Origin of the sequence: Vibrio sp. HS-50-1 (genome assembly GCF_024747315.1) — a bacterium.
Taxonomy (GTDB): Bacteria; Pseudomonadota; Gammaproteobacteria; order Enterobacterales; family Vibrionaceae; genus Vibrio; species Vibrio diabolicus.
Genome location: NZ_JAMPZF010000024.1, coordinates 288,357 through 346,027, shown reverse-complemented (window position 1 = coordinate 346,027; position 57,671 = coordinate 288,357). Strand labels below are relative to the sequence as shown.

Here is a 57,671-nt window from a genome sequence, read left to right as displayed (position 1 = left end):
GAATAACAATCACAATGCCCGCTTCAAGAATTAACTCTGCTCTTGATGCAGCTGCTGAGATTTCATCTTTCAATAAGCTTTGTTTTTCTTCTATCACATCTTTCACAACATTAAGTTGCGCTCTTACCTCGATAAACTGATTTTCAAAGGTGTGTTTGTGTTCGTTGTAGTAACCAAGCCATTGTGATTGAGGTAAACGCAACATCGCTTCATAACTCGCCAACCATTTTTCACCTAGGGAGACAAGCTTTCTCACTTCATTACCGTGTGAAGAAGGCATCACGCCAGCTTGCGATAGCTCAATCATTTTCTCCATACGTGGCAGCGCTTTGTATGCGTTGTCTTTGTATTCACCGATGTGGTGGTCAATATCGGTTTGAGTATCAGAAAGAGCAACACCTTGAATTGCAGATGTAGCTTGGTAAAGATCGCGGTAAGCATCCTCAATCGTTAATAAGTTCGGCACTATCTGTTCGTTAAGTGTTTCACTCAACTCAGATTGTTTCCAACTTGTCATAACGTTTAATACAGAGCTCACAATAAACAATCCAATAATCAGTGACAGCGGAATCACTATCTTCTGCTTGATCGTTAAGTTCTGGAACATGAATAGACTCTCTTTAATTATGGTATACAAACTGCCAGAAATTATATCAAACAAATAGAGTATCCCATTAGGTAAAAGACTCTATTAAACATGATATCTGATGACTTTTTGACAAGCGTTCTAATTTCAACAATTAATTGATTTTGTGGAAAATTTAATAAGGAACGCTCATCACAACATGCGAATAAAAACGCACTACCTGTACGGAAAATGTGTAACAAAAGATGAATAAAAAGGAGGCTTTTTTGAAGGGCTTGCCGACTCAATGAGTAATTGAGAACCAATACGATATACAGCTCTGGGATTGAACTTGTCGCGTAATACGAAAAAGCCCCAGCATTTCTGCTAGGGCTCAAATGTGGCGGTGAGTGAGAGATTCGAACTCTCGATACGTTGCCGTATACACACTTTCCAGGCGTGCTCCTTCAGCCACTCGGACAACTCACCGAATCAATTTTTGGTTAGCATCATTGGCTAACGAGGCGCTAATTTAATGATTATGTGCCTGATGGTCAAGGCTAAACATAAAAAAAAGCGCCCTTTTCCACTCGATTGCTCACTAAGTAACTAAATTGAGCAAAACTGGGTCATTTAGATGCCTTGAGAATAGCCGGGAACACGGAACCAACGGCGGCACATGTCCAAGAAGTACCCATACAACACACCCATACCGCAAGAAATAATGGCGTTACTTGTCACCGCGGTCACTATTTGGTCTGTAGACGCACCAACTGCGAATAAAATTCCCGCATAAACTGGAGACTGAAAAAGCACATAAGCGACCAGATCAGATACGTTTTTCATAAATGAAGACGGCGATACCTTGTTACCCTGACGTAGTACCCAATCACGAAAAACGCCATACGGCCAAGCAATAGCAATATTCACTGGAATAGATAGTGTACGTGATGCTAAAGATTGCTCAAACGTCATCCCTGAAATCAAAATCTCGACAATCATCCCTGTGATAAAGCAAAAAACAACCATAGCAAAGGTATCCGCTGCGGCGTGACGAATACAAAATGGTCCGCGAGACTTCATTAACCAACCCCTAAAATTAAATACCACCAACAATAAACAAAATAAAACTATCAACCATCAAACAAATACATGACCAGTTAATAAGGCAATTAAATCACATAAAAAGCAGCGTATGGCACTGTATTTGAAATCAAGTTGTAAATTTATAACCATTTTTTAAAATGAAAGTAGTTTTTTTCACCACCAACAACTAAAAACGCCTAAAATGACGTAAAAATGGTAGAAAAATACGGATTTAACTTACACAAAAAGTGGGATAAGTGATTGTTTGGATGGAGGGTTAGGATAAAGTTCGGGGAATAAACGATCATTCTAATAACTTATGCTACTGAGTTGTAAAAATTCAGAGTATTCCCGATGTGAGCGCAACTGAGAGCCGCACCGTTTCTCTTATGACAGAATCTAACAGCAGAGCTAAGCTCATTGAAAGTAAGGAAAAAATAGACGATTCAGCCAAAGGTTAGGTATGAAGAGTAAAGACAATTCATGATTGCGTTGAATCGCGCTATATGGATTAAGCTATGATGATGCGAGCAAGAGCGTTAATGTATCGATATCATCTTGGTTTGGAGACTGCTGACGCTTTAAGTTACGCCTTATTCGCTCGGCAACTAAAGAAACGTCTTTATTAGCATCTGGAGTGACTTGAGCAATAATCGCTGAAATAGCCTCTAGCGCTTCGTTGAGATGACCATTATCTAGAGCAACATAGAAGTTTAGTAGCCACTTTTCCGCATCAAGGATATTCGTTGTATTATCGCCAAAGTCCGACTGGTATTGGTATAACCGTGCTGCATGGAGATATAACGCATCATTTAATTCAGACTCCACAATTGGTTTCGCAATTATGTGGTCGGCTCCTACATTTATCATGCGCTCTTGTGTTTCTTTGAATACATCCGCTGTGCAGCCAAAGATCAGTACCGACTTTACAGGCGAACTCATCGCTCGAATGGCTGATATCGCCCCAACACCATCAAGAACAGGCATATGATTGTCCATTAATATCAAATCAAATGACTGAACGGCCACCTCATCGACGGCAAGCTGACCATTTTCAACACTTGTGCACTCAAAGCCTTTGGCTCTTAGGAAAGTTTCCATAATGATCGCATTTGTTCGGTTGTCTTCGACAATGAGCGCTTTCAAACCTTTGCAATTCAGCTTATGTGCATTGACTGCTTCCACTTTCCCAGGCTCACAAGGCGTAAGCGCGATCTCGACGGTAAAGGTTGTCCCGACATTCTCTTGACTCTGCACAATCACATGCCCTCCCATATGCTCGGCAATTTCTTTTACTATCGCCAAACCAAGCCCTGTACCACCAAACCGCCTAGTCGTCGAGGACTCCGCTTGTTCAAAAGGACGGAAAATGCGTTTTTGCGCTTCTTGAGAAATACCGATACCGGTATCTTTCACCGCGAGAATAAGCTTGGTACCTGCCTTGCTCGATTTCTCGGTCAGCTCTACCTCTACGATGCCTCGGTCGGTGAACTTGACAGCGTTGTTTAGTAGGTTAAACAATACTTGGCGCAGACGGGCTTTGTCATTGTTGTACCAGCGCCCTGTTGGTAAATGAGACACGACTCTAAAACGAAGGCCTTTTTCTGCACATAGTGTTTGATAAACACTTTTTATGCTGCCGATGATCGACTCAATTGGGAAAGGCGTATTTTCGAATTCAACATGCCCTTGCTCAATTTTTGAGTAATCTAAAATCTCATTAAGTAACGTCATCATATGATCACCTGAGTCATAAAGTGTTCTCAGGTGCTTACGTTGATCATCGGTGAGTGGTGTTTTTAACAATATCTGAGCGGTTCCTAATACACCGTTCATTGGCGTACGAATCTCATGGGATAATGTGGCTAAAAATGCCGTTTTAGCGTTCGTCGAAGCCTGGGCTTTTATTCTCTCTTGCTCTAGATAGATGGTTTTTTCATTGAACTTCTCGATGAGCTGTCCAATTTCATCTTCGCTATCGTAATCAATGTCTATGATCCCGCCAGTTTTCGAGTCATCAATCTTAGCGGCAATACGGACAATCGGTTCGACAATGTAACGATTCAGCAAGTAATACCCGACCAGTACACACAAGAGTAAGAATGGAATGATCCTCCCCTCAACACTTATGACTTGTTCAAACACTTGATCGGCTACTTTAGCTTTCGCGTTGACAACTTCCATACGCCAATCGAACTCTCCAAAATCAAGCTCACTGACATAAATTTCGTCTGTTAGTTGGAAGTTGTGCTCAATAATCACGTTCGATTCAGCATCGCGAACCACCACACCTAAAGAATGCAGGTTCGTGTGCTCTCGAATAAACTGAAAAAGTGCATCAAGTGATAAGTCTACCGTTACAACGCCAGCGAATTGACCGTTTTGATAATATGGGGAAGACGCAGTAATCATCTGAACCTGAGTAAAAGTGTCGATATAAACCGTAGACCAACTCACAGAACCAACTGGCGCGTCAGCTGCTGCCTTATACCATGGTTCATTGTCATAACCGCCAGATTCAGGATTATTGTAGGAGTGAATTTGGTCAATACCGCCATCACTGTTTTTATTGAAGAATAGGCTTTTATATCGCCATTGTTCAGCTTTGAGTTCTGGTTTAGGCCATACGCCACCACTGACGAGCATCTCATCACTCAATTGGAGAATATGCGGAATTGTCGTGTTGAGAGATTGAATTTTTTCAGTCCCCTGGGCGAGTCCTGCTAGGCTGCTCAATACACCAGTAGAGCTAAGGAGAGGCTCTTTAATCTCTAGAGCAAGCAGTTGGGTGCGTAACTCTAGGTTTTGCTCTAGCTTTTGCCTAACCGGAGGCTCGACAACCAAATAGGCAACAGAACCAATCGTTGCGATAAAGAAACACAGGTACAGTGTCAGGGCGAGAATGCTTTTTTTTCTAAGTGATGAGCGAATTTCCATAGATGTCTGTGAATCATTCCCTAATATCGATTTATCACAAATTGATTGGTAAGATGAGCGCAATCAACCAGCCCATTAACAAATGGTATTCTATTTTGAAACTACAAGACATCCTTTCTCTCCCAGAACTTGACGGTAAACTACTTAACCTAGCAAAAACTCAAGGCTTTGTAACAGCGATGGCTGCAGCGCCAAACGTATTAATGCCTCAAGAGTGGTTGCCATTCTTATGGGGTGGTGAAGAAACAGCGCCATTTACTGACGGTGAGCAATTAGAGCAATACATTGATGAGATTGTACAAATGTGGAACCAAACTCGTCCTGCTCTTCTAGAAGGATCTTGGCAGTGGCCTGAAGGATGCGCGTTAGATGAACAAGATATTGTAACAAGCCAGACCCGTGATTTCTGTGAAGGTGTATTACAAGGTTGGCAACTTGCTCGTGATGACTGGGAAACGCTAATGCCAGAGGACAGCGAAGATAATGCTCTGCTCGGCGGTGTTTTGCTTTCTCTTACGATGCTTTACGATCCAGAAACGACCATTGAAACGTTGGCAGAACAAGGCATGGAAGGCTTAGAACAGTTTGAAGAGATCTTCAATGCCATGCCAGTGATGCTATGTGGTCTTACTCAGCGCGGTGTTGCATTAGCTGAAGAACAATAAGACACAACGCTGTCGACCATCAAGATTGAACCGCTGAATAGACAAAAGCTCTCTGGATGGAGAGCTTTTTTGATCATGTTAAAATCACATGTGGAACATATCGCGCCATATCTTGCGTGACTAAGCTAGTGTCTTCCCGAATCGAAATCCCAGCGGCTCTATCGTTGACTAGCCAGCTGCCAATTAATGTATGGCTTTGCCCAAACTTGGGTAACGGATGATACTGCTGGACGATATTGAATTTAGATTCATAAGGCCCTGCTGTTTTGAGTATGCGTTTCCCACCTTTGACGATCTCAATATTTGCGCCTTCTCGAGAGAATAGTGGTTTGATTACAAAATCTTTCAAAGTGTTCGCTTTTGAACCGTTAGCAAAATAGGCAGGTAAAAGATTAGGATGATTCGGAAAGCGCTCCCACAATAACGGTAAAAGTGCTTTGTTGGATAGAATCGACTTCCACATAGGTTCTAACCAATTCACTTTCGCGGTCGCTAGGTATTTCGCATATTCCTCTTCAAACATAAACTCCCACGGATAAAGCTTGAACATCCAACGAATCGCTCTGTCATCTGCATCCACAAACAGACCATCTTCCGTCGCACCAATATCTTCGACATAAACAAACGCCGTCGCTAACCCAGCTTCGCGCGCGCAATCTTCTAAATACTGGACAGTCCCTTTATCTTCTTCAGTGTACTTGCAGCAGCTAAAGTGAAGGGTTTGCCCGGGTTGATATTTGGCTATCTCGGAAAAACGCTCAATCAAAAAGTCTTGAAGAATGTTGAATTGATCCGCGCTCTGGTGAATTAGACCTTTATTTACAACATCCTCTAACCACACCCACTGCCAAAAACCCGTTTCAAATAGGCTGGTCGGCGTATCCGCATTGTTCTCCAGTAACTTAGCTGGCGAAGTTCCGTTGTATGCAAAATCCAGACGCGAATAGAGTGAGGGTTCATTTCGGTGCCACGAAGAAGCGACCTGCTCCCACATAAATTCAGGGATCGCACATTGCGTCAGCAACCGCTCACTCCGAACTACTTCATCCACAATAGCCAAGCACATCTGATGCAGCTCTTCAGTGGGCGCTTCAATATCGTTCTCTATTTGATCAAGCGTGAATTGATAGTAAGCACTCTCATCCCAATACGGTTGGTCATACATGGAATGGAAGCCAAAACCAAACTGGCGTGCTAAATCACGCCAGTTTTCTCGTTCTTGTATTTCTCGTCGAAACATAGTGCTTATTAACCGCCTCGGCTGACCGATACCGCTTTACCAAACCCGCCTCGAGACATCGCTCTACCAATAGTTCCGCCACCACGTTTATTTAGGTTACTGGTCGCAACCTTCGTCGGCTGATTACGATAGGAACCAAAAAATTGTCCCGCACCATTATAGAATTTGGATTTATAGCGATACATTGGTTCAGAGTAATAGCTCTTGTTGTAACCTTTCAAACCGCTCAGTGCGCGACTGTAAAAGAAGCCCCCAAAGTGAGGCACATAAGCTCGGGAACTGGAACTGTAGTAACAATCGTCTTCGTAAAAATCATTTTCACATTCGAACTCATTGTTGTAGCGAGGGGCATTTCGTTCGGCGCGAGCCAAAGCTTCTTGATAAGCAATATCGCACTGCTCACTGAACTCTGGCGAGTTTGATTTGCATTCATCAGCGTCAGAAAAAATGTAGCCTTCGGTTTTCGATTCTTGTGTCGCCAAGAAGAAAATACCGCCAAAAGCAGCAAAGGGAATAATTTTCCCAAGCTTTAAACTTTTGTCCATGGAAGAACGTTTAACGTTAGAACTCCGCTTCATCGTTCCTCCTAGTACGTCATACAAGCGGCATTTAATACGCCGACCGATATAGAAACAGCGGCTAATACAATACCGGCGGGCAGCTCATCTTTTTCGATACGCTCAGTCACTTTTGGAAGTAAAACAAAACGTACAATCGCAAATGCAATGATCTGCGCCAGCATTGCAACAACGCCCCATAGCATAAAATCGACAATGTTGACTGAGTTTTTTGCCGCCCCCGAAATCGCAATACAATAACCAAGAAATGCGCCACTTAGTGCAATCGCTGCCGCTGTATTTTGCTTTTCTTTGATCAGGTGCCATTCATCGTAAGGCGTAAGCTTGACGTAGATGAACTTAAACGCCAAAACGAAAATAATAGAAACAGAAAAATAGAGTAAAAAATTGGGAAAACCTGCTAACAGGTCAGCAATCATGTGCATTATTGTTCCTTGTTCATTTCTTTCCATGCAAAATCTTCAATACGTTCATCTGCAATGTAAAACAGCTTGGTACTCGGTGGTACTTCTGCATCTAAATCTGGGTTGAGTTGGATACCATGGCCAATGTCAAAAGCAATTAGCGTGGCATGATGACGCCTTTTGAGAAAAACGAAGAGACTCTCAACAGTAGTTAGTGGCAGCCTTTCAGGATAAATAACCGAGTATTGAGTCATGCCTCGTGTTGAAGCTAATAGCTCTTGGTGAAGTGCACTTGAGCCTGGATCTACCGCCGCTTTTGCCAGCATTTCCGCGCCAACTGCAGGTATGCATTCCGCTTTAGGACAGTGTTGACTTAAAAGACGGCCTAACGCCTCATCTTTAAAGTAAGCGACCAAATGTGCGGAAGGATTCACAGAAGCACAGTACAGCGCGGCTGACAGCGTGATATCGTCCGATAGGTTATCAACAATAACGCAAGCTGCTTCAGCAATATTGGCGTTTTTCATCTCTTGTGAATCCGTGTAACTGGTCACTTTGATAAAACTGATCTCGCCTGGCAACGGGTTTTCTATTTCTGAACGGCTGCATAAAACAATCGGACGCTTCCCCTCTTCTTCATGTTGTAACATGCGAATAAGGTGCATCGTTCTCGATCCATTCCAACCCAACAATACAATATGGTTTTCCACTCTTACTCTCCGTTTTCCTAAAATACCCGCTCGCCAGTAATCCATCGCTGCTCCAGCGACACGTCCCAATAATGCAGCGAATAGGCTCAAGCCGCCTGGGATCACAAACAGAACAACAACCCATTTACCCAAATCTGTCACTGGAGAATGATCACCATAGCCAACCGTACTCGCCGTAACCATAAGGTAATAGATAAAGTTAGAGAAGCTGTCTGTTAATGCGGTTTCACCAGCGAGAATGAGCAGCCCCCAAGAAAGACTCACATATAAGCCACTAAAGATGAGAAGACTTCGGTTGCTCAATTTAAAAAGGTGTGAACTAAGCCACTTTTTAACTACTAACCACACCGCCATAAATTTATAACCTCGATATTCATTGATTGCATCAATAGTAACTCATTGATAGTAAGACACAAAAAAACCAGCCATATTCGGCTGGTTTTTGAGATTTACTTTCAGTTACGCCTACTTTTTAAGCATTACCTTTCACTTGCATATTTAGCTGCTCAGCAAAGTCCAACATACGATTTAACGGAATGAGCGATTTAACACGCAATTCTTCATCAACAAAGATCTCGTGTTCTTCACCGCCTTCACTAAGCGCTTTCTCTATCGCTTTCAAACCGTTCATTGCCATCCAAGGGCAGTGTGCGCAGCTACGGCATGTTGCGCCAGCACCTGCGGTTGGCGCTTCGATAAGTTCTTTCTCTGGCACTAGTTGCTGCATTTTAAAGAAAATGCCTTTGTCTGTCGCAACGATCATTTGTTTGTGAGGAAGCGCTTTCGCTGCTTTGATCAGCTGACTCGTTGATCCAACGGCATCGGCAAGTTCTACGACGCTTGCTGGTGACTCAGGGTGAACCAAAATAGCCGCATCTGGATACACGCTCTTCATTTTGCGTAGCGCATCAGCAGAAAACTCATCATGAACCACACACTCACCTTGCCATAGCAGCATGTCTGCGCCAGTTTTATTAGCAATGTACGATCCTAAGTGACGGTCTGGTCCCCAGATGATTGGCTTGTCTTCGGCGTCTAAATGTTCCACGATTTCAAGCGCAATGCTTGATGTAACGACCCAATCGGCACGAGCTTTAACTGCGGCAGACGTATTTGCATAAACCACAACCGTGTGATCAGGGTGAGCATCACAGAACTCACTGAACTTATTCGCTGGACAGCCAAGATCAAGCGAACATTCCGCTTCCAACGTTGGCATTAGAATTCGCTTTTCTGGTGTTAGGATTTTGGCCGACTCGCCCATAAAGCGAACACCGCCAATGATCAGTGTGCTTGCAGGATGACGATTACCAAACTTCGCCATTTCCAACGAGTCACCAACAAAACCACCCGTTTCTTCAGCTAGGGCTTGAATCTCAGGATCGGTATAATAGTGTGCGATAAGTACCGCATCCTTTTCTTTTAGCAGCTTTTTAATGCGCTCAATGTAAGACGCTTTTTCTTCTTCGCTTAATGGAACTGGCTTCGGTGGGAATGGGTAAACAGTGTCGATTTTATCTAATATATGGCTCATTGCTCTTGCTCTACGCAACTTCCTTTAATCCGAGTATTGTAACCTCGTTAATTTTCAAAAACCAACTTGTCACGGGGATTTCTAGCTATCTAGCCGTATATCTTTGTTACAGGTAGCATTTCTGATTGAAAGAATCCGTTGCAAGATGGGGGTAAAAGGCTCGATGCCATTCCTCTCGATTTATTCGATCAACACCGATAAAGAAACGGAAAAGAAAAAGGAAGCCGAAGCTTCCTTTTTAAAACATAACGTCTTACAGCTTAGAGCTGGCAAGTTTTGCAGATGCACTACCTGGGTATTCATCAACCACTTGTTGGTAGTACTTTTTCGCTTGAGCTGCATTGTTATTACGCTCAGCGATTTCACCTAACTTGAGCAAAGCATCGGCTCGCTTATTGGAGTCTTTATAAGACACCACCGCAGCAAAGCTCTTTACAGCATCTTTGTCCTGCTTCTTAGCGAAGTACAATTGGCCTAGCCAATAGTGAGAATTCGCTGAGTATGTGGAGTCAGGATAATCTTTCTGGAACTGCTGGAACGCTGCAATTGCGCCAGTGTAGTCACGTTTCTTGAGAATGAGGTCGACTGCATTTTGGTATGCCGTTTGCTCATCAACATTTGGCGTATACTGACCACCTGTTTTAGCAGGTTTCGCTTCTTGCGCAGGCGCGGATTTGATTTCTCCACGCACACGATCTAGCTCGACAAACAACTCTCGTTGACGTTGCAACATTTGCTTCATTTCGTAGCTATTTCGCTCTAATTGACCACGTAATTCACTGATCTCTTGTGACATTTGGTCAATTTGCTGTTGCATTTGGAGCTGAACGCGATTGCGGTTTTGTAGCAAGCGCTCTAGACGCTCTACTTCCGTTTCAGATGAACGGCTCTTAGAGACGGATGATGTGCTGTTGAGATCGGATACTGGAGCTGGTGCAGCGAACGCAAAGTTCGCTGCACTTGCCAGTAACGTAAGCGCAACAGCGCGCTTAGTGTTACTGAACATGAGGATTACCTCGAATTAGTATACTAAAACCGCGCGACGGTTCTTAGCGTAAACTTCATCTGATTGACCTAGAAGAAGTGGCTTCTCTTCACCGTAGCTAACGATTGAGATTTGGTCAGCTTGAACACCTAGTGCTTGCAGGTAGTTCGCTACTGCTTGTGCACGACGCTCACCAAGAGCGATGTTGTACTCAGGAGTACCACGCTCATCAGCGTGACCTTCGATAGTTACGTTAAGTGCTGGGTTCTTGCTTAGGTAAGAAGCATGAGCTGCAAGCATCTCTTCGTAATCTGCTGCAATTGTTGAGTTATCAAAAGCAAAGTAGATTGTTTGAGTTTCACGTAGCGCTTGCTCTTTTAGCTCTTGCTCTGTTAGCTGACCGCTTTGATCAATTGGCGTAGCTACTGTTGTTTCAACTGCGCCATTGTTGTTTGTTGCTGCACCAGTGTTAGAAGCAGCGTCATCGCTTGAACTACACGCTGTAACAGCCATTACAGGAAGCGCGATTAGTAGCCCTTTTAGAACCTTGTTCAGTTGCATCTTATTTTCCTTTATTAATCAAACTTATTACTACAAAAACGGTGACCATGCAGGCGCTCTAACACGCCCATTTGTTGCCGGTAATCTAGCTTTGAATCGACCATCAATTGACACCATCGATAGTACGTTTTTCTTGTTGTAAATCGAGCTATACACAACCATGCCACCGTTTGGGGCAATACTAGGAGACTCATCAAGCAAGGTCTTAGTTAAGACTTGAAGAGCACCAGTTTCCAAATCTTGTTTCGCCAAGTTAAATCCTGCGTTGCTGCGGTTCACCATTACTAGGAATCGCCCATCAGGAGTAATCTGGCCACCCAAATTTTGGCTGCCTTGCCAAGTCAAACGGTCAATAGAACCGCTGCCCAAATTTACTTGATAAATCTGTGGTTTACCACCCCTATCCGATGTGAAAATCAACGATTTTCCATCTGGATGCCAGAACGGTTCAGTATTATTTGATCTGCCACGCGTAATTTGCGTCAGCTTGCGAGTGTTAAGATCGAACGTGTAAACATGAAGCGAGCCTGTCTTAGAGAGAACAATCGCTAACTTATTGCCATCAGGCGAAAATCTTGGCGCACCATTATGACGTGGGTATGAAGTGATCTTCTCACGCTCACCGGTGTAGATGTTCATGATGAAGATTTCTGCTTGACCATTTTGGAAGCTAACATACGCAAGCTTTTTACCATCTGGCGACCATGCTGGTGACATTAATGGTTGCTTAGAACGTAAAACCAAGCGCTCGTTGTAACCATCGTAATCAGCCACACGAAGTTGGTAAGGGAAACGGTCTTTATCATTCACCACCACGTATGCAATACGGGTCATGAAGGCGCCACGGTCACCCGTTAACTGCTCATACACCAAATCAGAGATGCGGTGAGCGTACTCTCGCATGCGAGGACCTTGAACGGTCGCGACCTTATTGAACAGCACATGATCTTTTGACAGTACTAATTCGCCATCGCTACCAAGCGCTTTACTTTTCCCGCCCGTCAGCTGGCCACGCACAATATCAACAAGTTGGTAGTTGATAACGTAATCACCTTGAGCATTTTGTTTGATTGAGCCAGTCAGCAGAGCATCTACACCTAAATTAGTCCAGGCATCAAAATTGACTTCTGATTCACTGAACGGAGTTTGTGGCATCTTGCTCGTTGGAACGGGGCTGAACTTACCACTGCGTTGCAAATCCGAAGCAATAACAGCAGAAATATCCGTTGGAAGCGCTTGATTGCCCTCCCACTTAAACGGAACAACAGCAATTGGTCGTGCTGAATCAATACCATCGGTAATGACCAACTCTAATGCGGCATTCGCAACATTTGTCATACTGCTAAACAGTACAAACATTCCTAGTAAAAGGCGTCTAATCACGTCTTATTCCTTTTAGTCCAAAGCAACAGTTATGTTGATGTCTTTTAGTCTTTCGTTTACCGCAGCTTCTGAAGATTTAGGGAACGTCCCTACCTGAGCTATCGCTCGCTTCGCCGCTGCACATACTCGAGTATCGCCACTCAAAACGGTAACACCAGAGACCATCATATCAGTTCCTGTCGGAATCAATTTGATGTTTACCCTACACTCCTTTCCCAGCAAGTAGTCATCCTTAATCAACTTTTGCTGAATATTTTGAGTATAGATGGATGACATTCGAGAAAGTTCATCGTCAATAAATTGATTTCGAGCAGCACTATTTTTACTAACCTCATCCTCAAGGCCTGCAAAAATATCATCTAGCGCGGCTTCTTGCGCTTTACGCTCACGCTCGGCACGCTCTGCTGCTTCTCTCGCTTTGCGCTCTCGCTCTGCCGCCTCTTTTGCCGCTTTCTCTTTTGCAATGCGCTCTTGTTCAGCTTTTTCAGCGGCTTCACGCTCACGACGTGCTTTTTGTTCCGCTTCTTTTGCTGCTTTTTCACGAGCTAAACGTTCTTGCTCTGCTTTTGCAATAGCGGCTTCTTTTGCTAAACGCTCCTGCTCAGCTTTACGCACAGCTTCTTCTTTTGCCTTACGCTCTTTTTCTAGCTTAGCAGCTCGCTCTTTTTCTTTGCGAACGCGTTCTTCTTCCTGCTTGCGCTCTTGTTCTTTTTTCTTACGTGCAGCTTCTGCTTCTCGTGCCGCTTGAGCATCTTTCGCTTGCTGTTCTTTCAACTTGCGAATTTGCTCTTCCTCGGCTTTACGATTTTTCTCTAGCTGCTCCGCTTCGCGTCTCAATTTATCAAGACGCTCTTGTTCTTTTTTTGCTGCCTTTTCACGTTGCTGGCGAATTTCTTTCGCTTGTTGCTGCACAAGTTTTGGATCGATGACAACAGCTTGAACCATTTGCCCTGTAGGCTCTGGTTTAGACATGTTGAAGTCCGTCCCCCAAAGCAGGGCTGCAACGAGAATTGCATGCAAACCAACCGATATTGCTATCGGTTTGGCGTATTGGTTGGGTTTCTTCTTGTGATCTTTCATAGATAATTGATGTCTATTCCCTGATATCGGTCATTAGACCTACCTTAGGGATACCAGCTCGACTTAGTTCATCCAGTAATAGGACAACATCGGCATATGGTGTTGCCGCGTCGCCACCTACCGCAACTGGTGAATCTGGCTTAACCTCTCGCTCCGCTTTCACTCGCACAATAACATCTTGCAACGACAAACCTCGCTGAACTTCTTCATCGTTTACGCTTAGGCCTAAATTACCCTCGCTATCAATTTCGATGATGATAAAACTACTGTCAGTTTCGCCAGCAAGGTCTTGCATAGATTCAGCGGTCGATGTTTTCGGAAGATCAACATCGACGCCTTGAGTCACAAATGGAGCGGTCGCCATAAAAATGATCAACAGTACGAGCATTACGTCGATATACGGAACAACGTTGATCTCCGCTGTCATTTTTCGCTTTTTAGGTTGATAACCCGCCATGCTTTATTCCTTATCCGCGCTGTCTCGGCCAGCCATCGCTTGACGATGAAGGATGCTGTGGAATTCTTCAGAAAATGTTGCGTAAGTGTGCTCTAGTTTGCTCACTTTATTGCTTAGGCGGTTGTAGGCCATTACAGCCGGGATAGCCGCAAATAGACCCATCGCTGTCGCGATCAATGCCTCGGCGATACCCGGTGCAACCATAGACAGCGTAGCTTGTTTTACTTCACCCAACGCAATAAAAGCGTGCATGATGCCCCAAACGGTACCAAATAGGCCGATGTAAGGACTGATAGAACCGACTGTCGCTAAGAATGGTAAGCTTGTTTCTAGTTCATCAACTTCACGAGAGACAGCAACGCGCATTGCGCGGCCAGTGCCTTCCATGATGTACGCTGGTGAGTTTGCGTTGCTCTTACGTAGACGAGCAAACTCCGTGAAACCTGCGTAAAAAATTTCTTCTGTGCCTTCAATTTCGTCTTTACGCGCTTTTACTTTTTGGTAAAGCTGAGAAAGATCAGTACCCGACCAGAATTTGTCTTCAAACTGCTCTGCATTCTTTGACGCTTGAGAAAGCACTTTGCTGCGCTTGATGATCATTGCCCATGACACAATTGACATGCCAAGCAACGTCAGCATCACAAGCTTTACCAACAGACTGGCCTGAAGAAAGAGATCTAAAATGGAAATATCAGCAGTCACTATTTGTTAGCTCCGAATTTATAAAGGTTGGAATAGCTATTGGTTTCATTTTCTTATTATCGATACATGCTACCTTAACAGAGGCCTTGCACAATATCTTGCCTTGATCATTGACCAACTCTTGACAGAATTGCAGGGAAGCACGTTTTATTTCTGACACTCGGGTTAATACTGTCAAATGCTCGTCCAGCCTTGCCCCTTGGTTGAAATCAATATCCATGTGTCGGACAACAAAGCCGATATTTTGTTCCAGTAACACATGTTGAGAAATGCCTTTGGCACGTAACATTTCTGTCCGCGCGCGCTCAAAGAATTTTAGATAATTAGAATGATATACAACGCCGCCCGCATCGGTGTCTTCATAATACACGGTGATCGGCCAGCGAAAGAGATTTGATGTGCCTTGCAAGGGAGTCCCAATATATTCAATTCTTTAAAGTAATTACTATAACTGAAGCGACAGCAATTGGTACCGAGCTAAGGGAATATTTTTGAAATTTGTAGAAAAAATAAAAGCTAGGCGAAATACCTAGCTTTTATTCGATGATTTAGTAACCGACTTTATTACAGCGTATTTCAGCCTAAAAGAAATAAAGTGCCGTTAAATAAATTAAGATAGCTAACGAAAAGTAGGGACTAAACAAAGCTTGCCAGTACCAGTTTCTCGGTTTGAAGCCCACACCGTAAACCATGCTTGAGCATACAGACCAAATCAGTGCTGGTGCGATGATTGAGTTAAAACCACCAATTGCTTGATGGTAAGCTTCAGGATCCCACATCACCAATCCTACATGCATAAAGCCAAGGATGAGAGATAAGACTCTTAACAGAGTCTTATCCATCGGAGCGTGAAGTTGCGCTACCTTATCAGCGAGATTACTCACTGTCTTTGTCCATCATTTCTGAGTGCTCTAACCAAAGAGCGTTGATGATACCGAATGCACAAGCAAGTAGTACACCTAGAATCCATGCGAAATACCACATAGTAAATGCTCCTTAGTAAAGTGAGTTTTTGTTGTCTTCAATGTACTGATCATCAAGGCGACCAAACATCTTGTAGTAAGTCCAAGACGTGTAACCAAGGATGATTGGTACCATAACAAACGCAACGCCTGTCATTAGATTCAGAGTCAGTTCAGATGACGTTGCATCCCACATTGTTAAGCTGTGGCTTGGCATTAAGTCTGAAGGCATGATGAATGGGAACATCGCAAAACCTGCAGTAAAGATAACGCCAGCAACACCCAAGCTTGAAGTAATGAACGAAATCGCACATTTTTCAAGACGAGATGCCAATACGGCAAGAAGCGGCATTGCGACACCTAGTACAGGAGCAGCCCATAGTAGTGGGTAGTTTTCAAAATTCTTCATCCACGCACCAGCTTCACGGATTACCTCTTTGTTTAGAGGGTTAGAAGCTGCATTAGTGTCGATACCGCCAACAATGACGTAACCATCAATATTTTGGATCCAGAAACCAGCAGCTACAAACGCTGCAACCGTCAGTAAACCAGCCAACTGAGCAACGTTGCGAGCACGCACATGCACTTCGCCCGTTGTTTTCATTTGTAGCCAAGTCGAACCTTGCATCAAAATCATGAACAAACTAACTAAGCCACACAGCAGTGCAAATGGGTTTAGAAGACCAAAGAATGAGCCATGGTATGTTGGCATCAAGAACTCACTCAATTGGAATGGTACACCCTGTAGTAGGTTGCCAAACGCTACACCAAAGATGATTGGTGGAACAAAACCACTGATTGAGATACAGATATCCCAGGTATTACGCCACTTTGGATCTTCGATTTTAGAGCGGTAGTCTAGGCCCAGAGGACGAAGCCATAGCGCTGCTAGTGTCAAAATCATCGCTAAGTAGAAGCCTGAAAATGACGTTGCATAAACCAAAGGCCAAGCTGCAAACAATGCACCACCAGCAGTGATAAGCCAAACTTGGTTACCATCCCAGTGAGGGGCTATTGAGTTAATCATGACGCGACGTTGCGTGTCGTTTTTACCGATAATAGGTACAAGCGCGCCTACACCCATATCGAAACCGTCTGTTACTGCAAAACCAACTAGTAGAACACCGATTAGTACCCACCAGATGAGTCGCAAGATTTCGTAATCAAACATCTTGTTATCTCCTTACCTTACGCTTCTACTTGGCGACTAACTTTGTCTTCAACAGAGTCAGCATTTTGCTCGAAGTGGTAGCGACCCGTTTTCAGGCTACTTGGGCCTTTACGAGCGAATTTCAACATTAGGTAAACTTCTGCAACCAGGAATACCGTGTATAGCGCCAGAATTGCGAATAGTGAAGTCCAGATTTCGCCAGCAGTTAATGCAGAAGCTGCAACGTGCACTGGTAAAATTTCACCAACAGCCCATGGCTGACGACCGTACTCAGCGACGAACCAACCCGCTTCAATCGCAATCCACGGTAGTGGGATGCTGAATAGTGCAGCTTTAAGAATCCATTGTTTCTGTTCGATCTTCTGACGACACGTTTGAATAAATGCCGCACCGAAAACGAATAGCATGATGAAACCACAAGCAACCATAATACGGAATGACCAGAATAGCGGCCATACTGTTGGGATTGAGTCATCCGCAGCAGCTTGGATTTGCTCTTCTGTCGCATCAACAACATTGTCTGTGTAGCGTTTTAGAAGTAGACCGTAACCTAGGTCACCCTTCACTTCATCAAACGCAGTCATGTTTTCTTCTGACTTGTCACCTGCGCGAAGCTTCTCTAGAAGTTCATACGCGTACATACCGTCACGAATACGATCGACGTGCTCATCACGTAGGTCACGAAGACCTGTTACTTGCTCATCAAAAGAACGTGTCGCGATGATACCCATTACGTAAGGGATCTTGATTGCGTAATCTGTGTGCATGGTTTCTTGGTTAGGAACACCAAACAACGTAAACGCTGCTGGAGCTGGCTCTGTGTGCCATTCTGCTTCAATTGCAGCAAGCTTCACTTTTTGAACTTCACCAAGCTCGTAGCCAGATTCGTCACCAAGAACGATGGTAGATAAGATAGCTGCAATACCGAAAGATGCAGCGATAGCAAATGAACGACGAGCAAACGCAATGTCACGACCTTTTAATAGGTAGTATGAACTGATGCCTAGAATAAACATTGCGCCACAAGTGTAACCAGAAGCAACCGTATGCACGAACTTAACCTGAGCTACTGGGTTTAGTACAACCTCAGAGAAGCTCACCATTTCCATTCGCATAGTTTCGAAGTTGAAGTCCGCGCCTACTGGGTTTTGCATCCAGCCGTTTGCGATAAGAATCCAAAGTGCAGAGAAGTTAGAGCCCAGCGCCACAAGCCAAGTAACCGCTAAGTGTTGACGTTTAGATAGACGATCCCACCCGAAGAAGAATAGACCAACAAAAGTTGACTCCAGGAAGAATGCGACAAGGGCTTCGATCGCTAGCGGCGCACCGAAGATGTCACCTACATAGTGGGAGTAGTAAGACCAGTTCGTACCAAACTGGAATTCCATGGTAAGGCCTGTCGCCACACCAAGTGCAAAGTTAATACCGAATAGCTTACCCCAGAACTTGGTCATGTCCTTATAGATTTGCTTGTTCGTCATTACGTACATCGATTCCATAATGGCCAGAAGGAAGGCCATACCAAGGGTCAATGGTACGAATAGGAAGTGATACATCGCTGTCAGTGCAAACTGCAACCGCGATAGATCAACTACGTCAATCATGGTAACTCCTATGTGTCGGCTGAATGACACTCTCTACATATTGCAATCCATATTCAAGTGTTATTTACACTTGAAAAATGTTGAATTATCACAACTCATTGTTGCAAAAATGTGCTTCATTGGTTAGTTAATTGTTAAGCATCAGCTAATATAGCTAGGGCTAATATTACTTGTAAAAACAGATTGTTTCAAAAGGTTTATAGCCGGAATGCGCTTTGATATACATCAATGTTTATGCGCGGAATTTGCACAAAAATCCATCACATTGATCCAGATCAACCAGTATTAGATACGGATGTTAAGAGAGAGTAATCAGGAGAGAAATTAACCAGTTGTGAGCAAACATAGAGTTAACAATCAATGCTTTTTACTTACTAAACTGGTATGAGAAGAAATTCAAAAAATGTGAGTTTGGTCAACTTTAATGAAGCACTGGGCCGCAAAGGCCCAGCGAGGGAATCTTATTTTTCAATTCCGAAATGCAAATACGCACGATCTGTCGCGATTCTTCCACGTGGAGTGCGTTGTAAATAACCTTGCTGAATAAGATAAGGCTCAAGAACGTCTTCGATAGTATCCTTTTCTTCACCAATCGCTGCCGCCATGTTATCGAGTCCGACCGGACCACCACCAAATTTCTCCATAATTACGAGTAGCAGTTTGCGGTCCATATAATCGAAACCTTCGGCGTCCACATCAAGCATATTCAGCGCTTTGTCGGCAACCTCTGCACAAATGTGACCATTTCCTTTCACTTCCGCATAATCGCGAACACGACGTAGTAGACGGTTAGCAATACGTGGTGTGCCACGTGCACGTCTTGCCACTTCCAAGGCGCCTTCAGGTTCCATTGACAAACCTAAACAATCCGCGCTGCGCTGCACAATATCTTGTAGGTCTTTTATCTTATAAAACTCAAGACGCTGAGTAATACCAAAACGGTCGCGTAATGGTGACGTTAAAGAGCCTGCTCGGGTCGTTGCACCAATCAAAGTAAACGGCGGCAAATCGATCTTAATAGAACGAGCGGCCGGACCTTCACCGATCATAATATCCAGTTGATAATCTTCCATCGCCGGATACAGAACCTCTTCAACCATCGGGCTTAAGCGGTGAATTTCGTCAATAAATAGAACGTCATTTTCTTCTAGGTTGGTTAGTAACGCGGCTAAATCGCCTGCTTTTTCAAGAACTGGCCCTGAAGTAGTACGGATGTTTACTTCCATCTCGTTGGCGACAATATTTGCTAGCGTGGTTTTACCCAAACCCGGAGGGCCAAAAATTAACAGGTGATCAAGAGCTTCACTACGTAACTGAGCAGCTTTGATGAAGATCTCCATTTGGTCACGAACGTGGTCCTGACCTTGGTAATCCGCCAACTTCTTTGGTCGAATAGCACGATCAATGACATCTTCATCACGAAAGGCAGGGTTTTCTGGAGCGATTAAACGATCGGCTTCAATCATCTTTTTACCTTGAAAAATGGTTACCTGAGAGAATAATGCCGCTCGTTTAACAGCAAGTGGCATATTTCTGTATCTCGTCATCCTGTACAGCGACGAAGGAGCGTGATACAGGATCTTCTATCCGAGCACTTTATGGTCAAAATTGTTTCATTAACCGCTCAGCGCGCTGCTATTAGATTCCTAGTCTCGCCAAGGCTCGCTGGAATGACACAAAAAATATCGTTAAGCGATTGGCGTTAACCTTAGAGAATGAGTTATCTTGAACAAATGCTCACTGTGAAACCAGCGTTACACCATTGATTTTAGAGCTTCACGGATCATTTGCTCACTGCTCATGTCCGGTTTAGCGATCTGAGACACCACTTTCGACGCTTGAGTCGGCTTGTAACCCAAAGCTAGAAGCGCGCTAATTGCCTCTTCTTCCGCGTTGTTGGATGTCGCACCAGAATCCGCAGGAGCAGCATCCGTAAACGGTGTAAATAGATCGCCAGCGCCCCACCCTTTCAAGCGGTCTTTCATTTCAACAACCAATCGCTCTGCGGTTTTCTTGCCAACGCCTGGAAGCTTAACCAGCGTAGAAACGTCTTCATGTTCCACACAAGTAACAAATTGCGTTGCTGTCATACCAGAGAGAATACCAAGACCGAGTTTAGGACCAACGCCATTGGCTTTGATCACTTCACGGAAAAGTGCTCGTTCTTTTACTGTGTTGAAACCGTATAGCAATTGTGCATCTTCACGGACGACAAAGTGAGTATAAATAATGGCTTCTTCGCCAACATTTGGCAGCTCGTAAAAACAGCTCATTGGCATCTGGACTTCATAACCAATGCCATTAACTTCAATTAATACTTCAGGTGGTTGTTTTTCAATCAGTGTGCCACGAAGACGTCCAATCACTATAAATACTCTTTGGAAATGAATTTGCGACAGGATAATAAAGAACTGGATAGACATCCAGTTAATTTTATCGGTAGCGCCCTTTTCTGGCACTGGTTGCTTTGCCCGCTAAGGCAACGAGGGTTTTGTTCGTATTGGCATGACAAATCGCCACACCTAAGGCATCGGCTGCATCCGCTTGAGGCTTGGCGGGCAGTTTAAGCATCTGCTGAACCATATGCTGAACTTGCGCTTTGTCCGCGCCACCAGTACCGACTACTGCTTGCTTAATAAGACGCGCGGCGTATTCGTATACCGGCAACTCTGCATTTACAGCAGCAACAATTGCGCTGCCACGAGCCTGGCCAAGCTTTAATGCTGAATCCGCATTTTTAGCCATAAACACTTGTTCAATCGCAAATACGTCCGGTTGAAACTGAGTAATGATTTCCGTGACGCCAGCGTAAATCTGCTTAAGACGGCCCGGAAGTTCTTTTTCTGAAGTACGAATACAGCCACTACCAAGGTATTGCAAATGGCGTCCATTTTGACGAATGACCCCATAACCGGTAATGCGTGAACCTGGGTCAATGCCCAAAATAATTGACATGAATGTTCCTAAAAATGAGGCCGAATGCGACCTCAATTTCTTATTATTACTTTCTAATTTCGGAGCGAATACCGCTCACTGCACATTGAGTTTACTCTAGAGAGGCCGCAACGTCGTCAGAGGTGTCACCGTTGTGATAAACCTCCTGAACATCGTCCAGATCTTCTAAAGCGTCAATCAAACGAAGCAGTTTTGGCGCAGTGTCCACATCCAGTTCTGCTTTCGTTGAAGGGATAAGCGACACTTCGGCGTTCTCCGCCTCAAAACCGGCAGCATCAAGGGCATCTTTTACGAGTCCAAAATCGCTTGGCGCGGTGTAAACATCAATCGAGCCATCTTCTGATGTTTCGATGTCATCAGCGCCACTTTCTAACGCCACTTCCATCACCACATCTTCATCTAAACCTGGGGCGTATGAGATCACGCCTTTCTTGTCGAAAAGATAGTTTACACTACCATCCGTACCCAGATTGCCTCCTGACTTCGAGAACGCATGGCGTACGCCAGATACTGTGCGATTTCGGTTATCCGTCATACATTCGACCATGACCGCAGTGCCACCCGGGCCATAACCTTCATAGATTACGGTTTCCATATTGTCATCGCCTTCACCACCAGCACCTCGGCTGACAGCGCGGTTGACAGTGTCACGCGTCATGTTGTTAGACAACGCTTTATCAATTGCAGCTCGCAAACGTGGGTTATTTTCTGGCTCACCGCCTCCCTCTTTTGCAGCAACAACGATTTCACGGATTAATTTGGTAAAGATTTTGCCGCGCTTCGCATCTTGCGCTGCTTTACGGTGACGAATATTCGCCCATTTACTATGACCTGCCATAATTCACCTTTTAATGTATTTTGACGCTTAATAGCAAACATGAGCTAAAAAGCGTTGCTTGGGAAATTGCTTTGGAAGTTTCTTAGGTTTATTTAAACAAAAACTCCCGCAGTTGCGGGAGTTTTCTTCAAATGTTGTGCGCTTATTCTGCGTCTTTTTCTTTCGCTGCAGTCACTGCGATTGCTAGCTCTTCTAGCGCAGCTGGGTTCGCAATGCTTGGTGCGTCTGTTAGTAGACACGCCGCTGCTGTTGTTTTCGGGAATGCAATAACATCACGGATGTTCTCGGTACCACATAGCAGCATCACTAGACGGTCAAGACCGAATGCAAGACCAGCGTGTGGAGGCGTACCGAATTTCAGTGCATCAAGCAGGAAGCCAAACTTAAGCTGTTGCTCTTCAGGTGTGATGCCTAGAATATCAAATACGGCTTCTTGCATATCTGCGTTGTGGATACGAACAGAACCGCCGCCAACTTCGTAACCATTTAGAACCATATCGTAAGCGTTAGAGTTTGCCGCAGCTGGGTTAGCTTTTAGCTCTTCTGCAGTCACACCTAGAGGCGATGTGAATGGGTGGTGCATCGCGTGTAGGTTGCCTTCGTCATCTTCTTCGAACATTGGGAAGTCAACAACCCATAATGGAGCCCATGCAGATTCGTCAGTTAGCTCTAGATCTTTACCTAGCTTCAGACGCAGTGCGCCCATAGCTTCTGCAACGATACCCGCTTTATCAGCACCAAATAGGATGATATCGCCAGATTCCGCTTGAGTGCGATCTAGGATAGCGTTGATCACGTCTTCGTTTAGGAACTTAGCTACTGGAGATTGGATACCTTCCATGCCTGCAGCACGGTCGTTAACCTTCATCCATGCTAGACCTTTCGCACCGTAGATACCAACGAATTCACCGTAGCCATCAATTTGCTTACGAGTCAAAGATGCACCACCTGGAACGCGAATAACGGCAACGCGACCTTTCTCATCGTTTGCTGGGCCAGAGAATACTTTGAACTCAACGTCTTTCACTAGGTCAGCAACGTCTACTAGCTCTAGTGGGTTACGTAGGTCTGGCTTGTCAGAACCGAAACGGCGAATCGCTTCGCTGAATGGCATTACTGGGAACTGACCTAGGTCTACGTTTAGTAGCTCTTGCCACATATCGCGAACCATGTTTTCCGTCACTTCACGTACTTGGTCAGCCGTCATGAATGACGTTTCGATATCGATCTGAGTGAATTCTGGCTGACGGTCAGCACGCAAGTCTTCATCACGGAAACACTTAACGATTTGGTAGTAACGGTCAAAACCAGACATCATTAGAAGCTGTTTGAATAGCTGTGGAGACTGAGGAAGCGCGTAGAAGCTGCCTTTGTGAACACGGCTAGGTACTAGGTAGTCACGCGCGCCTTCTGGTGTCGCTTTCGTTAGTACTGGTGTTTCGATATCTAGGAAGCCGTTGTCATCTAGGAAACGACGAACAAAGCTAGATGCTTTAGCACGTAGCTTGATGCGGTCACTCATTTCAGGACGACGAAGGTCTAAGTAACGGTACTTCAGACGTTGCTCTTCAGAGTTCTTTTGGTTGAAATCTAGAGGCAAAACGTCACTGCGGTTGATGATTTCAAGACCTGTCGCAAGGATCTCAACTTCACCTGTTGCCATGTCTTTGTTTGCTTGGCTTTCTGGACGAACGCGTACTTCACCCGTTAGTTTGATACAGAATTCATTACGAAGTGTGTTAGCCACTTCATACGCATCCGCCATATCTGGATCAACAACTACCTGAACGATACCTTCGCGATCTCGCATATCAATAAAAATAAGACCGCCTAAATCACGACGACGGTTAACCCAGCCGCAAAGTTCTACAGTTTGTCCTGCAAGGGACTTGTTCAGGTGACCACAGTAATGGGTACGCATAATGAAATTCCCAATCTCTCAAATGTTGTTAACTACGCTCTGTCAGCCTCATTGCCAAGCAGAGTAAAGATTCAGTTATACGCTGAATGTCCACGAAAATCGACTACTCAACATACAATTACGTGTGTTTTATCATTCACTGGTGCTTTTTAGTACAACAAATGTTCAAAAGCGCACCAAAGCGAAAAAATTGGTGGGGATTATAGCGTGAAATTACCTATTTCAGCAAAACTCTCGTAAAGTATTCACACGAGTAGCAAGCAGTAAAGAATAATGGATAACTTACCTCTTCGACTTGGATTGACGATGTGGTCGCACAATCAATGGCAACAAAGCTTTTACGGCAGCGGGACAAAGTCCGCTGAACGTTTAGAAAAGTATGCACAGGTGTTCCATACCGTGGAAGGCAACACGACATTTTATGCCACGCCGACGCTCAACACGGTGCAAAACTGGAGAGCAGCAACCCACGATGATTTTCGCTTTACTTTCAAACTTCCTAAAGCCATCACTCATGAGCAAATGCTAAGAGGTTGCAGCGAACAACTGAGAGACTTCATGAAAATCATGGAGCCGTTGCATGACCGTGTGGGGCAATGGACAATTCAATTGCCAGCCGCTTTTGGTCCTGAGCACCTTGATCGATTGAAAAAGTTCTGTGCGAGCTTTCCACCTAACTTCCCTCTTGGTGTTGAGGTTCGTCATATGGCATTTTTCTCCAAAGGTGAAGAAGAGCGAGCGCTTAACCAATGGTTAGTAGAAAATAACATTGACCGCATTATTATGGATAGCCGCCCTGTCTTTGCCGCTAAGCCAAACAATGAAGCGATCATTGATGCGCAAATGAAAAAACCAAGAGTACCAGTCCACGCCATTGCTACCGCTTCACACCCTTTGATTCGCTTTATTGGTCATCCAGAAGAACAGCAAAATTACGAGTTTTTTACACCATGGCTCAGCAAGTTGCCGCAATGGATTGCAGAAGGTAAACAGCCGTATGTCATGATCCATACTGCGGACAATATAATTGCGCCGGAGTTGGCAGCCAATCTGTATAAAGACATACAAAAGCGTATAACACTTCCTGACTTAGCCTCTTTCCCGGCTAACGATGGCAACTCGCAGTTGCAGATGTTCTAACGCAACACATGACAGAGGCGTGAAATTCCCATAAAATACGCGCCTTTTTTGGTGCCTGACGTTTTCAGGCGGCTTGTATGCAGAGACTTGGTTATGAACCCTAAGAGCAATCCAGATACTATTTTTTCGGCTCCAATCGATAAAATTGGGGATTTCACGTTCGATGAACGCGTAGCGGAAGTATTTCCTGACATGATTCAACGATCGGTGCCGGGTTACAGCAACATTATTTCTGCAATTGGTATGCTGGCAGAACGTTTTGTAAAACCTCACTCAAACATCTACGACCTAGGTTGCTCTTTGGGCGCTGCTACGCTGTCTATGCGTCGTCATATCAAACAAGAAGGCTGTAAGATCATTGCGGTCGACAATTCACCTGCAATGGTTGAGCGTTGCAAATTACATGTAAACGCGTACCGAAGCGATACTCCTGTAGATGTGGTTGAAGCGGATATCCGTAATATCGATATTGAAAACGCATCGGTTGTCGTACTGAACTTTACTCTGCAATTTCTTTCTCCAGACGATCGTTACGCCCTGCTCAAACGAATCTATGCAGGTCTGCGTCCAGGCGGAATTTTGATTTTGTCGGAGAAATTCGTCTTTGAAGATGAAGTGTCGAACGAGCTGTTAATTGACCTTCACCACGATTTTAAACGTGCGAATGGTTATAGCGAACTAGAAATCAGCCAAAAGCGCAGCGCGATAGAAAACGTAATGCGCCCAGATTCAAAGAAAGAGCATAAAGAGCGTTTCGCTAAAATTGGCTTCTCAAGCTACGACGTTTGGTTCCAATGCTTTAACTTCGGATCTATGTTCGCGATTAAGTAAGGTTCGCGATCAAATAGAATTCGCGACCAAGTTGCGTTTGCGGCCTTAGGCAGCAATTCAATTATTTTTTTACACCATCAACTCAGCGATTAACTAACTATGTTTAACTTTGCAAATTTCTACCAATTGATTGCCCAAGACACACGTCTTCAACCTTGGCTGAATGTGTTACCACAACAGTTAACGGACTGGCAAAATGCAGAGCACGGTGACTTTGGTCGCTGGTTGAAAGCACTGAACAAGATTCCAGAAGGCTCACCAGATCAAATTGACATCAAGAACTCGGTAACCATCAGCAACGACACGCCTTTCCACGAAGGTGAGCTGAAAAAGTTAGAAAACTTGCTACGCACATTCCACCCTTGGCGCAAAGGCCCATACACGGTGCACGGTATTCATATCGATACTGAGTGGCGCAGTGATTGGAAATGGGACCGCGTGCTTCCGCATATTTCTCCATTAAAGAACCGCAGCGTACTCGATGTTGGTTGTGGTAACGGCTACCACATGTGGCGCATGCTGGGTGAAGGTGCACGCTTAACCGTCGGTATCGATCCATCTCACCTGTTCCTAATTCAGTTCGAAGCAATTCGTAAACTAATGGGAGATGACCAACGTGCGCACCTACTGCCGTTGGGTATTGAACAACTACCTAAGTTAGAAGCGTTCGACACGGTATTCAGCATGGGCGTGCTTTACCACCGTCGCTCTCCACTGGATCACTTGGTGCAGCTAAAAGATCAATTAGTGTCTGGTGGTGAGCTCGTACTAGAAACACTAGTGATTGAAGGTGATGAGAATTCAGTGTTGGTTCCAACTTCTCGTTACGCACAAATGCGTAATGTCTATTTCTTCCCTTCAGCAAAAGCGCTGAAAGTGTGGTTAGAGTTGGTAGGATTTGAAGATGTGCGCATCGTTGATGAAAACGTCACTTCAGTTGATGAACAGCGTACCACAGATTGGATGACGCATAACTCTCTACCAGACTATCTAGATCCGAACAACCCAAGCAAGACTGTAGAAGGTTACCCTGCCCCTCGCCGCGCGGTTCTTGTCGCTCGCAAACCATAATTCGCTGAGATTCCTGACATTGTCTTAACTCATTTTACGAGTTAAGACATTACCCTCTTTCCTCGTACTGAGCGTGTTTGTTTTTCGAGTCCATTTGTTACATCAAAACATAAGCACGCTCTAAATAAGGATGCGCTTTTATGTCCTTGATTTTTAGCTTTTCATCACTATTCCTCAAACAATAAGTAATAGAGAAACATTCTTACTTGTGAGGCTTTATCGATATGAGCTAAACTCCTAAAAAATAAACAACTTAATCCAATCCCAAGGTTTTCAATGTTATTACGATTGACCCCGATTGTTGCCATCGCCTTACTATCTGGATGCTCACTAACCAAAGGCGAACAGTACCACCAAGAAACGTTAGCGGCTATTCAAACTTCAGAAGCGAATGTCAATAATCGCATTACTAACTTAGAGCTTCAGCTCAGCAACCAATCGGACTATATCGACAGCCTTGAAGAACAAGTCGATAAACTACAGGTTGAACTTCTGACATTTCGCGATGAAGCAATGGCAGAAGTGAAAAAGCCAAAAGAGCCGATTATTGTCCAATCTCCTGCTCCTGTGGAACCAACACCAACTCATGATATTGTCCTTGGCTCAATTGAAAAGGTCACTATCGACTCCATTAAGCAGACTTTTGATGCACGTGTCGACACCGGTGCCGCAACCTCATCTTTAAATGCAGTTGATATTGAAGAGTTCGAAAGAAACGGCAAAAACTGGGTTCGATTCCACCTGGCAGATACCAGTAAATCCGAAGAAGAAAAAAATACTTGGATTGAAGCGCCTGTCATTCGTTACGTAAAAATTCGCCAAGTTACCAGTGAAGAACTAGAACGTCGCGCTGTAGTAGAACTTTGGGTGCGCGTTGGAAAAATTCATGAAAAAGCGCAATTTACGTTGGCAGATCGCTCGCATATGAACCATCCTATTTTACTGGGTAGAGAATTTATGCGCGACATCGCACTTGTCGATGTAAGTCGTACCTATATCCAAACGGACGAAGATAAAAAATAATAAGGTAGATTATGACGTCAAAAATACCGTTTTACCTTTCAATCATCTTATTGGTGATTGCGGGCATTGCTTTGAGTGTTTTCAGACATGAAAACTACGGCGTGCCTTGGACACCAGGCGAAACTCGTCAGGTATGGGATGTAGAGGCACGTATTGAGTTCAATGCTAACGGCAATGAAGTCAAAGCTTCACTCGCAGCACCTCATACACAAAGTGGTTATACGCTTATCGGTGAATCCGCTTCCTCTTCTGGTTATGGCGTTTCCTACATTAATTCTGATTCTGGACGTCGTGCCGAGTGGTCAATTCGTCAGGCCAAAGGTCCTCAAACCATTTACTACAAAGCGCAGTTCTTAGTGGACCCTCAGGCTAAAGTTACGCCTCTACCACCAACGGAAGACATTACGCCACCAACGCTATCAGCGCCACAAGCTGCGGCGGCAAATGCCCTTGTTGAGCGTGCGATGAGTCGTTCTGCCGACAATGTGACCTTTACTCGTGAACTCATCAAAGCGCTTAATGACCCAGACAGTCAAAACTCATCGCTACTACTGAATGACTTCAGCCGTACTGATGCACTACATAATATTTTGCTTACCGCAGGTATACAGAGCAAAACCGTCGGTGTTATCGAACTAGAAGATGGCCGTCGACGCCAAACCATTCAACCAATGGTTCAAGTTTGGTCAGGTAAAGATTGGGTGCTGTTCTCACCAAATTCCGAACAGAAAGCCGTGAAACCAAACTTATTAGTTTGGGATGAGTCGAATGTATCCCTGCTTGATCTTGTTGGTGGTAAAAATAGCCAAGTTCATTTCTCAATGATCAAGCAAGAAATGACTCCACAGCAAGCAACAAACAACAAGATAGAAGCTGATGGGCTGCTGAATATTTCAATTCATAGCTTGCCTCTTGAAGAACAAGCGATGTTTAAGACCATCATGCTGATCCCTATCGGTGCCCTTATCGTGGTGTTCTTGCGTGTGATTATCGGTCTAAAAACATCCGGTACTTTCATGCCAGTACTGATTGCTGTTGCGTTTGTTCAAACCCAGCTATTAACGGGTATTGTCGGTTTCTTACTGATCGTTGGCACAGGCTTGATTATTCGAAGTTACTTATCGAGGTTGAACTTACTGCTTGTAGCACGGATATCAGCGGTCATTATTACCGTTATTATGATCATTTCGGTGTTCACAGTAGTCGCATTTAAGATGGGCTTAACGGAAGGCTTAACAATTACGTTCTTCCCTATGATCATCTTGTCATGGACAATTGAACGTATGTCTATCCTATGGGAAGAAGAAGGTGCGAAAGAAGTCGCTCTGCAAGGTGGGGGCTCACTGCTCACCGCAGTATTGGTTTACTTAGCGATGACGAACTCATACATTCAGCACCTAACCTTTAACTTCATTGGTCTACAGTTGATTGTTCTGGCCGGTATTCTATTACTAGGTACTTACACAGGTTACCGTCTAACTGAGTTACGTCGTTTCAAACCACTAGCGGAGGACTAAACGATGTTAGAAAGTTTTACTTCGCCAGCTAAGCTTCGCCATAAAGGCATTATGGGGATGAACAAACGTAACCACAGTTATATCGGCCGTTACAATGATCGTTCTAAATACCCATTAGTTGATGACAAGCTCAAGACTAAAATTATTGCGCAGGCAGCAGGGGCGACCGTCCCTGCCCTGATCGGTGTTATTCATAACCAAGCAGAAGTAAAGACCATCCATAAGATGGTGCAAGATTGGCCTGGTTTTGTTATCAAGCCCGCTCAAGGTAGTGGTGGTAAGGGTATTTTGGTTATTACCTCGCATAAAGATGGGGTCTATACCAAACCTTCCGGCTCTACAATTGGTAAGGATGAAGTTGAACGTCATATCAGTAATGCGCTTGCTGGCCTTTTCTCTCTTGGTGGTAAAAACGACGTCGCAGTCGTTGAGAACCTGATTAAGTTTGATGATTGTTTCGATGGCTTCAGTTATGAAGGTGTGCCTGATGTTCGAATCATCGTATTTAAAGGCTACCCTGTTATGGCAATGATGCGCTGTTCTACGGCGGCGTCGGACGGTAAAGCAAACCTACACCAAGGCGCTGTGGGCGTGGGCATTGATATCGCCACAGGTAAAGCAATCCGAGCGGTGCAATTCGACCATCCAGTCACCCACCATCCGGATACAGGCAAAGACCTTTCTACCCTCCAAGTCCCGCACTGGGAGCGCTTGCTTGAGCTTGCGTCTAGTGCGTGGGAGATGACAGGGTTGGGGTACATGGGCACTGATATGGTGTTAGATAAAGAAGAAGGACCTATGGTTTTAGAGCTCAACGCTCGTCCTGGCTTAGCAATCCAAATCGCTAATGGTGCGGGCTTGCTTCCTCGTTTGAAACACATAGAGAGCCTCGGCACACCTGCCGAGTATCCAAAGCCGATTGAACGTGTCGCCTACGCAGCAGAGCAGTTTGGGGTAAAACCACAGTTCTAATCGCCAATCACAATATCATTCGCCAGTAATTGTTCGGATTGCTGGCGTTTTTGTTTCCGTTTCCAAAACCGTCTACCTACTCATCTTATTAAACAAACTCACCTCACCTATAACTTGAATCAATGATCGAGCTAACAGAATCAACATAGATCGTTTCTTTTCTCCTTTAACTTTTGAGTATGATGAGGTCTCCCCTTACTCAACTTGAGAGGTTGAGAAATGCTAACAAAAGAAACAGATAACGATGAACCAGAGCTTGAAGAACAAGAGAGCTTAGACCAGCATTTACAACGCTTGTCTGAGCTTTCTGTCCAAGCACTTGAAGAGCTTGCTGAAATGATCGATATCAGAGACGATATTTCAGAGGAATAAAACTTAGCCTCCCCGCTAAGTTCTATTAATAAGCCGAGACTGTCGTCCTACAGTCTCGGCTTATTTTATACGCTTTGAAGCCTCCCGCTAACAAATACAAAAACGCCCGCGTTCATTGCGGGCGTTTTGCTAGATTCGGAGTTTACGATTCAAACTCTTCGATCATCTCTTGCGCTTCAGTCTTAGGCTTATCCGTTTGACCAAAACCACGTAGACCAACTACGTGTACGTGCTCATGGTCTTTAAACACCTTACGCACCAACTTGTAGGTAGTCCCTTTCTCTGGGCTGATGTTTTCTGGTGCCGCGATAAGAAGTTGCATATCCAGACGGTCACACAATTCGAACAATGTCGCGATCGATTTCGCATCCAGACGCGCTGCTTCATCCAAGAAGAGTAAACGACAAGGCACAATGTCTTTGCTGCGTAGACGACGAGACTCTTCTTCCCAGCTTTGCACGACCATCAATAGAATTGACTGACCGGTACCGATCGCTTCACCTGTTGATAGTGCGCCAGACTCAGCCTGTAGCCAGCCATCTGTACCACGGTTCACTTCTACACTTAGCTCTAGGTAGTTACGGTAATCCAGTAGCTCTTCACCCAGAACCTGAGGAGAACGTTGACCCATATCGATATGTGGGTTCACACGTTGGAACAGTTTCGCCATTGCTTCAGAGAAGGTAAAGCGAGTCGATTCGAACAGATCTTTATGCTGCTCTTGTTGTGTCGCTAGACCGTTCAGTAGCACTTCGTGACTTTCGCGAATTTTCACGTTTAGACGTACGCCCTTGACCTGACCGAACGAGATGTTCGACAAGCCTTGATTCAGCATACGAATACGGTTTTGCTCACGCTGAATCGTCTTCTTGATGATGCTCGCTACCGACTCAGAGCTGATCGCTAGGCGGTTTTCACGTTGCGTTAGCTCTTCCGTTAGACGCGCCAGTTCCACTTCCATCTCTTCGATTGCTTCAACTGGGTCATCAGTACGGATGATATCCTGACGAATACGCTCACGAAGGTGTTGGTATACCGCAATGTAGAACAGAACTTTACGCTCTGGGCGAGCGTTGTCTTCAGACAAACGGAGTGCATCACGCAAGTCATCATTGTTTGCAACAGCAAGACGCAGCGCACCCAATGATTTATCCGACATGGAACGCAATTCATCTGCCGACATATACGCCAGTTCACGTTTGTGTAGACGACGCTCAACATCGTTTTCACGCGCTAAGCGAAGTACTGAACACCAACCCGCTTTCGCTGCAACGACAAATTTGCGCAGCTCTGCGTATTCTTTCTGCACTTTCTTCAGACGTTTCGCTAAGCCTTTCATCTCAAGCTCGGTCGACGTTATCGTGCGCTCGTATTCACTCTTACGACTACGTGAAGTATGTAAGCGTTCGTGCAGCTCGTCACGACGGCGCATTGCACGCTCTTCCGCACCTTCGTCGGCATTTACGCCATACTCTTGCAGCTCTTGTTTGAACTCTTGTACGGTTTCTTGCTTAGCTTGATGCGAACTCTTCAAAGACGCCAATACTTGGTTGTATTGGTTCATTTGTCCTTGTGCTTGCTTCAACTCTTCACGAGAACGAGTACGAGTCTGTTCAGCTTGAACCAACTTCGCTTTGAGCTGCTCACTCAGTTCGCTACTTTTGTTCAGAAGATCAACCGAGTCTGAGTAAGCGAAGTAGTGACGACGTTCAACCAGATCCGAGAGTGCAAAGATTTGCTTCTTAAGATCTTGTAACTGTTCATCTGCCGCTTTGTATTCTGCTTCTAGTGCATCAAATTGCTCTGGGTCAGCATCAAGCGCAGACGCAATATTCTCTAGTTGCGCGACGGCTTTTGCATGGTTGTTTAAGAAGTTTTTCGCCTCTGCAAGCTGAGCGATTTTCTCTTCTAGCTCATCAAAACGCGCTTGCAATGATTCATCTTCAACAAGCACCATGTGTGATGATAACTTGTCCAGAGAAGACAGTGCTTGCTTACTAGTTTGAAGCTGAGAGCGTTGCTGCTGCTCTTTTGCATCCAGATCCGCCAGCACGCGAGCGATTTGGTTACGCTGATCACGAATGGTTGCGAGTGCTTGTTCTGGATCGGCGTCAAAAGCAACTTGAATATGGTTAGACACAAATTGGTTAAATGCTTGGTACAAACGCTGCATTTTCTGAGAATCAAACGCCGCTTTTGCGTGTTTCTCTACCACTTCTTCTCGTTCGTTACGCAGCAACTCAAGACGCTGCTCACGTGCTGCACGACCAAACAATGGGATCTCAGGCAAGCGAGAGTAACGCATTTGGCGGTCGTTCATGCGAACACAAACCGCGCCTTCTAGCTCTTCTGCATCGAACGAGCTGTCATCAAAGGCATCGATGTCACCTTCAATGATGTACAAGTCTTCTGGACAGTCGTCTAGCTCTACCAGTTTCTCTTCGATACCTGACAGGTCAGAAACAACGATAGCGTGACGAGCCGGACCGTACATCGCACTGAAGTAAGGCGCGTCATCAATCGTGATGTCATCGTAGATCTCAGACAGTAATACACCGCCTAAAGTATCAGCCAAACCTTTCAGGCGAGGGTCGTTTGAACCACCAGGAGAAGCAAGACGTTCAATCTCAGCGTCTAGCTGGCTACGGCGCTCAACAAGCTTATCTTTAGCTAAGGACAGCGCCCTTTCTTGCTCAAGAACAACCTGCATGTGGTTCATTACCGCATGACGATCTTCAAGGTCTGTCCCGCTCTGCTCACGTAATTTCTCTAGTGCATCGTTCGCCGCAATCCAAGCTGGCGCTATCGCTTCAAGCTTACTGATTTCTGCCGTCGCGTTTTGCTCTAGACGGCGCTGTTCACCACGCTGATCACGAACTTCTTCTTGAGCTATCTCTAGTGATTCGATTTGCATCGCATGACGTTCACGTTCTTGTTCAAACGTAACTTCATCGGTTAGCTCGACGTGATATTGCTTTTTGTATTCAGCAACCAGTTCACGCGCTTGACGTTGCTGATTGAGGCTACGCTCAAGATCGCGATGCTGCGCTCGCCATTGCTGTTCGTTTTGTGCAATTTGCTGTGATTCTCGAGCTTTAGCGATTGCCAATTTTGCGCGCTTAGAGGCTTCTTTGCGCTCAACAGGGCCAACGATGCTCTGTACAAGCTTCAATGCAGTATCAAACTGCTCTGCCGCAGCTGATGACATATCGAGCTTATGTTTCACAGACAACAACGTATTGGTATTTTCTGTCTCTTTGTTCTTCAGCTCCGCCACTAACGCTTGTGCGGATTCTGCCGTTAGGCTGTCATCGCCAAGTAGCTGCTTCGCTTTCTCCAGCGCTTGAACGGCTTGTTGGTATTGAAGCGCGCGAGTTTGCTGAACGTCAAGAGCTTGCTGGTAATCAGCAAGTTGCGTCTTAAGGCTGTCCACCTCTTCTTCTGCAACGGTCGCTTGCTCTTCAGCCATCATCACGCGTTCTTGCGCTTCTTCCACTACCATCATTTGTTCTTCAAGACGCTCGCTCAGCTCTTCAAGATCTTCTTGGTAGCGTTCGATCTTCTCTTGCTGACGCAGCGCGTTTTGCACCAGTTGCAAGTGATCCGAAGCCGCTTGGTAGTCTTGCTCTAAAGAAGATTCTGATTCGATCAGCAGTTCCAGCTCTTCTTGAACGCGGTTAAGCAGGTTGTTTTGCTCAATCAAGGTCTCGCGAGAACCAAATAACTCTGAACGCAAAGACAGTGTCTGTTCTAGTTTTTTACGACGCTCGTTGGCATGGCGCATATAGTCCGCTGCCACGTAGTTGGTCGACTCTGTAATCAAGTGTTTGAACAAGTCACGGTCTGCTTGCGTAGTTTTGATCGCTTCTAGCGTCATGCGGTTTTCACGCAGCGCCGATTCCATATCTTGGAACGCTTTCTTCACGCCGCCGTTTTGTGGCAGAAGGTAGTCACGTAGCGAGCGCGTAATCGCACTTGAAATACCACCGTAAAGCGATGCTTCGATCAAGCGGTAGAATTTAGAGCGGTCACCAGAGTTACGCAATTTCTTCGGAATTACACCGAATTCAAACATTTGTGCGTGGTAATCAACAATAGAAGAGAAGGCTTTGAATTGAACACCTTCAAATTCCGCGATCGATTCTTTTACTTCGTTGATTTGACGTACACGAGCTTGAGTCGCAGATACGCTTTCAACCAAAATATCCGTTGGTTTCACATGGCTTGGAAGGCCTTGAATAACAAACGGTTTGATGTCTACTTTCTTATCACGACCCGCTACTTGCTGCAGTTTTACGGCAAAAAGTAGGCGTTGGTTACGTGAGTTCACCACGTCCAGTGCTGCATAACACGCCCCCGGTTGTAGCTTACCGTATAGACCTTTATCGCGAGACGATTGGCTGCTGCCCGCTTCGGTTGTGTTACGGAAGTGCAGTAGCGTTTGGTCAGGAATCAATGCGGTGATGAACGCCGCCATTGTGGTTGATTTACCTGCACCGTTACCACCTGATAGCGTGGTGACCAGACCATCGATGTCAAACGTACGGGCAAAGAAGCCGTTCCAGTTGACCATGGTCAGCGATTGGTATTTACCGCGTTCAATCATGCTCATGCTTCACCCTCTTCTGTTGTTTCTTCTTGGGCTTGGTCGTCTTGTTCTTCTTCAGACAATAGGCTGCCTTGGCTTGGCTCTTTGGTGTGCACTACCGCTTCACCATCACGGATCAGACGTAGCTGCGCTTCACGCATATCATCGCCAATACGTACATCGGCACCAAAGCGGAATACAGCTTCACTGATGCTGAATTTACCGGTCTCACCGATGTTGATGATCATGCCTAGACGACGTAGACGACGAAGTGACGTACGTACTTTTTCAAACAGCTTTTCTTTATCAAGGTCAGAACCGGTAGCACGGTTCGTCACTAGCTTCATCAGCTTGTTTTCATCAGCCAGAGCAAGTAGCTCGTCGTACAACTCTTGGTTAGTGAAGATGCCTTCGTGCGCAAGACGCTCTGGGCTTAGGTAAAGGAAACACAGTACCTTACCCACCAGCATATCCAGCTCAGAAAGCACACTGCGGCCAATCAAAGAAGTTGAACGTGGACGAAGGTAGAAGAAACCTTCTGGCGCTTTCACCAATTCGGTGTTGTAGCGTTGGTAGAAAGAAGAAAGCTCAAGTTCGAAATCCGACAGCAACGCGTGGTTGTCCAGATCTTCACTTGAGATATGACGCCCAGCTCGTAGCATGCTGTCTAGCGCTGGGAACAGAGGGTTAGAAATTGCTTTTGCCAGATTCTCTGACATGTATTCATTAGTATCGGTCGATGACATTCGCTTGTACCTTTGCCCCAAATTCGTTGATTGCTTTCCAGTCCGGTTGAATCGCTTGGTAATCCGATTCTGAATACCCCAGACGTACGGCTTGATCAACGATAATGCGAGCTAAATCAAAATGATGAGTGTAAGGATGCTGTGCAAGGTAATCTCGCAATACCACACTCAAGTCGATTGGCGTGCCTTGATCTTTATGCGCTTTTAGCATGTCACCAATTCGTTCAGACAACTCATCATTGACTTGTTGAAACTCTTCGTATTCTACTTCCATCGGAACTTGACCCGTTACCTCGTCATCACGCAGGACTAGGGCCTCATCACGAAGGTCAGAAAGCCTTTCCGCATCTGCATAAGTCAGATACCAAGGCGCATCGAAGTAATCTTTGACGGATTGACGTAGACGCGAGCTAAACGCACGGTTCTTATCCATATCAATTGCAGTACGGATGAACTTGTGCACATGTCGGTCGTAACCAATCCAAAGGTCGATCGCTTGCTGGCCCCAGCTTGTGATTCGATCCAGCTTCATTTGCAGACCAAACAACGCTTCTTCGATGAACTCTAGCTCAGGATCGCCGTACACAATTTCTTGAATATCTAGGATCTGAGTTTGCAGTTCATCACTGGCGGCTTGCAGCGTATCTTGAAGTTCACGCAACGTGCTTGATGTTTCTGATAGGAGCGCTTCACAGTTGTTGATCGCTTCGCGCCAGTCTTTATTTAGCAGATCGGCAATTTGTTGTTTTACAGATTGCTGCTGCTCATCCATCACACGTTGGTTAAGATCGATTTGATCGAAGATTTCGCCTACAGAATATTTTAAAACTCCGTATACGTTTTTCTTCCAGTGGCCCGGTGTGCCACCTTTTTGTGCTGCCTCAATCGCTTTCGCCATTTCATCTGCCACCATAGACAGTTGAATAGAAAGGCGCAGTTTCGAGAACTCACGATGACGCACGTAGTAATCGGTAATTCCTATCGCTAAAGGCGACAAGCGGTAAATGCTCGCTCCATCAGTAATCTCACTGACAAAACGGCTAATAAGGCGCTGCTTTACCATCTCGTTGATGGCGTTGTTAGCACGAAAAGCGGATGCTTCGCCAGTCTCATCAAATAATCGAGTGACGATGGCAAACGCATCATGCAATTCACCTTCACCCAATTCTTCATCGAACCTTTCATTACTCAGTACGGCAATGGCTATTAAGAATGCCAATCGCTCTGTGGTCAGGTTCAACGAGAAATCGTGCTGCTTAACCCAGCCAACCAACTCATCGATTGGTTGCTCTGCAGCATTGAGAGTCATCTCACTCATTGTTATTCCTGTTTATCGTTCTTTTTAGCCCACACATGAATGTAGCGGCCTAATGAGAGGTATGGCTCTTGTCGACAAAGTTGTTTTTCTAGCGCCAACACATCTTCAAACTCGTAATCGCCCATGTATTGCATATTACCTATGTAATCACTAAATGAGCGGATACCAGATTTGCCACAAATACTAAAGCCTGAATCTTCTATCCATTGGTAGACTTCTTCAGGTTTTAAGCCTTTTTGCGGCTGTAGTTTAAATCTTTTTCGGTGGGGCATGCCGTCTAATATATGAGGAATGTTGCCACAAACCACGTTTTTATAGACTAAACCATGGTGGTTATAGAACATCACTGATGCAATGCCTCCCGGTTTTACTTGTTCTAGTACCGTTTCAAGTGCGGCCTTAGGATCGACCAACCACTCCATGACGGCGTGAAACATAACAAGATCCACCTGTTCACCCATATGCTCACCAATGGATTGGACAGGCGAATGAATCAGGCGATACTGCTCAAGCAAACCGTTTTTTTCAATATCCTGCTTAGCCAACTGCAGCATTTCCGAAGATAGATCACATAAAGCGATTCGATGTCCGAGCTTAGCAAGCTTTTGCGACATTTGTGCCAAACCACCACCAGCATCCAACACCTCTAGGGGTTGCTGGTCAGCATCTAATTCACTTAGAATCTGTAGAAAATCTTCCCACACAATGATTTGGCGGATCTCCCCTTTGTCGGAGCCGTAAATATTTTTTGCAAATTTGTGGGCGATATCGTCGAAATTGCGGTCTTCTGTCACTTCTGCTGAGTTATCATAACGGATTGTGCCGCTATTCTGGCACAAGGAAAGCAGGAATAAAGAGGGGTACCCTCATTTTTATTATCAATTGATGTTTTTTCGGACTATTTATGTATGTTTGAGCTGAAAAAAGTAGTGTCAGCCTTGCTTATGCCACTTCCGGCATTGCTGCTGATAGGCTTGTTGGGTCTTGCTCTCATTAGTTTTACCACAAAACGTAAAACTGGCTGCTTCGTTGTTCTATTCTCTTTTGTTGGCATTTTTCTTGTTGCCTTCCAACCTGTTTCAACCAAGCTTCTTATGCCATTAGAGCGAGAGCATAAAGCCTTTTTGCCAGTTTCTGGCACCATCGACTACGTGATGGTTTTAGGGAATGGTCATGTTATCGATGACGAAATTCCACCCACCTCGCAGTTAAGCCGTGCAGCATTAATGCGCTTAACTGAAGGCATTCGTATTTTAAGAATGTATCCAGGTGCTAAATTAATTTTGTCTGGCTATGCTGGCGGTTCTGAAATTAGCCATGCGAGAATGATGGCGAACGTTGCCCTTGCGTTGGGAGTCGCGAAATCCGATATCATTTTATTAGAAGATGCGAAAGATACGTGGGAAGAGGCGCGTCAAGCGGCTGCATTCGTTCAACAAAAGGAGATTGTGTTAGTCACTTCTGCGAGCCACATGAGCCGTGCATTGTATGAGTTCAACGCAGCAGGCATTAAACCAATCCCAGCCCCGACCAACTTCTTAGCTATTAGCGAAATCAGTCAACCTTGGGATAAATACTCACCTAAAGCGCGTTACTTAGAACAAACGGAGCTTTATTGGCATGAGTACTTGGGCAGCATTTGGCAAAGATTGCGTGATACTGTCGGCCAAACACCAATGGTTGAAGCAAAGTAGTACTATCTTGAAACCACAAAAAAGGAGAGCCGAAGCTCTCCTTTTTCTTTTTAAGACTTAGGTTTGTTCAGTTTAATCACCAGCAAACATATAGCCTTCGCCGTGCACCGTCACAAAAATTTGCGGGTTCTTTGGATCAAACTCCATTTTTGCGCGCATACGTCGAATAAGAACATCGATAGTACGATCATTGGGAGCATCAACTCGGTGGCTGATCATATTCAAAATACGCTCGCGACTTAACACCTGGTTAGGGTAAGACGATAACGCCACCAAAAGTTCGTATTCTGCTTTGGTCAATTTTACGGGTTCGCCGTTACGGCTCAGCGCACGGCGTTGAATGTCGAATGTCCACTCTCCAAAACGTACAATATGTTCTTCACTGGTTTCGTTCGCTTTCGCGCTACCGCTACGCGCTGCTGAAATACGCCACAGCAAGTTTTTAACGCGAACCAACAATTCCCTCAGTTCAAAAGGTTTTGTCACATAATCGTCAGCGCCCATTTCTAGGCCTACAATTTTATCAATGCTATCCGTGCGTCCTGTTACTAATATGATACCAATATCCGATTGGCTACGTAATTCACGAGTAAGCATCAGGCCGTCTTCACCCGGCAGGTTGATATCCAGCATGATCAGGTCTACATCACCCGCTTGCAGGACCTCACGCATTTCTGCGCCACTCTCTGCTTCGCTGACTTGGTAACCCTCATTTTGGAAATATCCCGCAAGCTTACTACGAGTTACAACATCATCTTCTACGACTAATACGTGATAGCTCATTTACACCACTTTTCTGTCTTCTTATTATCCAAGACGTATTCTATTCATAACTAGTAACATTTCTAGTCATAGATACATTAAAAAGCAAGATTTAGCGTTTTTATTGATTCAAAACAAGCTTACCCATCGCCATTAATAAACGTTAATTTTTGACCATAAAACATAATAATTATAGTTACTGCTATTCATTTTAATTGATTACACTTAGGGGATATCCCTAATTGACTTTGTGATGCACAACTTGAAGCATCATTCAGGAGCCCAAAATGCAAGAAGTGAAAGCTTTTAATGAAAAACGCGCTGAAATTTACTGGTGGTTTTCGAGCTTGTTCGCAAAAGAGCTAACAGAGAAAGAGCTGGAAGCCTACCACAGTGTTGAAATTCGCAGTTTTCTAGCAGGTTTAGGTGAAAATGAGTCACTGAAACCAGCCGTTGATAGCCTCGTTGATGCGCTAAACCGATTGCAAGATCGTGAAGACGCTCAATTGGAGCTTGCTGCTGACTTTTGTGAACTGTTTTTGAAGACAGAAAAATACGGCGCTCTTCCTTACGCATCGATGTACATCGGTGAATCAGGTTTGCTGAATGACAAGCCAGCCGAGGAAATGGAAAAGTTGATGGCAGAATTTGGCGTTCAAGTAGATGAAAATCTAAAAGAGCCTGCTGACCACTTAGCCGTTGAACTCGACTTTCTCGGCAACATGATTATCCGCTCAAACGAACTTGAGCAAGAAAAACACATGGAAGAAGCCTTCGTTAAACAAAACGACTTTATCCAGCAACAGTTGATGTCTTGGCTACCTAAGTTTGCAGACAAATGTAAACAATTCGACGAATTTGGGTTCTACTCGAGCGTCGCGAAACTATTAGTTGCATTTTGTAAACTAGACAGCGCTTACCTTCTTGGGGAATAATTGCCGCCTATTTTTTTAAGGAGCCCGCCTATCGGGCTTCCTGTATACCTGAAATAACTGAATGTAAGTAAGTTGGGTATATTATTCGTTTGCCTTAACTTAGCTCAAAGACGCTTGGTTATTTAGCAGTCAAAATGTGACTTCAAATACACAAATCTCTTGCTGAAAACATTGCTAGTCAGTCCACATAGGGCTAAAATGTGAGCGCAAACGATTAAATATGATTTATATGTAAACCGCTGAAATATAGCGGTTTTTGTGTTTTTTAACAGGTTGATGGCAATTTCTCATCAGATAGAAAAAAGATAAAATTCATCGACCGATGCTGCTACGTACCCTTTTGTCGTGCTTGGACCAACCGCTGCCGAAACACTTAGCGCCAACCTTAGATTGCTGGGTGTAAACCATTAGAGCATCAGGTACATCCAACACGACATATTTCAGTAGCTCGATACAGGACACCATTTATGGCCACTATAAAAGACGTTGCTCGCTTAGCCGGCGTTTCCACTACGACAGTTTCGCACGTTATCAATAAAACGCGTTTCGTTGCAGAAGCAACGCAAGAAAAAGTAATGAAAGCCGTGGACGAGTTGAATTACGCGCCAAGTGCTGTTGCACGCAGCCTAAAGTGCAACTCAACTCGTACGATTGGCATGTTAGTAACGCAGTCAACCAACCTATTCTTCTCAGAAGTGATTGACGGGGTTGAGAGCTACTGTTACCGCCAAGGCTACACTCTGATTCTGTGTAATACGGGTGGGATTTACGAAAAACAACGCGATTACATCCGTATGCTGGCTGAAAAACGTGTTGATGGCATCCTAGTGATGTGTTCTGACTTAACCGAAGAGCTTAAAGAGATGCTTGACCGTCATGCCGACATTCCTAAAGTGGTCATGGATTGGGGTCCAGAAAGCTCACAAGCGGACAAGATCATGGATAACTCAGAAGAAGGTGGCTACATCGCAACCAAACATCTGATCGACAATGGCCATACTGATATTGCTTGTCTAAGCGGTCATTTTGAAAAACTTGCTTGCCAAGAGCGCATTGCAGGTTTCCGTCGCGCGATGAGCGAAGCAAACCTAGCTGTAAATGAAGATTGGATCCTTGAAGGTAACTTTGAATGTGATACGGCCGTATTAGTCGCAGATAAAATTACAGCAATGGACAAACGTCCGACAGCGGTATTCTGTTTTAACGACACAATGGCTCTGGGCCTAATGAGCCGCCTACAACAAAACGGTATCAAAGTTCCTGATGATATTTCAGTGATCGGCTACGACAACATCGAGCTTGCGGAATACTTCTCTCCACCGTTAACAACTATCCACCAACCTAAACGTCGTGTGGGTAAAAATGCGTTCGAGATCCTACTTGAGCGAATCAAAGATAAAGAACACGAAAAGCGAATTTTCGAAATGCAACCTGAGCTTGTAATTCGAAACACCGTGAAGAAAATGAACTAAAATTCGCCAAATATAACGATGTCAAATAAGCGCTCTAAAAGGGCGCTTATTTTTTATCTCTAAATAACTTTTTCCTGACTTAGGTTTGTTAGACAAAAAATTTCGAATCTCTAAGTCTCTGTTTTATATGTAGGTAAATCACACTCCCTCACAACCTCGAGATCATCCCGCCTCATTCTCAAATATGCACAAATATGCGCTTGTCGACACTTTTTATTGAACCAGAATCACACTTTTACGGGTAAAACGTGATGTTAATTCAATATACGAAGTATGCTCATTCTGTCACGCACAGGGCAAACCATTCGAAAGGGTGGGACGCAAAGCCTCCGGCCTGAACCATAGTACTATATGGAAGGTAGCGGGGTTACCGATGGCAAGTGTGCAAGCGATGACTTTACCCTGTAATGACATTGCTTTTGCGCATGTTTGCTACTCTCTCGGACCTGACTTTTGGTGGCGTAATATTAATTACACCGAGATAACAAAACATGGATAAACCGATACTCAAAGACTCTATGAAGCTATTTGAGGCACTTGGTAATATCAAGTCGCGCTCAATGTTTGGTGGCTTCGGACTATTCGCTGATGAAACAATGTTTGCACTAGTTGTAAATAATCAGCTTCATATAAGAGCAGACCAACAAACTTCATCTGACTTCGAGAAACAAGGGCTAAAGCCTTACGTTTATAAGAAACGTGGCTTCCCAGTCGTTACTAAGTACTACGCAATTTCCAACGATTTATGGGAGTCTAGCGAACGCTTAATCGAAGTAGCTAACCAATCGTTGAAAAAGGCAAAGCTTGAAAAAGAACAGCAAGCAACTACAAAGCCTAATCGCTTAAAAGATTTGCCTAACTTACGACTGGCGACTGAACGCATGCTGAAAAAAGCAGGCATTGAGTCAGTAGAAAAACTGGAAGAGGAAGGTGCACTTAACGCTTATAAAGCGATAAGAGATACGCACTCTGCAACCGTCAACATTGAGCTGTTATGGGCACTAGAAGGGGCTATTAACGGTACTCATTGGAGCGTTGTACCTCAAGCTCGCCGAGATGAGTTGATGAACGGCCTCCAATAAAAGTCGGCCTTAAAAACTATCTTGTAAAACCGCAGTCTAATCTGCGGTTTTTTTTGTGAAATTTTTTCGACTTTCCTTCTGTCTTATTATATATATCCCAAATTGGAATCATAAATATGAATAAGAAACTGATATTAGGCCTAATCCTGGTCGCGATCATTATCTTTTTAGGCGTTAACTTTAGTCAGTATTTAACGTTGGAAAATGCAAAAGCACAACAAGAAGCGCTGACCACATACATCGATCAGAACTTTGTTTTTTCGGCAGCTATTTACTTTTTTGCCTACATTGCAATTACCGCTTTTTCTATTCCTGGGGCAGCTGTGGTTACATTACTTGGTGCGGCTCTATTTGGTTTTTGGACGAGCTTATTACTGGTTTCTTTCGCCAGTACTATGGGTGCAACACTAGCATTTTTAAGCAGCCGATATTTGCTGCGTGACTGGGTACAAAACAAGTTTGGCAATAAGTTAATCGCAATTAACCAAGGTGTCGAAAAAGACGGTGCATTTTATCTATTTTCCTTGCGTCTCATTCCGGTATTCCCTTTCTTTCTTATCAACTTGTTGATGGGCTTAACGCCAATGTCTGTAGGTCGATTTTACCTTACTAGCCAAGTAGGTATGTTGCCAGGCACTGCAGTTTACTTAAACGCCGGTACTCAGTTAGCAACAATTGAAAGCCTGTCAGGCATTATTTCACCTGCGGTATTGGCCTCTTTTGCGTTACTGGGGCTGTTTCCAATCATCACTAAATGGGTTATGAATAAAGTAAGGCCAACACCGAGTCAGCAAAACTCATAATTAGTAAGTGGACGTGTTTAATGAAAATATTCATTGCTAAAAACCCAGCAGAAGCGCATATCGTGTGCGAATTATTGAAAACCGAGCAAGTCTACTGTGAAGTCCGCGGAGAAGGTATTTTCGGTTTAAAAGGAGAGCTGCCGTTTAGTGATGATACCGATCCTTATGTCTGGCTTTTTGACGCCAAACAACAAGTAAAAGCAGAAGGAATAGTACAAGCCTACCGCAAACAATCCGATGGAAATGAGTATCAAGATTGGCAGTGCCCGAAGTGCCATGAGGTAAACGAGGGGCAGTTTGGTGCTTGTTGGCAATGTGGACATCAAATAGGGGAGCCTTAATAACTCCCCTACTCCTACTCAATCGATTTATTCAGCGCTAAGCAGAAACCGTTTGCTGCTTAATAAATTCGATGGAATGTTGATTGAAATCTTCAGGGCGCTCAACATTACAAACATGACCACAGTTGGGGATCTCTCGTAAAACACTAAGCTTATGCGCCGCAACCATTTCTTTAACAGGCTTAATAAACATGTAATCTCTGTCGCCCATTAAATAGAGTGTGGGAATGGGTAACTCTCGATCTTTAAAATACTTCATTAAAGGATTTACATCAGCAGCAAGAATAAACCAACGTTTAAATTCTTTTTGGCAAAGCTTCTTGGCCTCACGAATAAAAAGATGGCGAGACTCTCGCTGGCTTCTCTGTGGCATAACAATGTACGCAAAAAGTTTGTAGAGCCACATGTACGGCAGGATATGCTTACAAAAATTACCTAATTTAACCAATATTTGAGAACGAGTATTGAGCCTTGTGACAGCGCCACCGAGTACCATTGAACGCACGCGCTCTGCTGATAATTCAGCAAGGTTTCGAACAATAATGGTACCAAGTGACATACCGACAAAATGAGCGGATTGGATCTTTAAATGATCCAATACTTTCAAAATATCTTGGGTAACTTCCGTAAAGGTATAACGGCTGGCAATGAGCTCTTTAAGTAACTGATTTGACTTTCCATGACCTCTTAAATCGATCAGCAATAAGTTAAAGTGTTGCTTGTAAGCTTTGATTTGCTTGAACCAGATAGAAGAGCTACCGCCAGCACCATGCACAAATACAACCCACTCATGACTAGTAGGGTGCAAATAGGTTTTATGAAAAAGTAGCGGCTGGGTCATATTCAAGTATCAAAAAGGTCGTGCTATTGAGTAAAAAGCCATCCTACCACACTCCCCTTACTCAAGATAATAAAGGCACCTCATTCGGTGCCTTTCGTTACAATTTTAAGTTAATTTAACGCCGAATTGTAAAGTTGCAAATAAGCTTCTGCGGCCTTTTGCCAACAAAAATCTTGTTGCATCGCGTGCAACTGTACTTTATTCACTTCAGGTTCGTTTTGAGCATAGAGCAACAGTGCCCTTAGCATCGTTAACAACAATGCCTGCGGTGTCGGTTCGAAAAAAACAAACCCCGTCGCTTCAGAAGGGTTCACATCATAATCGTTGACGCTGTCTTTTAGACCACCGACACCACGTACTATCGGCAATGTCCCATAAGCCATACTATAGATTTGGTTTAAACCACATGGTTCAAACTCAGAAGGCATCAGAAAGAAATCAGAACCCGCTTCAACGATATGCGCAAGTTCATTATCATAGGCTTCTACGAAGACAAATTTACTAGAAAACTGTGCAGCAACCTCTTCTAGCTGAGCGGCTAGTACAGGGTCTCCGGTCCCAACGACAACTAGTTGAACATCGTGCTTCAAAAAATCGGCCAAAGCAGGCAACAAGTAATGCACACCTTTTTGCTGGGTCAACCGACAAACCATACCGAACATGGCTACATCTTTTTCAGGCAAATTTAGCCGCAGTTGTAATGCTTGTTTACACGCTTTCTTGCCTTGCGTCATACTTTGTTGGTCAGCGCAGTAATTAACTGGCAAGTAAGTATCCGTTTCCGGGTTCCAAGCACTGTAATCACAACCGTTCAAAATACCAACTAAGTCCTGCGCGCGTTGCTGAAACTCCCAAGCCATTCCATGACTGCCAAGCTCTGTTTTGAGTTCCTCTGCGTAAGTAGGGCTGACCGCGTTTATCTTATCGGCATTCATTACACCAGCTTTGAGCATCGTAATATGCGTTGCACTCACCGCAGCATCGGGAACGTTTCGACAATGAAACTCTGGCAAGCACTGTACGTCTTCATAACTAAATACGCCTTTAAAGACCGCATTGTGAATTGAAATGACGCTTTTAGTATGAGCAAAAAACGAATCATTGCTATACCTGTGCTTGAGCAAAAATGGAACAAGACCAGTGTGCCAATCGTTCGCGTGTATGATATCCGGCTGAAAAGCAAGCTTCGGCAACATGTCTAAACATGCCGCACTAAAAAACGCAAAGCGCTCACCGTTATCGATATACGCTTGGTTGTTCTCCGCATACATCGATGGTCGATTGAAATACGGCGGACAATCAATCAGGTAAACAGGATTTTGACCTAACATGAGCCGCAAAACTCGATACTCCGAATGCGGCCATGATGTTAATTCTGTTTCTAATACAACTTCTGCGTCTGCGAGTTTATCAATACTGCTGTACGCAGGGATGGTAATTCTTACGTCTTGCTGTAGGTTTTGAAGGGCTTCCGGTAGTGCCTTGGCAACATCTGCCAAGCCACCACTTTTAATGAGGCCTTCAACCTCAGAAGCTACAAACAGAATAGATAAGTTGTTAGTAGCCAACTCGAGCTCCTTTCGGAATAACAACAATGCCCTCCTCAGACACATGGAAGTGTTTTTTATCTTCTTGAAGATTCACACCAATCTGAGTACCAGGAGCAATATCGGCATCCTTATCGACAATCACACGACGTAAAACACAGCCTTCGCCAATTTTCACGTCACCAAGAAGGATACATTCGCTGATATCGCAAGCAGATGCAATATTACTGCGGAACCCAAGCACCGACTTTTCTATTCTTGAGCCTCTGACGTAACTGCCATTACATACCAAACTGTCGATGATCTGAACACGGCCATTATCAGAGTCTGTAAATGTCGCTGGCGGCAATGGAGGATAATAAGTATGCAGCGGCCATTTACGGTTATATAGTGAAAACGGTGCGTCTTTTTCTAGCAGATCCATGTGCGCTTCCCAGTACGCATCAATGGTTCCCACGTCACGCCAGTACACCTCTTCTCTTTCACCGCTGATTTTGTTAGTACTGAAGTCATACACGAACACGTCACCTCGAGGGAACATCTTAGGAATAATATCCTTCCCAAAATCATGTGATGAAGCTTCATTATCCGCATCTTCAACCAACTCAGAGAATAACACCTGAGCTTCAAAAACGTAGTTACCCATTGAAACTAAAGCGTAATCAGGATCGCCAGGAATTGACTTCGGTTTTGCTGGTTTCTCTTCAAAGCCTATCATGCGACCTTCACTGTCCACTTCGATAACCCCAAATTGCGACGCCTCTTTTAGTGGCATACGCAATGCAGATACCGTCAGAGAAGCCTGCTTTTCTGAATGGAAGTTCAGCATTTGTTTGATATCCATCTTATAGATATGGTCAGAGCCAAAAATACAAACTTGCTCTGGTTCCTCTAATTCCATAAAACGGAGATTTTGATAGATCGCGTCTGCCGTTCCTTCGTACCAACGCTTACCAGTGCGCATTTGAGCAGGAATAGGATCGATAAAGCGGTCAGTGATGCCATTAATGTTCCAGCCCTTTTTTAAATGATGGAACAAAGATTGAGATTTAAATTGGGTGAGGACGTAAATGCGCATTAAATCCGCATTTACAAAATTGTTTAGAGCAAAATCGATCAATCGATAGCTACCACCAAACGGTACCGAAGGTTTACTACGAGATTCTGTTAAAGGTCTCAAACGAGAGCCTTCACCGCCAGCAAGAATCATTCCCAAAACACCAGCCATTTGTTGTTCTCCATATCGTTATAGCTTGGATTTGGTACTCGCTTGAATGAGTCATACTCGGGGAGTCAAGCGAATACATTTAGTAACCGTATCAGGAGTTTCTTTGAACTCTTACAACACGATAAAAAAGCTACGGCACTTCCAGTATGCAACGTCCACTCTTTTCTTATTTTTCGACGCAAAATGCACACAGTTGCACTAATTTTTGTAATAAATTATCTAAGCAGGTTCTAAATTACAATTTTTAATACGCCATTCTGTGTTCCATACAGTTCTTGCTTACTCAAGACGATATCTAGATCACACATGCAAAAGCAAACGATTACATTATGAAAACAATTTACGAACGGATTCACTACACCACCGACTTTTTGAGCTTAATATATAACAAATATATGAACGCAAAATGAAAGTTACGACGAATGTTTTTTACATAAAAAATACGTTCGCTACCAATAAATCGTGACTCTGGTGTTTTCTAGCGACAATGGTGCTTGTTAAAGTGAGGAAAGGTCGATTAAAGGAAGAATGCGCAGGAGAAAACTGTCGGCCCCTACGCAAAAAAGGCAGCGATATCGCTGCCTTTTTACATTACCTTAATGGTGCATTTTTATGCTTTCGCTTTTTTACGCTTATCTGTGACTTCCCACTTACCTTCAACAAAGAGCGCTGTCCAACCAGATGGTTTGCCGTTCTCTTCCGAACGAACGTAGTTCTCTTTTGTTTTGCGACTAAAGCGTACAACTGCAGGACGACCATCAGGATCTTCTTGCGGTGCGGTCGCTAGGTATTTGAACTTCTCAGGTAAACGCTCTTCAAAACGTGCCAGTTCAACAACCAAAGGAGCACGTGTCTCGCGCGATTTAGGGAAGTTGCTTGCCGCCATAAATAGACCTGAAGCACCATCACGAAGTACGAAATACGCATCTGAGTTTTCACATGGTAACTCGGGGAAATGAACAGGATCTTCTTTCGGTGGCGCGACTTCGCCATTCTTCAGAATCTTACGAGTGTTCTTACACGTTTCACTCGTACAGTCCATGTATTTACCAAAGCGACCGTTCTTAAGCACCATATCTGAGCCACATTTGTCACATTCAACAACTGGACCATCATAGCCTTTGACTTTGAACTCGCCGTATTCAACAAGGTAGCCCTCACAGTTCGGGTTATTACCACAAACATGCATCTTACGCTTGTCATCAATCAGGTATGCGTCCATCGCCGTTTCACAGATCGGACAACGCTTTTTAGCACGAAGCGCGGCCGTTTCAACGTCTTCTTCTAGAACGTTAATAATACCCTCTTCGTCACCCAAGTTGATGGTTGTCTTACAACGCTCTTTTGGTGGTAACGCGTAACCAGAACAGCCTAAGAACACACCTGTCGAAGCAGTACGGATACCCATTGGACGGCTACACGTCGGACACTCGATATCCGTCATGACGATGTGGTTTAACTTCATACCGCCTTCTGACTCATCCAGCTCCGCTTTTTCAAGATCGCCAGTAAAATCAGCAAAGAAGTTGTCTAACACAGCTTTCCAGTTCACTTCACCTTCAGCGATTTGGTCCAATTTCTGTTCCATACGCGCAGTAAAGTCGTAGTTCATCAAATCGTTAAAGCTGTCATCAAGGCGGTCAGTAACAATTTCACCCATTTTTTCAGCGTAGAAACGGCGCTGATCAACTTTCACGTAACCACGATCTTGAATCGTAGAAATGATCGATGCGTAAGTCGACGGACGACCAATACCTCGTTTCTCCAGCTCTTTAACCAGTGCTGCTTCAGTGTAGCGCGCAGGTGGCTTTGTAAAGTGCTGTTTAGGGTCAAGTGACTCTAAACTTAGCTTATCGCCAAGTTGTACCGCAGGAAGGATTGTATCCTCGTTTTTGCCCATTGGACGTTGTACACGAGTCCAGCCGTCAAATTTAAGGATACGGCCTTTCGCTTTAAGCGTGTATTCTGCTGCTTTTACGCTGATGGTTGTTGAATCGTATTCTGCTGGCGTCATTTGACACGCGACAAACTGATTCCAAATCAAAGCGTAAAGTTTGTGCGCATCAGCATCGACACCTTGCAGGTCTTCCGCTTTAACACCCACATTTGAAGGACGGATCGCTTCGTGCGCTTCCTGTGCCCCTTCTTTGCTACCGTACGTCAATGGTTTCGCTGGTAAGTACTTATCACCAAACTCAGAACCAATAAAGTCACGTACAGCGTCCACAGCCTCGGCACTTAGGTTAGTCGAGTCAGTACGCATATAAGTGATGTAACCGGCCTCATAGAGGCGCTGAGCTAGCATCATGGTCTTTTTCACGCCGTAGCCCAGACGTGTACTTGCTGCCTGTTGAAGCGTAGAGGTGATGTAAGGTGCTGAAGGCTTGCTCTTTGTAGGGCGATCTTCACGCTTACATACTTCGTAACTTGCATTCTCAAGCACAGACATCGCTGCTTTGGTTTCTGCCTCATTAACTGGCTTAAACGCAGAACCATCTTTCTGAGCAACAAGCAGTTTAAAGTCAGCTTTGTCTTTCGTTTTCGTATTCGCATGAATATCCCAGAATTCTTCTGGTACAAACGCGTTAATCTCACGCTCACGCTCAACTAATAGTTTCACCGCAACAGACTGCACGCGACCAGCAGATAAACCACGAGCCACTTTCTTCCAAAGTAAAGGTGAAACCATAAAACCAACGACACGGTCCATGAAGCGACGCGCTTGTTGGGCATTAACACCATCCATGTTCAGCTCACCAGGTGTCTGGAAAGCTTGTTGGATCGCGTTTTTCGTAATTTCGTTAAAAACTACACGTTTGTATCGCTCTTCATCGCCACCGATGATCTCACGAAGGTGCCATGCGATTGCTTCCCCTTCGCGGTCCAAATCGGTTGCGAGATAAACGCAATCTGCGTCTTTGGCGAGTTTTTGTAGTTCGTTGACAACTTTTTCTTTGCCTGGAAGGATTTGGTAATTCGCTTCCCAGTCATGATATGGGTTAATCCCCATTTTTTTGATCAACGCTTTGCGGTCTTTCTCTTTTTTAACGCGCGCTTTCTCTTCCGGACTCATCCCTTTTGTTGAGATGGCTGCGGCTTTTTTCTCACCAGTGCTTTGACCGGCCGTAGGCAGATCACGCACATGACCAACACTAGACTTAACAATAAAGTCTTTACCAAGGTACTTATTTATCGTCTTTGCCTTGGCTGGTGACTCCACTATAACGAGTGATTTACCCATAACTGACTCTAACGTCCTTCATAATAATGCGGGTAGAAACCTTGTTTAAAGGCCACCCGCATAATGTTCTATTTCATTGCTTCTTTTTTACTATTGTGCGAGATGAAAAGAAGATCAACTGCTTTTTTGAAATTCAGATCCGATTGGTTGACAATTCATCGTCTTTATACTTCAAAGAGACAGGGTTCTGAAAGGTATTGAGCGGCATATCTAAACAGGCAAACTTAGCATCCGCTAATCCAATGCAATAAATTTTGTTACCCATCACAAAATAGTTTCGTTCAGTGGCTCTGTCATATCCTCCAACTAATCATACTTTCACTCTAAAAATTGATCTGTTTAGGCTAAGTGAACGATTAACTGAATTAATCATGCAAACCCATTTTAGTTGTAGGTATACTCAGCGTTCTCAACTGAAATGAATGGTAGAAAAAGTATGTCAGATAGAACGTTTATCGAAGAGTTTGACCTTCTTTTGATCGCTAACCAAATCATCCAAGAGCACGATGATTACATCGAGGGAATGCGAGCAACAAGCGTAGAAGAAAAAGAAGGTGTTTTAGTTTTTAAAGGTGAATACTTCCTTGATGACAAAGGTTTACCAACTTCAAATACGACTGCAGTATTCAATATGTTCAAATACTTAGCGCATCACCTTTCCAAGGAATTTACGCTGGTTAAATAGTAGCGGAAAACAAAAAAAAGCCAGAGTGTTATTCACTCTGGCTTTACTGTTTCAGGTCAGAATATTTAGCAGCTTAAAGCCTTAAGTTTGTCGAAGTAGTCAGGGAACGTTTTCGACGTACACTTTGGATCGTTAATCGTCACAGGCGTATCACTAAGTGCCACCAGCGAAAAACACATCGCCATTCGATGATCATCGTAAGTATCAATTGCAGCATGCTTTAACTGAGAGACAGGTTTGACGATGATGTAGTCTTCCCCTTCTTCCACTTCCGCACCAACTTTACGTAATTCCGTCGCCATAGCTGACAAACGGTCTGTTTCTTTTACACGCCAGTTATAAACGTTACGAATAGCAGTAGTGCCTTCGGCAAATAGCGCTGTTGTCGCGATGGTCATTGCAGCATCAGGGATATGGTTGTAATCCATATCGATGCCTTTCAATTGACCAACACGTGAAATTACGTAGTCATCACCCCATTCAATTTCTGCACCCATTTTTTCAAGCGCATCAGCAAATTGAATATCACCTTGAATGCTGTTTTTACCGATACCCGTCACTTTAACTTCTCCGCCTTTGATGGCTGCCGCCGCCAAGAAGTAAGAAGCAGAAGACGCGTCACCTTCAACCAAGAAATCACCTGGGGCGATGTATTGCTGACCGGCAGGAATCACAAACTCTTGATAGTCGTTGTTGATCACATCGACCCCAAACTGCTTCATGATATGCAGGGTGATATCGATATAAGGCTTAGAAACCAACTCGCCTTCGATGTTGATGCGAATTTCACCTTCAGCCAATGGCGCAGACATTAAGAAAGCGGTCAAGAACTGACTCGAAATAGATCCATCGATAGAAACTGTACCTGCTTTTAGGCCAGTACCGACTATTTTGAGAGGCGGAAAGTTCTCGTTTTCCATGTACTCAACGTTCGCACCAGCATCTTTCAGTGCCGTGACAAGGTGACCAATTGGACGCTCTTTCATACGAGGTTCGCCCGTCAGTACATACTCCCCTTCTCCAAGACAAAGAGCCGCAGCTAATGGTCGCATCGCAGTGCCAGCATTACCGAGAAATAACTCTACCGGCTCTGAGACAGAAAACGGACGCCCAAGGCCTTCAACGAGACATTCTGTTTTATCTTCGGAAAGTTGGTATTGAACGCCGAGTTTAGTCAGCGCATTCAGCATATGACGGATATCATCACTGTCGAGGAGATTAGTAAGGCGAGTTCTGCCTTTAGCAAGAGCAGCAAGTAAAAGAGCTCGATTAGAAACGCTTTTAGAGCCAGGAAGATTCACTTCCCCTTGAATTTTATTGATAGGTTGTAACGTTAGGCTTTCCATTAAAAGTTGATAATCCTTTGTGCCCTCAACATACGATTTTTTATGAGAGCTAAACAATTCTTCGTGAATTCAGACTACCCAAAAAAACACGACAAAACCAGAGCAAATCGGCGCTAATTTATGAATATACTCAAGTAGCCTAAAGATGCAGAATTAAAGGCATTGCCAGCGATGTAAATAAGAGCGAAAGAGGCGCGACGAAACAGCAAGCTATTTCGATTTTATTTGACGATAAGCCAGCCCTACTGTGCATGCCTGGTTAGGCTACCTTAGGTTAAAATAACGTAGGATTAATAAGCGATATCAACCCTGACTCCATCATCAAAATATAAGATACGAACTTCATCCCCTCGACTAAATAGCATATTTTTATCAACATCTTGGATAACATTAATCAGCTTGTCGCCCTTCACTTTAATGAGTAGCTCAACTAACTTATATTCAACCGTGTATTGGTAATTACTTTGATTTTGTGCAACCGCTGCACCTGCAAGTGCACCCACTGCCGTCGCAACTTCTCTTCCCGTACCGCCACCAAATTGATTGCCGACTAAACCGCCTATTGTGGCACCAAGTAGCGTTTTCCAACCATTATTTTTCGATTGAACGACCTCTTGCTGAGTAATATAACGGACAGAGTCAATCTTCCCATACACCACTTCATTTACCGGCTTGGCAACATTTCTTTCATATGCTGCGTTGGCGGCAAGTGGGAAAAACAGTATGATCCAAAGCCATACTTTCACAATATTTCTTGACCAGGTCATCATAAACTCCTCTGACTCTAATGTTGGTAACGACTTCTTATGGCTATTTATTTAACTGAACTCGATGATACGTTCAACTTTCCCTCACCGTATAAAGCACTCAGCGATCCCAATGGTTTGCTTGCTTTTGGCGGTGACTTAGATCCCATGAGAATCCTCAATGGTTACTATCAAGGCATTTTCCCTTGGTATGGTCCTGGAGAACCTATTCTATGGTGGAGCCCTTCCCCACGCGCTGTTTTTGATCCCTTAGCGTTTAAACCGTCTAAAAGTCTCAAAAAATTTCAGCGTAAACATAACTATAAAGTAACGCTCAATTTCGCGACAGAAGAAGTGATTAGACTATGTTCATCAACACGTCCTGCAGAGGAAACTTGGCTCAACGAGGACATGCAAGCGTCTTACATTGAGTTAGCTAAACTTGGTCACTGTCACTCTGTAGAAGTATGGCATGACAACGAGCTCATTGGGGGACTATATGGCATCTGCGTTGGTCAACTTTTTTGCGGAGAGTCGATGTTTAGCCTAAAAGATAACGCATCTAAAATTGCATTGTGGTACTTATGCAACCATTTGGCGTCAAAGCAAGGTCAATTAATCGATTGTCAGGTTATGAACTCGCACTTGGCATCACTTGGCGCATTTGAACTAGAGCGTAACGAGTTTATGCAAAAACTACTATCTTTAAGAGAAAAACAAACACTATTTGATACCTATAAGCCCCAAGTTTTGCAGGATTCAGTATGAGTACGGATATACAACATATTCGAATTGGATTAACGAATAATCACCCTTGCAGTTACTTGCCTGAACGGCAAGAGCGTGTGGCAGTAGCACTTGATGCAGGGCTGCATACTGAAGAAAACTATCAACTGCTGATGGCCAACGGCTTTCGTCGTAGCGGAGATACCATATATAAACCGCACTGTGAGCATTGTAATGCTTGCCAGCCAATTCGAGTCTCGATTCCGGATGTGACGCTATCAAAAAGCCAGAAGAGGCTGCTCAGTAAAGCACAACCTTTACGTTGGGAAATGAAACCCGAAATGGATGAGGAATGGTTTGCGCTTTACAGTCGTTACATTGCCAAACGACACAAAAACGGCACTATGTATCCACCAAAGCGTGATGAATTTTATCGGTTTGCCCAAACCAGCTGGTTGACCACTTCATTTTTGCATATTTACGATGAGTCAAATCAATTACTCGCCATTGCGGTAACGGATGTAATGACTCAATGTTCGAGTGCATTTTATACTTTTTTTGACCCTGACTACCCGTTATCTCTTGGCACTTTGGCAGTGCTCTATCAAATAAAATACTGCCAAGAAAACAAACAACAGTGGCTTTATTTGGGTTATCAGATTGATGAGTGTCCAGCAATGAACTATAAAACACGCTTTCAACGCCACCAAAGGCTAGTAAATCAGCGTTGGCGAGGGTAGAATACGCCTCAACTTTACATAATTACTATTTAGCGGCAGAATATAGACCGCTAATATTGCCTAATTTCTAAAGAGGATTAAATGGCTAAAGAAGACGTAATCGAGATGCAAGGCACGGTCCTTGACACTCTACCAAACACTATGTTCCGTGTTGAACTTGAAAACGGTCACGTTGTGACTGCTCACATCTCTGGCAAGATGCGTAAGAACTACATCCGTATCCTAACGGGTGACAAAGTAACTGTAGAGATGACTCCATACGACCTGTCAAAAGGCCGCATCGTCTTCCGCGCTCGTTAATCTCTGATTTTCGGATGCAATAAAAAACGGAGCAGTTTGCTCCGTTTTTTATTGCATGATTTTTATTTCCGAGTAGGTTCAGACAAACAAAAAGCGCACGATAAAATCGTGCGCTTTTACTTCCCTACGGAGCAATTAATGCATCGCTGCCTCTTTCTCACTCAAATATTCAAATTTAAGTGTGTCATTCACTAGTGTTACTTTCACAGTGCCGCCGTCGACTAGAGAGCCAAACAACAATTCATTAGCCAAAGGTTTCTTAAGTTGCTCTTGGATAACGCGTCCCATTGGGCGAGCACCCATCGCCTTATCATAACCTTTATTCGCTAACCAATGGCGTGCATCTTGCGATACCTCCATTGATACGCCACGAGCATCAAGTTGCACCTGCAGTTCAACAATAAACTTATCAACAACTTGATGGATAACGCTTTCATCAAGGCTGTTAAACCAGATGATGTTATCAAGACGGTTACGGAACTCAGGAGTGAATACCTTCTTAATTTCCGCCATCGCATCGTGACTGTTGTCTTGCTGAATCAAACCAATTGATTTCTTCTCAGTTTCAGCCACACCCGCGTTGGTTGTCATAACGAGGATGACATTACGGAAGTCTGCTTTACGACCGTTGTTGTCCGTTAGCGTACCATTATCCATCACTTGCAATAGCAAATTAAAGATATCTGGATGCGCTTTCTCAATCTCATCGAGTAATACGACTGAATGTGGGTGCTTGATAACAGCGTCTGTTAGCAAGCCACCTTGGTCGTAACCGACATAACCAGGAGGTGCACCAATTAAGCGACTCACGGAGTGACGCTCACCATATTCCGACATATCAAAACGAAGTAGCTCGATCCCTAGAAGCTTAGATAGCTGCACCGTCACCTCTGTTTTACCCACCCCAGTAGGGCCAGCAAACAAGAATGAACCAACTGGTTTGTTATCCACGCCCAAACCTGCACGTGTCAGCTTGATCGCTTCGGATAATGCATCAATCGCATTATCTTGACCAAATACCAACATCTTCATCTTGCTATCTAGGTTCTTCAAGATGTCTTTATCTGAAGAAGAAACCGACTTCTCTGGGATTCGTGCCATCTTGGCAACCATCGCTTCGATATCGGCAACACCAACCGTTTTCTTACGGCGGCTTGCAGGAGCAAGACGACTGCGAGCGCCAGCTTCATCAATGACATCAATGGCTTTATCTGGTAAATGACGTTCATTGATGTATTTCGCCGAAAGTTCTACCGCGGCACGCAG

General features: G+C 44.4%; 54 protein-coding genes, 1 tRNA gene and 1 riboswitch (2 of these 56 cut by a window edge). Of the genes, 18 read left to right on the top strand and 37 right to left on the bottom strand.

Annotated elements, in window-relative coordinates; genetic code table 11:
- The 4 genes from NDJ01_RS11230 to NDJ01_RS11215 all read right to left on the bottom strand — a co-directional run.
- Nucleotides 1–607, bottom strand: the 5' portion of a protein-coding gene (locus NDJ01_RS11230; protein ID WP_047008567.1) for a methyl-accepting chemotaxis protein. 1,031 nt of this gene lie to the left of the window's left edge; the window shows 607 of its 1,638 coding nt (coding positions 1–607); its start codon is at nt 605–607; its stop codon lies beyond the left edge, outside the window.
- Nucleotides 608–966: 359 nt separating this feature from the next.
- Nucleotides 967–1,054: transfer RNA gene (locus NDJ01_RS11225), tRNA-Ser, on the bottom strand.
- A 144-nt stretch (nt 1,055–1,198) separates the two neighbouring features.
- Nucleotides 1,199–1,648, bottom strand: a complete 450-nt coding sequence (locus NDJ01_RS11220) for an L-alanine exporter AlaE (RefSeq protein ID WP_047008566.1) — start codon at nt 1,646–1,648, stop codon at nt 1,199–1,201.
- A gap of 519 nt (nt 1,649–2,167) precedes the next feature.
- Nucleotides 2,168–4,588: a hybrid sensor histidine kinase/response regulator gene (locus NDJ01_RS11215; RefSeq protein WP_258586705.1), complete on the bottom strand. Its 2,421-nt coding sequence runs from the start codon at nt 4,586–4,588 to the stop codon at nt 2,168–2,170.
- A gap of 53 nt (nt 4,589–4,641) precedes the next feature.
- Between NDJ01_RS11215 and NDJ01_RS11210 the strand changes: the two genes are divergently transcribed.
- The gene (locus NDJ01_RS11210) at nt 4,642–5,253 is read left to right on the top strand and encodes a YecA family protein (protein WP_005390772.1); all 612 of its coding nucleotides are present in this window, start codon (nt 4,642–4,644) and stop codon (nt 5,251–5,253) included.
- 73 nt (nt 5,254–5,326) lie between these two features.
- On the opposite strand, the gene NDJ01_RS11205 is transcribed toward NDJ01_RS11210, so the two are convergent.
- From NDJ01_RS11205 to aspS, 21 genes are all read right to left on the bottom strand, one after another.
- Nucleotides 5,327–6,493, bottom strand: a complete 1,167-nt coding sequence (locus NDJ01_RS11205; protein ID WP_258586704.1) for a glutathionylspermidine synthase family protein — start codon at nt 6,491–6,493, stop codon at nt 5,327–5,329.
- 8 nt (nt 6,494–6,501) lie between these two features.
- The gene (locus NDJ01_RS11200; RefSeq protein WP_104971479.1) at nt 6,502–7,071 is read right to left on the bottom strand and encodes a DUF1190 domain-containing protein; all 570 of its coding nucleotides are present in this window, start codon (nt 7,069–7,071) and stop codon (nt 6,502–6,504) included.
- Between the two features lie 8 nt (nt 7,072–7,079).
- Nucleotides 7,080–7,496: a DUF350 domain-containing protein gene (locus NDJ01_RS11195; RefSeq protein ID WP_258586703.1), complete on the bottom strand. Its 417-nt coding sequence runs from the start codon at nt 7,494–7,496 to the stop codon at nt 7,080–7,082.
- Nucleotides 7,496–8,539 carry a potassium channel family protein gene (locus NDJ01_RS11190; RefSeq protein WP_170891643.1) on the bottom strand — a complete coding sequence of 348 codons (1,044 nt, stop codon included), beginning with the start codon at nt 8,537–8,539 and terminating at the stop codon, nt 7,496–7,498. Before NDJ01_RS11190 ends, NDJ01_RS11195 begins: the two co-directional genes overlap by 1 nt.
- 118 nt (nt 8,540–8,657) lie before the next feature.
- A complete protein-coding gene (gene nadA / locus NDJ01_RS11185; RefSeq protein WP_258586702.1) occupies nt 8,658–9,719 on the bottom strand; it encodes a quinolinate synthase NadA in 1,062 nt (353 codons plus the stop codon).
- Between the two features lie 253 nt (nt 9,720–9,972).
- The gene (gene ybgF, locus NDJ01_RS11180) at nt 9,973–10,725 is read right to left on the bottom strand and encodes a tol-pal system protein YbgF (protein ID WP_006742904.1); all 753 of its coding nucleotides are present in this window, start codon (nt 10,723–10,725) and stop codon (nt 9,973–9,975) included.
- A gap of 15 nt (nt 10,726–10,740) precedes the next feature.
- Complete coding sequence (gene pal / locus NDJ01_RS11175; protein WP_005378293.1) at nt 10,741–11,265, bottom strand: peptidoglycan-associated lipoprotein Pal; 525 nt, start codon at nt 11,263–11,265, stop codon at nt 10,741–10,743.
- Between the two features lie 30 nt (nt 11,266–11,295).
- The gene (gene tolB / locus NDJ01_RS11170; RefSeq protein ID WP_109168515.1) at nt 11,296–12,648 is read right to left on the bottom strand and encodes a Tol-Pal system beta propeller repeat protein TolB; all 1,353 of its coding nucleotides are present in this window, start codon (nt 12,646–12,648) and stop codon (nt 11,296–11,298) included.
- A 12-nt stretch (nt 12,649–12,660) separates the two neighbouring features.
- On the bottom strand, nt 12,661–13,728 hold the full coding sequence (gene tolA, locus NDJ01_RS11165; protein WP_203342255.1) for a cell envelope integrity protein TolA: 1,068 nt from the start codon (nt 13,726–13,728) through the stop codon (nt 12,661–12,663).
- A 13-nt stretch (nt 13,729–13,741) separates the two neighbouring features.
- The gene (locus NDJ01_RS11160) at nt 13,742–14,185 is read right to left on the bottom strand and encodes an ExbD/TolR family protein (protein ID WP_005378298.1); all 444 of its coding nucleotides are present in this window, start codon (nt 14,183–14,185) and stop codon (nt 13,742–13,744) included.
- 3 nt (nt 14,186–14,188) lie between these two features.
- The gene (gene tolQ / locus NDJ01_RS11155) at nt 14,189–14,887 is read right to left on the bottom strand and encodes a protein TolQ (RefSeq protein ID WP_005378301.1); all 699 of its coding nucleotides are present in this window, start codon (nt 14,885–14,887) and stop codon (nt 14,189–14,191) included.
- Complete coding sequence (gene ybgC / locus NDJ01_RS11150) at nt 14,877–15,296, bottom strand: tol-pal system-associated acyl-CoA thioesterase (protein ID WP_012841975.1); 420 nt, start codon at nt 15,294–15,296, stop codon at nt 14,877–14,879. Before ybgC ends, tolQ begins: the two co-directional genes overlap by 11 nt.
- Nucleotides 15,297–15,468: 172 nt before the next feature.
- Complete coding sequence (gene ybgE / locus NDJ01_RS11145; protein WP_041852976.1) at nt 15,469–15,771, bottom strand: cyd operon protein YbgE; 303 nt, start codon at nt 15,769–15,771, stop codon at nt 15,469–15,471.
- Nucleotides 15,764–15,871: a cytochrome bd-I oxidase subunit CydX gene (gene cydX, locus NDJ01_RS11140; RefSeq protein ID WP_000270284.1), complete on the bottom strand. Its 108-nt coding sequence runs from the start codon at nt 15,869–15,871 to the stop codon at nt 15,764–15,766. The genes ybgE and cydX overlap by 8 nt, the downstream gene beginning before the upstream one ends.
- 12 nt (nt 15,872–15,883) lie before the next feature.
- Nucleotides 15,884–17,020: a cytochrome d ubiquinol oxidase subunit II gene (gene cydB, locus NDJ01_RS11135; RefSeq protein ID WP_006742909.1), complete on the bottom strand. Its 1,137-nt coding sequence runs from the start codon at nt 17,018–17,020 to the stop codon at nt 15,884–15,886.
- 17 nt (nt 17,021–17,037) lie between these two features.
- The gene (cydA, locus tag NDJ01_RS11130; RefSeq protein WP_012841977.1) at nt 17,038–18,624 is read right to left on the bottom strand and encodes a cytochrome ubiquinol oxidase subunit I; all 1,587 of its coding nucleotides are present in this window, start codon (nt 18,622–18,624) and stop codon (nt 17,038–17,040) included.
- A gap of 461 nt (nt 18,625–19,085) precedes the next feature.
- Complete coding sequence (gene ruvB / locus NDJ01_RS11125; protein WP_258586872.1) at nt 19,086–20,090, bottom strand: Holliday junction branch migration DNA helicase RuvB; 1,005 nt, start codon at nt 20,088–20,090, stop codon at nt 19,086–19,088.
- Between the two features lie 288 nt (nt 20,091–20,378).
- Nucleotides 20,379–20,990: a Holliday junction branch migration protein RuvA gene (ruvA, locus tag NDJ01_RS11120; RefSeq protein ID WP_012841979.1), complete on the bottom strand. Its 612-nt coding sequence runs from the start codon at nt 20,988–20,990 to the stop codon at nt 20,379–20,381.
- A 67-nt stretch (nt 20,991–21,057) separates the two neighbouring features.
- Nucleotides 21,058–21,579, bottom strand: a complete 522-nt coding sequence (ruvC, locus tag NDJ01_RS11115; RefSeq protein ID WP_012841980.1) for a crossover junction endodeoxyribonuclease RuvC — start codon at nt 21,577–21,579, stop codon at nt 21,058–21,060.
- A gap of 91 nt (nt 21,580–21,670) precedes the next feature.
- Complete coding sequence (locus NDJ01_RS11110; RefSeq protein ID WP_258586701.1) at nt 21,671–22,417, bottom strand: YebC/PmpR family DNA-binding transcriptional regulator; 747 nt, start codon at nt 22,415–22,417, stop codon at nt 21,671–21,673.
- Nucleotides 22,418–22,559: 142 nt separating this feature from the next.
- Nucleotides 22,560–24,338 (bottom strand): aspartate--tRNA ligase, encoded by a 1,779-nt coding sequence (gene aspS / locus NDJ01_RS11105; protein WP_046874741.1) that lies wholly within the window; start codon nt 24,336–24,338, stop codon nt 22,560–22,562.
- 273 nt (nt 24,339–24,611) lie between these two features.
- Here aspS and NDJ01_RS11100 point away from each other — a divergent pair, with 273 nt between their 5' ends.
- The 7 genes from NDJ01_RS11100 (at nt 24,612) to NDJ01_RS11070 (ending at nt 31,264) form a co-directional block, all read left to right on the top strand.
- The gene (locus tag NDJ01_RS11100) at nt 24,612–25,478 is read left to right on the top strand and encodes a DUF72 domain-containing protein (protein WP_258586700.1); all 867 of its coding nucleotides are present in this window, start codon (nt 24,612–24,614) and stop codon (nt 25,476–25,478) included.
- 93 nt (nt 25,479–25,571) lie between these two features.
- Complete coding sequence (gene cmoA / locus NDJ01_RS11095; protein ID WP_109168519.1) at nt 25,572–26,309, top strand: carboxy-S-adenosyl-L-methionine synthase CmoA; 738 nt, start codon at nt 25,572–25,574, stop codon at nt 26,307–26,309.
- A 99-nt stretch (nt 26,310–26,408) separates the two neighbouring features.
- Nucleotides 26,409–27,380: a tRNA 5-methoxyuridine(34)/uridine 5-oxyacetic acid(34) synthase CmoB gene (gene cmoB, locus NDJ01_RS11090; RefSeq protein ID WP_258586699.1), complete on the top strand. Its 972-nt coding sequence runs from the start codon at nt 26,409–26,411 to the stop codon at nt 27,378–27,380.
- Between the two features lie 276 nt (nt 27,381–27,656).
- Complete coding sequence (locus NDJ01_RS11085; protein ID WP_012841986.1) at nt 27,657–28,403, top strand: ATP-dependent zinc protease; 747 nt, start codon at nt 27,657–27,659, stop codon at nt 28,401–28,403.
- Between the two features lie 11 nt (nt 28,404–28,414).
- Nucleotides 28,415–29,920: an inactive transglutaminase family protein gene (locus NDJ01_RS11080; RefSeq protein ID WP_005390741.1), complete on the top strand. Its 1,506-nt coding sequence runs from the start codon at nt 28,415–28,417 to the stop codon at nt 29,918–29,920.
- Nucleotides 29,921–29,923: 3 nt separating this feature from the next.
- Entirely contained in the window at nt 29,924–30,892 is a 969-nt protein-coding gene (locus NDJ01_RS11075; RefSeq protein WP_161446152.1) for an alpha-L-glutamate ligase-like protein, read from the top strand.
- Nucleotides 30,893–31,111: 219 nt separating this feature from the next.
- The gene (locus NDJ01_RS11070; protein ID WP_005390736.1) at nt 31,112–31,264 is read left to right on the top strand and encodes a hypothetical protein; all 153 of its coding nucleotides are present in this window, start codon (nt 31,112–31,114) and stop codon (nt 31,262–31,264) included.
- A 142-nt stretch (nt 31,265–31,406) separates the two neighbouring features.
- Here NDJ01_RS11070 and mukB read toward each other — a convergent pair whose 3' ends face one another.
- From mukB to cmoM, 4 genes are read right to left on the bottom strand one after another with little or no spacing between them, the layout of a single operon-like run.
- Nucleotides 31,407–35,870, bottom strand: coding sequence for a chromosome partition protein MukB (gene mukB, locus NDJ01_RS11065; protein ID WP_258586871.1), 4,464 nt, complete (start codon nt 35,868–35,870; stop codon nt 31,407–31,409).
- Between the two features lie 2 nt (nt 35,871–35,872).
- A complete protein-coding gene (mukE, locus tag NDJ01_RS11060; RefSeq protein ID WP_005390733.1) occupies nt 35,873–36,598 on the bottom strand; it encodes a chromosome partition protein MukE in 726 nt (241 codons plus the stop codon).
- Entirely contained in the window at nt 36,579–37,916 is a 1,338-nt protein-coding gene (gene mukF, locus NDJ01_RS11055) for a chromosome partition protein MukF (RefSeq protein ID WP_048626187.1), read from the bottom strand. Before mukF ends, mukE begins: the two co-directional genes overlap by 20 nt.
- 2 nt (nt 37,917–37,918) lie before the next feature.
- Complete coding sequence (gene cmoM, locus NDJ01_RS11050; RefSeq protein ID WP_031780158.1) at nt 37,919–38,710, bottom strand: tRNA uridine 5-oxyacetic acid(34) methyltransferase CmoM; 792 nt, start codon at nt 38,708–38,710, stop codon at nt 37,919–37,921.
- A 114-nt stretch (nt 38,711–38,824) separates the two neighbouring features.
- Here cmoM and elyC point away from each other — a divergent pair, with 114 nt between their 5' ends.
- The gene (gene elyC, locus NDJ01_RS11045) at nt 38,825–39,610 is read left to right on the top strand and encodes an envelope biogenesis factor ElyC (protein WP_006742121.1); all 786 of its coding nucleotides are present in this window, start codon (nt 38,825–38,827) and stop codon (nt 39,608–39,610) included.
- A 72-nt stretch (nt 39,611–39,682) separates the two neighbouring features.
- Here the strand turns inward: elyC and torR are convergent, their stop codons facing one another.
- Nucleotides 39,683–40,393 carry a two-component system response regulator TorR gene (gene torR, locus NDJ01_RS11040; protein WP_005390726.1) on the bottom strand — a complete coding sequence of 237 codons (711 nt, stop codon included), beginning with the start codon at nt 40,391–40,393 and terminating at the stop codon, nt 39,683–39,685.
- Nucleotides 40,394–40,659: 266 nt separating this feature from the next.
- Here torR and torD point away from each other — a divergent pair, with 266 nt between their 5' ends.
- From torD to NDJ01_RS11015, 5 genes are all read left to right on the top strand, one after another.
- Nucleotides 40,660–41,307, top strand: a complete 648-nt coding sequence (torD, locus tag NDJ01_RS11035; RefSeq protein WP_258586698.1) for a molecular chaperone TorD — start codon at nt 40,660–40,662, stop codon at nt 41,305–41,307.
- A gap of 467 nt (nt 41,308–41,774) precedes the next feature.
- Entirely contained in the window at nt 41,775–42,779 is a 1,005-nt protein-coding gene (gene purR, locus NDJ01_RS11030; protein WP_053807169.1) for an HTH-type transcriptional repressor PurR, read from the top strand.
- 285 nt (nt 42,780–43,064) lie between these two features.
- A riboswitch (cyclic di-GMP riboswitch) is annotated at nt 43,065–43,154 on the top strand.
- A 116-nt stretch (nt 43,155–43,270) separates the two neighbouring features.
- A complete protein-coding gene (locus NDJ01_RS11025) occupies nt 43,271–43,861 on the top strand; it encodes a TfoX/Sxy family DNA transformation protein (protein ID WP_005390721.1) in 591 nt (196 codons plus the stop codon).
- Between the two features lie 116 nt (nt 43,862–43,977).
- A complete protein-coding gene (locus tag NDJ01_RS11020) occupies nt 43,978–44,664 on the top strand; it encodes a TVP38/TMEM64 family protein (protein ID WP_046874737.1) in 687 nt (228 codons plus the stop codon).
- A gap of 20 nt (nt 44,665–44,684) precedes the next feature.
- Entirely contained in the window at nt 44,685–45,005 is a 321-nt protein-coding gene (locus tag NDJ01_RS11015) for a hypothetical protein (protein ID WP_005390719.1), read from the top strand.
- Between the two features lie 37 nt (nt 45,006–45,042).
- On the opposite strand, the gene NDJ01_RS11010 is transcribed toward NDJ01_RS11015, so the two are convergent.
- The 4 genes from NDJ01_RS11010 to topA form a co-directional block, all read right to left on the bottom strand.
- The gene (locus tag NDJ01_RS11010) at nt 45,043–45,846 is read right to left on the bottom strand and encodes an alpha/beta fold hydrolase (RefSeq protein WP_006742124.1); all 804 of its coding nucleotides are present in this window, start codon (nt 45,844–45,846) and stop codon (nt 45,043–45,045) included.
- A 110-nt stretch (nt 45,847–45,956) separates the two neighbouring features.
- Nucleotides 45,957–47,414 carry a glycogen synthase GlgA gene (glgA, locus tag NDJ01_RS11005; RefSeq protein ID WP_258586697.1) on the bottom strand — a complete coding sequence of 486 codons (1,458 nt, stop codon included), beginning with the start codon at nt 47,412–47,414 and terminating at the stop codon, nt 45,957–45,959.
- Nucleotides 47,404–48,621, bottom strand: a complete 1,218-nt coding sequence (gene glgC / locus NDJ01_RS11000; protein ID WP_258586696.1) for a glucose-1-phosphate adenylyltransferase — start codon at nt 48,619–48,621, stop codon at nt 47,404–47,406. Before glgC ends, glgA begins: the two co-directional genes overlap by 11 nt.
- A gap of 610 nt (nt 48,622–49,231) precedes the next feature.
- The gene (topA, locus tag NDJ01_RS10995; RefSeq protein ID WP_258586695.1) at nt 49,232–51,862 is read right to left on the bottom strand and encodes a type I DNA topoisomerase; all 2,631 of its coding nucleotides are present in this window, start codon (nt 51,860–51,862) and stop codon (nt 49,232–49,234) included.
- Nucleotides 51,863–52,298: 436 nt separating this feature from the next.
- Between topA and NDJ01_RS10990 the strand changes: the two genes are divergently transcribed.
- Nucleotides 52,299–52,547: a YciN family protein gene (locus NDJ01_RS10990; protein WP_005387884.1), complete on the top strand. Its 249-nt coding sequence runs from the start codon at nt 52,299–52,301 to the stop codon at nt 52,545–52,547.
- Between the two features lie 65 nt (nt 52,548–52,612).
- Here NDJ01_RS10990 and aroA read toward each other — a convergent pair whose 3' ends face one another.
- Nucleotides 52,613–53,893 (bottom strand): 3-phosphoshikimate 1-carboxyvinyltransferase, encoded by a 1,281-nt coding sequence (aroA, locus tag NDJ01_RS10985; RefSeq protein WP_046874732.1) that lies wholly within the window; start codon nt 53,891–53,893, stop codon nt 52,613–52,615.
- Between the two features lie 290 nt (nt 53,894–54,183).
- Nucleotides 54,184–54,660, bottom strand: coding sequence for a glycine zipper 2TM domain-containing protein (locus tag NDJ01_RS10980; RefSeq protein WP_005390705.1), 477 nt, complete (start codon nt 54,658–54,660; stop codon nt 54,184–54,186).
- A gap of 39 nt (nt 54,661–54,699) precedes the next feature.
- On the opposite strand from NDJ01_RS10980, the gene aat reads away from it, so the two are divergent.
- From aat to infA, 3 genes are all read left to right on the top strand, one after another.
- A complete protein-coding gene (aat, locus tag NDJ01_RS10975) occupies nt 54,700–55,407 on the top strand; it encodes a leucyl/phenylalanyl-tRNA--protein transferase (RefSeq protein WP_005390703.1) in 708 nt (235 codons plus the stop codon).
- A complete protein-coding gene (locus tag NDJ01_RS10970; protein WP_006742128.1) occupies nt 55,404–56,105 on the top strand; it encodes an arginyltransferase in 702 nt (233 codons plus the stop codon). Before aat ends, NDJ01_RS10970 begins: the two co-directional genes overlap by 4 nt.
- A gap of 81 nt (nt 56,106–56,186) precedes the next feature.
- Nucleotides 56,187–56,405, top strand: coding sequence for a translation initiation factor IF-1 (gene infA / locus NDJ01_RS10965; protein WP_001040192.1), 219 nt, complete (start codon nt 56,187–56,189; stop codon nt 56,403–56,405).
- A 135-nt stretch (nt 56,406–56,540) separates the two neighbouring features.
- Here infA and clpA read toward each other — a convergent pair whose 3' ends face one another.
- Nucleotides 56,541–57,671, bottom strand: the 3' portion of a protein-coding gene (clpA, locus tag NDJ01_RS10960) for an ATP-dependent Clp protease ATP-binding subunit ClpA (protein ID WP_005390700.1). 1,137 nt of this gene lie beyond the right edge of the window; 1,131 of the gene's 2,268 nt are visible here — the last part of the coding sequence; the start codon falls outside the window, past its right edge; its stop codon occupies nt 56,541–56,543.

Bases quoted from the DNA above. Each gene is read 5' to 3' on its own strand.
- NDJ01_RS11015 (WP_005390719.1), top strand. From the start codon at position 44,685: ATGAAAATATTCATTGCTAAAAACCCAGCAGAAGCGCATATCGTGTGC.
- ruvB (WP_258586872.1), bottom strand. From the start codon at position 20,090: ATGATTGAAGCCGATCGTTTAATCGCTCCAGAAAACCCTGCCTTTCGT.
- NDJ01_RS11075 (WP_161446152.1), top strand. From the start codon at position 29,924: ATGTTAGAAAGTTTTACTTCGCCAGCTAAGCTTCGCCATAAAGGCATT.
- nadA (WP_258586702.1), bottom strand. From the start codon at position 9,719: ATGAGCCATATATTAGATAAAATCGACACTGTTTACCCATTCCCACCG.
- NDJ01_RS11195 (WP_258586703.1), bottom strand. From the start codon at position 7,496: ATGCACATGATTGCTGACCTGTTAGCAGGTTTTCCCAATTTTTTACTC.
- NDJ01_RS11100 (WP_258586700.1), top strand. From the start codon at position 24,612: ATGGATAACTTACCTCTTCGACTTGGATTGACGATGTGGTCGCACAAT.
- NDJ01_RS10980 (WP_005390705.1), bottom strand. From the start codon at position 54,660: ATGACCTGGTCAAGAAATATTGTGAAAGTATGGCTTTGGATCATACTG.
- purR (WP_053807169.1), top strand. From the start codon at position 41,775: ATGGCCACTATAAAAGACGTTGCTCGCTTAGCCGGCGTTTCCACTACG.
- cydB (WP_006742909.1), bottom strand. From the start codon at position 17,020: ATGTTTGATTACGAAATCTTGCGACTCATCTGGTGGGTACTAATCGGT.
- NDJ01_RS11070 (WP_005390736.1), top strand. From the start codon at position 31,112: ATGCTAACAAAAGAAACAGATAACGATGAACCAGAGCTTGAAGAACAA.
- elyC (WP_006742121.1), top strand. From the start codon at position 38,825: ATGTTTGAGCTGAAAAAAGTAGTGTCAGCCTTGCTTATGCCACTTCCG.
- NDJ01_RS11020 (WP_046874737.1), top strand. From the start codon at position 43,978: ATGAATAAGAAACTGATATTAGGCCTAATCCTGGTCGCGATCATTATC.
- torD (WP_258586698.1), top strand. From the start codon at position 40,660: ATGCAAGAAGTGAAAGCTTTTAATGAAAAACGCGCTGAAATTTACTGG.
- NDJ01_RS11190 (WP_170891643.1), bottom strand. From the start codon at position 8,539: ATGGCGGTGTGGTTAGTAGTTAAAAAGTGGCTTAGTTCACACCTTTTT.
- pal (WP_005378293.1), bottom strand. From the start codon at position 11,265: ATGCAACTGAACAAGGTTCTAAAAGGGCTACTAATCGCGCTTCCTGTA.
- mukF (WP_048626187.1), bottom strand. From the start codon at position 37,916: ATGAGTGAGATGACTCTCAATGCTGCAGAGCAACCAATCGATGAGTTG.
- NDJ01_RS10990 (WP_005387884.1), top strand. From the start codon at position 52,299: ATGTCAGATAGAACGTTTATCGAAGAGTTTGACCTTCTTTTGATCGCT.
- aspS (WP_046874741.1), bottom strand. From the start codon at position 24,338: ATGCGTACCCATTACTGTGGTCACCTGAACAAGTCCCTTGCAGGACAA.
- aat (WP_005390703.1), top strand. From the start codon at position 54,700: ATGGCTATTTATTTAACTGAACTCGATGATACGTTCAACTTTCCCTCA.
- cmoB (WP_258586699.1), top strand. From the start codon at position 26,409: ATGTTTAACTTTGCAAATTTCTACCAATTGATTGCCCAAGACACACGT.
- mukE (WP_005390733.1), bottom strand. From the start codon at position 36,598: ATGTCATCGACCGATACTAATGAATACATGTCAGAGAATCTGGCAAAA.
- cydA (WP_012841977.1), bottom strand. From the start codon at position 18,624: ATGATTGACGTAGTTGATCTATCGCGGTTGCAGTTTGCACTGACAGCG.
- infA (WP_001040192.1), top strand. From the start codon at position 56,187: ATGGCTAAAGAAGACGTAATCGAGATGCAAGGCACGGTCCTTGACACT.
- cmoA (WP_109168519.1), top strand. From the start codon at position 25,572: ATGAACCCTAAGAGCAATCCAGATACTATTTTTTCGGCTCCAATCGAT.
- NDJ01_RS11080 (WP_005390741.1), top strand. From the start codon at position 28,415: ATGACGTCAAAAATACCGTTTTACCTTTCAATCATCTTATTGGTGATT.
- NDJ01_RS11160 (WP_005378298.1), bottom strand. From the start codon at position 14,185: ATGGCGGGTTATCAACCTAAAAAGCGAAAAATGACAGCGGAGATCAAC.
- mukB (WP_258586871.1), bottom strand. From the start codon at position 35,870: ATGATTGAACGCGGTAAATACCAATCGCTGACCATGGTCAACTGGAAC.
- NDJ01_RS11110 (WP_258586701.1), bottom strand. From the start codon at position 22,417: ATGGCAGGTCATAGTAAATGGGCGAATATTCGTCACCGTAAAGCAGCG.
- NDJ01_RS11085 (WP_012841986.1), top strand. From the start codon at position 27,657: ATGTTATTACGATTGACCCCGATTGTTGCCATCGCCTTACTATCTGGA.
- NDJ01_RS11200 (WP_104971479.1), bottom strand. From the start codon at position 7,071: ATGAAGCGGAGTTCTAACGTTAAACGTTCTTCCATGGACAAAAGTTTA.
- ybgF (WP_006742904.1), bottom strand. From the start codon at position 10,725: ATGTTCAGTAACACTAAGCGCGCTGTTGCGCTTACGTTACTGGCAAGT.
- torR (WP_005390726.1), bottom strand. From the start codon at position 40,393: ATGAGCTATCACGTATTAGTCGTAGAAGATGATGTTGTAACTCGTAGT.
- NDJ01_RS11220 (WP_047008566.1), bottom strand. From the start codon at position 1,648: ATGAAGTCTCGCGGACCATTTTGTATTCGTCACGCCGCAGCGGATACC.
- NDJ01_RS11210 (WP_005390772.1), top strand. From the start codon at position 4,642: ATGAGCGCAATCAACCAGCCCATTAACAAATGGTATTCTATTTTGAAA.
- cydX (WP_000270284.1), bottom strand. From the start codon at position 15,871: ATGTGGTATTTCGCATGGATTCTAGGTGTACTACTTGCTTGTGCATTC.
- aroA (WP_046874732.1), bottom strand. From the start codon at position 53,893: ATGGAAAGCCTAACGTTACAACCTATCAATAAAATTCAAGGGGAAGTG.
- topA (WP_258586695.1), bottom strand. From the start codon at position 51,862: ATGGGTAAATCACTCGTTATAGTGGAGTCACCAGCCAAGGCAAAGACG.
- NDJ01_RS11010 (WP_006742124.1), bottom strand. From the start codon at position 45,846: ATGACCCAGCCGCTACTTTTTCATAAAACCTATTTGCACCCTACTAGT.
- tolA (WP_203342255.1), bottom strand. From the start codon at position 13,728: ATGAAAGATCACAAGAAGAAACCCAACCAATACGCCAAACCGATAGCA.
- NDJ01_RS11025 (WP_005390721.1), top strand. From the start codon at position 43,271: ATGGATAAACCGATACTCAAAGACTCTATGAAGCTATTTGAGGCACTT.
- NDJ01_RS11215 (WP_258586705.1), bottom strand. From the start codon at position 4,588: ATGGAAATTCGCTCATCACTTAGAAAAAAAAGCATTCTCGCCCTGACA.
- NDJ01_RS10970 (WP_006742128.1), top strand. From the start codon at position 55,404: ATGAGTACGGATATACAACATATTCGAATTGGATTAACGAATAATCAC.
- NDJ01_RS11205 (WP_258586704.1), bottom strand. From the start codon at position 6,493: ATGTTTCGACGAGAAATACAAGAACGAGAAAACTGGCGTGATTTAGCA.
- ruvC (WP_012841980.1), bottom strand. From the start codon at position 21,579: ATGTCAATTATTTTGGGCATTGACCCAGGTTCACGCATTACCGGTTAT.
- glgC (WP_258586696.1), bottom strand. From the start codon at position 48,621: ATGGCTGGTGTTTTGGGAATGATTCTTGCTGGCGGTGAAGGCTCTCGT.